This is a genomic window from Mycobacterium saskatchewanense (assembly GCF_010729105.1).
Classification (GTDB): domain Bacteria; phylum Actinomycetota; class Actinomycetes; order Mycobacteriales; family Mycobacteriaceae; genus Mycobacterium; species Mycobacterium saskatchewanense.
Genome location: NZ_AP022573.1, coordinates 1 through 54,923, shown reverse-complemented (window position 1 = coordinate 54,923; position 54,923 = coordinate 1). Strand labels below are relative to the sequence as shown.

Annotated in this window: 54 protein-coding genes and 13 pseudogenes (1 of these 67 running past the window's edge); 24 read left to right on the top strand and 43 right to left on the bottom strand. The window is 70.0% G+C overall.

Translation table 11 applies throughout. The annotated features are described in order from the left end of the window. The 3 genes in view from ruvB to ruvC are tightly spaced (each overlapping or abutting the next) and all read right to left on the bottom strand, a layout consistent with a single transcriptional unit that may run on beyond the window. Window positions 1–120: the beginning of a Holliday junction branch migration DNA helicase RuvB gene (ruvB, locus tag G6N56_RS00320; protein WP_085257510.1), read on the bottom strand. 930 nt of this gene lie to the left of the window's left edge; only the first 120 of its 1,050 coding nucleotides appear in the window; it begins with the start codon at window positions 118–120; its stop codon lies off the left edge, out of view. Beyond that, window positions 117–716, bottom strand: a complete 600-nt coding sequence (gene ruvA, locus G6N56_RS00315; protein WP_085257511.1) for a Holliday junction branch migration protein RuvA — start codon at window positions 714–716, stop codon at window positions 117–119. Before ruvA ends, ruvB begins: the two co-directional genes overlap by 4 nt. Continuing rightward, the gene (gene ruvC, locus G6N56_RS00310) at window positions 713–1,279 is read right to left on the bottom strand and encodes a crossover junction endodeoxyribonuclease RuvC (protein WP_085257512.1); all 567 of its coding nucleotides are present in this window, start codon (window positions 1,277–1,279) and stop codon (window positions 713–715) included. The genes ruvA and ruvC overlap by 4 nt, the downstream gene beginning before the upstream one ends. Before the next feature lie 140 nt (window positions 1,280–1,419). Here ruvC and G6N56_RS00305 point away from each other — a divergent pair, with 140 nt between their 5' ends. From G6N56_RS00305 to G6N56_RS00285, 5 genes are read left to right on the top strand one after another with little or no spacing between them, the layout of a single operon-like run. Beyond that, the gene (locus tag G6N56_RS00305; RefSeq protein ID WP_085257513.1) at window positions 1,420–2,028 is read left to right on the top strand and encodes a DUF4178 domain-containing protein; all 609 of its coding nucleotides are present in this window, start codon (window positions 1,420–1,422) and stop codon (window positions 2,026–2,028) included. A 10-nt stretch (window positions 2,029–2,038) separates the two neighbouring features. Beyond that, window positions 2,039–2,542: a DUF2617 family protein gene (locus G6N56_RS00300; RefSeq protein WP_085257514.1), complete on the top strand. Its 504-nt coding sequence runs from the start codon at window positions 2,039–2,041 to the stop codon at window positions 2,540–2,542. Continuing rightward, on the top strand, window positions 2,539–2,970 hold the full coding sequence (locus G6N56_RS00295) for a DUF4247 domain-containing protein (protein ID WP_085257696.1): 432 nt from the start codon (window positions 2,539–2,541) through the stop codon (window positions 2,968–2,970). Before G6N56_RS00300 ends, G6N56_RS00295 begins: the two co-directional genes overlap by 4 nt. A gap of 19 nt (window positions 2,971–2,989) precedes the next feature. Beyond that, complete coding sequence (locus G6N56_RS00290; protein ID WP_085257515.1) at window positions 2,990–3,457, top strand: DUF350 domain-containing protein; 468 nt, start codon at window positions 2,990–2,992, stop codon at window positions 3,455–3,457. Then, the gene (locus G6N56_RS00285) at window positions 3,454–4,986 is read left to right on the top strand and encodes a polyamine aminopropyltransferase (RefSeq protein ID WP_085257516.1); all 1,533 of its coding nucleotides are present in this window, start codon (window positions 3,454–3,456) and stop codon (window positions 4,984–4,986) included. Before G6N56_RS00290 ends, G6N56_RS00285 begins: the two co-directional genes overlap by 4 nt. Here G6N56_RS00285 and G6N56_RS00280 read toward each other — a convergent pair whose 3' ends face one another. The 12 genes from G6N56_RS00280 to G6N56_RS00225 all read right to left on the bottom strand — a co-directional run bounded on the left by G6N56_RS00280 (window position 4,987) and on the right by G6N56_RS00225 (window position 16,415). Beyond that, on the bottom strand, window positions 4,987–5,739 hold the full coding sequence (locus tag G6N56_RS00280) for a YebC/PmpR family DNA-binding transcriptional regulator (protein ID WP_085257517.1): 753 nt from the start codon (window positions 5,737–5,739) through the stop codon (window positions 4,987–4,989). Window positions 5,740–5,864: 125 nt separating this feature from the next. After that, a complete protein-coding gene (gene pdxT, locus G6N56_RS00275; protein WP_085257518.1) occupies window positions 5,865–6,461 on the bottom strand; it encodes a pyridoxal 5'-phosphate synthase glutaminase subunit PdxT in 597 nt (198 codons plus the stop codon). Next, window positions 6,458–7,303: an acyl-CoA thioesterase II gene (gene tesB, locus G6N56_RS00270; RefSeq protein ID WP_085257697.1), complete on the bottom strand. Its 846-nt coding sequence runs from the start codon at window positions 7,301–7,303 to the stop codon at window positions 6,458–6,460. Before tesB ends, pdxT begins: the two co-directional genes overlap by 4 nt. Before the next feature lie 14 nt (window positions 7,304–7,317). Continuing rightward, window positions 7,318–8,223 (bottom strand): pyridoxal 5'-phosphate synthase lyase subunit PdxS, encoded by a 906-nt coding sequence (pdxS, locus tag G6N56_RS00265; RefSeq protein WP_085257519.1) that lies wholly within the window; start codon window positions 8,221–8,223, stop codon window positions 7,318–7,320. 134 nt (window positions 8,224–8,357) lie between these two features. Then, on the bottom strand, window positions 8,358–9,383 hold the full coding sequence (locus G6N56_RS00260; RefSeq protein WP_085257520.1) for an NUDIX hydrolase: 1,026 nt from the start codon (window positions 9,381–9,383) through the stop codon (window positions 8,358–8,360). After that, complete coding sequence (locus tag G6N56_RS00255) at window positions 9,383–10,507, bottom strand: glycosyltransferase family 4 protein (protein ID WP_085257521.1); 1,125 nt, start codon at window positions 10,505–10,507, stop codon at window positions 9,383–9,385. The genes G6N56_RS00260 and G6N56_RS00255 overlap by 1 nt, the downstream gene beginning before the upstream one ends. Beyond that, complete coding sequence (locus G6N56_RS00250) at window positions 10,507–11,457, bottom strand: phosphatidylinositol mannoside acyltransferase (RefSeq protein ID WP_232069178.1); 951 nt, start codon at window positions 11,455–11,457, stop codon at window positions 10,507–10,509. The genes G6N56_RS00255 and G6N56_RS00250 overlap by 1 nt, the downstream gene beginning before the upstream one ends. Beyond that, on the bottom strand, window positions 11,454–12,086 hold the full coding sequence (gene pgsA / locus G6N56_RS00245) for a phosphatidylinositol phosphate synthase (protein ID WP_085257522.1): 633 nt from the start codon (window positions 12,084–12,086) through the stop codon (window positions 11,454–11,456). Before pgsA ends, G6N56_RS00250 begins: the two co-directional genes overlap by 4 nt. A gap of 58 nt (window positions 12,087–12,144) precedes the next feature. Further along, window positions 12,145–12,720 carry an ATP adenylyltransferase gene (locus G6N56_RS00240; RefSeq protein ID WP_085257523.1) on the bottom strand — a complete coding sequence of 192 codons (576 nt, stop codon included), beginning with the start codon at window positions 12,718–12,720 and terminating at the stop codon, window positions 12,145–12,147. Beyond that, window positions 12,713–14,821: a threonine--tRNA ligase gene (gene thrS, locus G6N56_RS00235; protein WP_085257524.1), complete on the bottom strand. Its 2,109-nt coding sequence runs from the start codon at window positions 14,819–14,821 to the stop codon at window positions 12,713–12,715. Before thrS ends, G6N56_RS00240 begins: the two co-directional genes overlap by 8 nt. A gap of 64 nt (window positions 14,822–14,885) precedes the next feature. Beyond that, entirely contained in the window at window positions 14,886–15,497 is a 612-nt protein-coding gene (locus G6N56_RS00230; protein WP_085257699.1) for a PaaI family thioesterase, read from the bottom strand. A gap of 42 nt (window positions 15,498–15,539) precedes the next feature. Continuing rightward, the gene (locus G6N56_RS00225; protein ID WP_085257525.1) at window positions 15,540–16,415 is read right to left on the bottom strand and encodes an aldo/keto reductase; all 876 of its coding nucleotides are present in this window, start codon (window positions 16,413–16,415) and stop codon (window positions 15,540–15,542) included. A gap of 23 nt (window positions 16,416–16,438) precedes the next feature. Between G6N56_RS00225 and G6N56_RS00220 the strand changes: the two genes are divergently transcribed. Continuing rightward, entirely contained in the window at window positions 16,439–16,939 is a 501-nt protein-coding gene (locus G6N56_RS00220) for a DUF1990 domain-containing protein (protein ID WP_085257526.1), read from the top strand. 330 nt (window positions 16,940–17,269) lie between these two features. On the opposite strand, the pseudogene G6N56_RS00215 reads toward G6N56_RS00220, so the two are convergent. From G6N56_RS00215 to G6N56_RS00200, 4 genes and pseudogenes are all read right to left on the bottom strand, one after another. Beyond that, a pseudogene (locus G6N56_RS00215) lies at window positions 17,270–17,470 on the bottom strand (nitronate monooxygenase); the annotation flags it as partial. A 45-nt stretch (window positions 17,471–17,515) separates the two neighbouring features. Further along, entirely contained in the window at window positions 17,516–17,863 is a 348-nt protein-coding gene (locus G6N56_RS00210) for a cupin domain-containing protein (RefSeq protein ID WP_085257528.1), read from the bottom strand. 16 nt (window positions 17,864–17,879) lie between these two features. Then, window positions 17,880–18,305, bottom strand: a complete 426-nt coding sequence (locus G6N56_RS00205; RefSeq protein WP_085257529.1) for a hypothetical protein — start codon at window positions 18,303–18,305, stop codon at window positions 17,880–17,882. Next, complete coding sequence (locus G6N56_RS00200; RefSeq protein ID WP_232069410.1) at window positions 18,302–18,976, bottom strand: helix-turn-helix transcriptional regulator; 675 nt, start codon at window positions 18,974–18,976, stop codon at window positions 18,302–18,304. Before G6N56_RS00200 ends, G6N56_RS00205 begins: the two co-directional genes overlap by 4 nt. Window positions 18,977–19,130: 154 nt before the next feature. Here G6N56_RS00200 and G6N56_RS00195 point away from each other — a divergent pair, with 154 nt between their 5' ends. Then, window positions 19,131–20,012: a universal stress protein gene (locus G6N56_RS00195; protein WP_085257531.1), complete on the top strand. Its 882-nt coding sequence runs from the start codon at window positions 19,131–19,133 to the stop codon at window positions 20,010–20,012. A 19-nt stretch (window positions 20,013–20,031) separates the two neighbouring features. On the opposite strand, the gene G6N56_RS00190 is transcribed toward G6N56_RS00195, so the two are convergent. From G6N56_RS00190 to G6N56_RS29685, 5 genes and pseudogenes are all read right to left on the bottom strand, one after another. Continuing rightward, window positions 20,032–20,757, bottom strand: coding sequence for a GAF and ANTAR domain-containing protein (locus G6N56_RS00190; RefSeq protein WP_142280766.1), 726 nt, complete (start codon window positions 20,755–20,757; stop codon window positions 20,032–20,034). Window positions 20,758–20,815: 58 nt separating this feature from the next. Next, window positions 20,816–21,607: a universal stress protein gene (locus G6N56_RS00185; RefSeq protein ID WP_085257533.1), complete on the bottom strand. Its 792-nt coding sequence runs from the start codon at window positions 21,605–21,607 to the stop codon at window positions 20,816–20,818. Continuing rightward, window positions 21,604–22,788: a site-2 protease family protein gene (locus tag G6N56_RS00180; protein WP_085257534.1), complete on the bottom strand. Its 1,185-nt coding sequence runs from the start codon at window positions 22,786–22,788 to the stop codon at window positions 21,604–21,606. Before G6N56_RS00180 ends, G6N56_RS00185 begins: the two co-directional genes overlap by 4 nt. A 169-nt stretch (window positions 22,789–22,957) precedes the next feature. Then, window positions 22,958–23,152, bottom strand: a pseudogene (locus G6N56_RS00175) (hypothetical protein); the annotation flags it as partial. Further along, window positions 23,094–23,270 (bottom strand): ATP cone domain-containing protein, encoded by a 177-nt coding sequence (locus G6N56_RS29685; RefSeq protein ID WP_085257700.1) that lies wholly within the window; start codon window positions 23,268–23,270, stop codon window positions 23,094–23,096. The pseudogene G6N56_RS00175 and the gene G6N56_RS29685, both read right to left, overlap by 59 nt. A 153-nt stretch (window positions 23,271–23,423) precedes the next feature. Here G6N56_RS29685 and G6N56_RS00165 point away from each other — a divergent pair, with 153 nt between their 5' ends. Then, entirely contained in the window at window positions 23,424–23,852 is a 429-nt protein-coding gene (locus tag G6N56_RS00165; RefSeq protein WP_085257535.1) for an Hsp20/alpha crystallin family protein, read from the top strand. A gap of 52 nt (window positions 23,853–23,904) precedes the next feature. On the opposite strand, the gene G6N56_RS00160 is transcribed toward G6N56_RS00165, so the two are convergent. After that, window positions 23,905–24,525, bottom strand: a complete 621-nt coding sequence (locus G6N56_RS00160) for an SRPBCC family protein (RefSeq protein WP_085257536.1) — start codon at window positions 24,523–24,525, stop codon at window positions 23,905–23,907. 209 nt (window positions 24,526–24,734) lie between these two features. On the opposite strand from G6N56_RS00160, the gene G6N56_RS00155 reads away from it, so the two are divergent. Together G6N56_RS00155 and G6N56_RS00150 are read left to right on the top strand one after the other, a co-directional pair. Then, a complete protein-coding gene (locus G6N56_RS00155; RefSeq protein ID WP_180150535.1) occupies window positions 24,735–24,950 on the top strand; it encodes a hypothetical protein in 216 nt (71 codons plus the stop codon). 107 nt (window positions 24,951–25,057) lie between these two features. Next, entirely contained in the window at window positions 25,058–26,473 is a 1,416-nt protein-coding gene (locus tag G6N56_RS00150; protein WP_085257538.1) for a WS/DGAT/MGAT family O-acyltransferase, read from the top strand. Window positions 26,474–26,479: 6 nt separating this feature from the next. Here the strand turns inward: G6N56_RS00150 and G6N56_RS00145 are convergent, their stop codons facing one another. Together G6N56_RS00145 and G6N56_RS00140 are read right to left on the bottom strand one after the other, a co-directional pair. Beyond that, window positions 26,480–27,856: a wax ester/triacylglycerol synthase family O-acyltransferase gene (locus tag G6N56_RS00145; protein ID WP_085257539.1), complete on the bottom strand. Its 1,377-nt coding sequence runs from the start codon at window positions 27,854–27,856 to the stop codon at window positions 26,480–26,482. A 14-nt stretch (window positions 27,857–27,870) separates the two neighbouring features. Continuing rightward, window positions 27,871–29,091: an alpha/beta hydrolase family protein gene (locus G6N56_RS00140; RefSeq protein WP_085257540.1), complete on the bottom strand. Its 1,221-nt coding sequence runs from the start codon at window positions 29,089–29,091 to the stop codon at window positions 27,871–27,873. Between the two features lie 184 nt (window positions 29,092–29,275). Between G6N56_RS00140 and G6N56_RS00135 the strand changes: the two genes are divergently transcribed. Then, a complete protein-coding gene (locus G6N56_RS00135; RefSeq protein ID WP_085257701.1) occupies window positions 29,276–29,545 on the top strand; it encodes a hypothetical protein in 270 nt (89 codons plus the stop codon). A gap of 301 nt (window positions 29,546–29,846) precedes the next feature. Here G6N56_RS00135 and G6N56_RS00130 read toward each other — a convergent pair whose 3' ends face one another. Beyond that, on the bottom strand, window positions 29,847–30,329 hold the full coding sequence (locus G6N56_RS00130; protein WP_085257541.1) for a flavodoxin family protein: 483 nt from the start codon (window positions 30,327–30,329) through the stop codon (window positions 29,847–29,849). Between the two features lie 89 nt (window positions 30,330–30,418). Then, entirely contained in the window at window positions 30,419–31,411 is a 993-nt protein-coding gene (locus G6N56_RS00125; protein WP_085257542.1) for an acetyltransferase Pat, read from the bottom strand. Between the two features lie 236 nt (window positions 31,412–31,647). On the opposite strand from G6N56_RS00125, the gene G6N56_RS00120 reads away from it, so the two are divergent. Both G6N56_RS00120 and G6N56_RS00115 read left to right on the top strand, forming a co-directional pair. Then, window positions 31,648–33,489: an AMP-dependent synthetase/ligase gene (locus G6N56_RS00120; RefSeq protein ID WP_085257543.1), complete on the top strand. Its 1,842-nt coding sequence runs from the start codon at window positions 31,648–31,650 to the stop codon at window positions 33,487–33,489. A 108-nt stretch (window positions 33,490–33,597) separates the two neighbouring features. Further along, window positions 33,598–34,719 carry an Rv2629 family ribosome hibernation factor gene (locus G6N56_RS00115; protein ID WP_085257544.1) on the top strand — a complete coding sequence of 374 codons (1,122 nt, stop codon included), beginning with the start codon at window positions 33,598–33,600 and terminating at the stop codon, window positions 34,717–34,719. Window positions 34,720–34,839: 120 nt separating this feature from the next. Here G6N56_RS00115 and G6N56_RS00110 read toward each other — a convergent pair whose 3' ends face one another. From G6N56_RS00110 to G6N56_RS00100, 3 genes are all read right to left on the bottom strand, one after another. After that, on the bottom strand, window positions 34,840–35,643 hold the full coding sequence (locus tag G6N56_RS00110) for an HPF/RaiA family ribosome-associated protein (RefSeq protein ID WP_085257545.1): 804 nt from the start codon (window positions 35,641–35,643) through the stop codon (window positions 34,840–34,842). A gap of 54 nt (window positions 35,644–35,697) precedes the next feature. Next, complete coding sequence (locus G6N56_RS00105) at window positions 35,698–35,973, bottom strand: DUF1876 domain-containing protein (RefSeq protein ID WP_085257546.1); 276 nt, start codon at window positions 35,971–35,973, stop codon at window positions 35,698–35,700. Window positions 35,974–36,104: 131 nt separating this feature from the next. Next, window positions 36,105–36,716: a TetR/AcrR family transcriptional regulator gene (locus G6N56_RS00100; RefSeq protein ID WP_085257702.1), complete on the bottom strand. Its 612-nt coding sequence runs from the start codon at window positions 36,714–36,716 to the stop codon at window positions 36,105–36,107. A gap of 232 nt (window positions 36,717–36,948) precedes the next feature. Here G6N56_RS00100 and G6N56_RS29680 point away from each other — a divergent pair. The 4 genes and pseudogenes from G6N56_RS29680 to G6N56_RS00085 all read left to right on the top strand — a co-directional run. Further along, window positions 36,949–37,458, top strand: a pseudogene (locus G6N56_RS29680) (FAD-binding oxidoreductase); the annotation flags it as partial. Window positions 37,459–37,507: 49 nt separating this feature from the next. After that, window positions 37,508–38,344: a BBE domain-containing protein gene (locus G6N56_RS28680; protein WP_232069177.1), complete on the top strand. Its 837-nt coding sequence runs from the start codon at window positions 37,508–37,510 to the stop codon at window positions 38,342–38,344. A 29-nt stretch (window positions 38,345–38,373) separates the two neighbouring features. Continuing rightward, complete coding sequence (locus G6N56_RS00090) at window positions 38,374–39,228, top strand: NmrA/HSCARG family protein (protein WP_085257548.1); 855 nt, start codon at window positions 38,374–38,376, stop codon at window positions 39,226–39,228. A 165-nt stretch (window positions 39,229–39,393) separates the two neighbouring features. Beyond that, complete coding sequence (locus G6N56_RS00085; RefSeq protein ID WP_408632721.1) at window positions 39,394–40,164, top strand: polysaccharide deacetylase family protein; 771 nt, start codon at window positions 39,394–39,396, stop codon at window positions 40,162–40,164. A gap of 9 nt (window positions 40,165–40,173) precedes the next feature. On the opposite strand, the pseudogene G6N56_RS00080 reads toward G6N56_RS00085, so the two are convergent. The 4 genes and pseudogenes from G6N56_RS00080 to G6N56_RS00070 form a co-directional block, all read right to left on the bottom strand. Further along, a pseudogene (locus tag G6N56_RS00080) lies at window positions 40,174–40,653 on the bottom strand (IclR family transcriptional regulator domain-containing protein); the annotation flags it as partial. Further along, complete coding sequence (locus G6N56_RS28675) at window positions 40,654–40,983, bottom strand: hypothetical protein (protein ID WP_232069176.1); 330 nt, start codon at window positions 40,981–40,983, stop codon at window positions 40,654–40,656. Between the two features lie 20 nt (window positions 40,984–41,003). Beyond that, complete coding sequence (locus G6N56_RS00075; RefSeq protein ID WP_232069175.1) at window positions 41,004–41,717, bottom strand: permease; 714 nt, start codon at window positions 41,715–41,717, stop codon at window positions 41,004–41,006. Window positions 41,718–41,823: 106 nt separating this feature from the next. Further along, window positions 41,824–43,495 (bottom strand): annotated as a pseudogene (locus tag G6N56_RS00070) (acyl-CoA synthetase). A 110-nt stretch (window positions 43,496–43,605) separates the two neighbouring features. Between G6N56_RS00070 and G6N56_RS00065 the strand changes: the two are divergent. Next, window positions 43,606–44,444, top strand: a pseudogene (locus G6N56_RS00065) (SGNH/GDSL hydrolase family protein). After that, window positions 44,441–45,097 (top strand): DedA family protein, encoded by a 657-nt coding sequence (locus G6N56_RS00060; protein ID WP_085257554.1) that lies wholly within the window; start codon window positions 44,441–44,443, stop codon window positions 45,095–45,097. The pseudogene G6N56_RS00065 and the gene G6N56_RS00060 overlap by 4 nt, the downstream one beginning before the upstream one ends. 7 nt (window positions 45,098–45,104) lie before the next feature. Here G6N56_RS00060 and G6N56_RS00055 read toward each other — a convergent pair. Then, window positions 45,105–45,719: pseudogene (locus G6N56_RS00055) on the bottom strand (TetR/AcrR family transcriptional regulator). A 152-nt stretch (window positions 45,720–45,871) separates the two neighbouring features. Here G6N56_RS00055 and G6N56_RS00050 point away from each other — a divergent pair. Together G6N56_RS00050 and G6N56_RS00045 are read left to right on the top strand one after the other, a co-directional pair. Beyond that, window positions 45,872–46,309: an anti-sigma factor antagonist gene (locus G6N56_RS00050; RefSeq protein ID WP_085257556.1), complete on the top strand. Its 438-nt coding sequence runs from the start codon at window positions 45,872–45,874 to the stop codon at window positions 46,307–46,309. A gap of 38 nt (window positions 46,310–46,347) precedes the next feature. Further along, a pseudogene (locus G6N56_RS00045) lies at window positions 46,348–47,439 on the top strand (glutamate--cysteine ligase 2). Window positions 47,440–47,442: 3 nt separating this feature from the next. On the opposite strand, the pseudogene G6N56_RS00040 reads toward G6N56_RS00045, so the two are convergent. From G6N56_RS00040 to G6N56_RS00030, 3 pseudogenes are all read right to left on the bottom strand, one after another. Beyond that, window positions 47,443–48,211, bottom strand: a pseudogene (locus G6N56_RS00040) (sulfite exporter TauE/SafE family protein). 76 nt (window positions 48,212–48,287) lie between these two features. Beyond that, window positions 48,288–49,216: pseudogene (locus G6N56_RS00035) on the bottom strand (catalase family peroxidase). Between the two features lie 17 nt (window positions 49,217–49,233). Then, a pseudogene (locus G6N56_RS00030) lies at window positions 49,234–50,028 on the bottom strand (SDR family NAD(P)-dependent oxidoreductase). A gap of 183 nt (window positions 50,029–50,211) precedes the next feature. Here G6N56_RS00030 and G6N56_RS28670 point away from each other — a divergent pair. The 3 genes from G6N56_RS28670 to G6N56_RS28665 all read left to right on the top strand — a co-directional run bounded on the left by G6N56_RS28670 (window position 50,212) and on the right by G6N56_RS28665 (window position 52,642). Continuing rightward, window positions 50,212–50,514, top strand: coding sequence for a hypothetical protein (locus G6N56_RS28670; protein WP_232069174.1), 303 nt, complete (start codon window positions 50,212–50,214; stop codon window positions 50,512–50,514). Between the two features lie 336 nt (window positions 50,515–50,850). Continuing rightward, entirely contained in the window at window positions 50,851–52,044 is a 1,194-nt protein-coding gene (locus G6N56_RS00020; RefSeq protein ID WP_269473807.1) for an AMP-binding protein, read from the top strand. Then, window positions 51,971–52,642: an AMP-binding enzyme gene (locus G6N56_RS28665; protein ID WP_269473806.1), complete on the top strand. Its 672-nt coding sequence runs from the start codon at window positions 51,971–51,973 to the stop codon at window positions 52,640–52,642. Before G6N56_RS00020 ends, G6N56_RS28665 begins: the two co-directional genes overlap by 74 nt. A gap of 237 nt (window positions 52,643–52,879) precedes the next feature. Here G6N56_RS28665 and G6N56_RS29675 read toward each other — a convergent pair. The 3 genes and pseudogenes from G6N56_RS29675 to G6N56_RS00005 all read right to left on the bottom strand — a co-directional run. Continuing rightward, window positions 52,880–52,939: pseudogene (locus G6N56_RS29675) on the bottom strand (hypothetical protein); the annotation flags it as partial. Window positions 52,940–53,053: 114 nt separating this feature from the next. Further along, a complete protein-coding gene (locus G6N56_RS00010) occupies window positions 53,054–53,608 on the bottom strand; it encodes a TetR/AcrR family transcriptional regulator (RefSeq protein WP_163645071.1) in 555 nt (184 codons plus the stop codon). Then, window positions 53,601–54,909, bottom strand: a pseudogene (locus G6N56_RS00005) (AMP-binding protein); the annotation flags it as partial. The gene G6N56_RS00010 and the pseudogene G6N56_RS00005, both read right to left, overlap by 8 nt. Window positions 54,910–54,923 lie beyond the last annotated feature (14 nt).

The following is a 54,923-nucleotide window of genomic DNA, read 5'->3' as shown; positions in this document are numbered from 1 at the left end:
CTGGCCGATGAACTCGCGCAACGACCGCGGCCGCAGGCTGACGTCGATGTCACCCTCGCCGACGGTCAATGCGGGCGAGACCTCCCGGTCCGGCGGCTCGTCCGCGAAATCGCGGTTCATCGGGACTTACCCAGCACCGACAGGGCGGCCCGCAGCGTGCCCGACGTCGTCGCGTCCTGCGCGTCGGCCAGCACCTTGTCGGTGGCCTCCTCGGCCTGCTTGGCCGGAAACCCGAGTCCGATCAGCGCCTCGACCACGGGACCGCGCACCGCGTGGCCGTTGGACGCGGCGCTCGCCGGCACTCCCCCAGCACTCGGCGCGCCGATCTTGTCGCGCAACTCCAGCACCATCCGCTCGGCGCCGCGCTTGCCGATGCCCGGGACCCGGGTCAGCGCGGCGACGTCGCCGTCGTGCAGCGCCTGGCGCAGCGCCGCGGCGTCGTGCACGGCCAGCGTCGCCATAGCCAGCCGCGGCCCCACCCCCGACACCGACATCAGCGTCAGGAACAGGTCGCGGGTCTCGGCGTCGGCGAACCCGTACAGCGTCATGGAGTCCTCGCGGACGATCATCGCGGTGATCAGCCCGGCCTCGCTGCCCTGGCGCAGCGTCGCCAGGGTCGACGGGGTGGCGTTCACGCGGTAACCCACGCCGGCGGCCTCGATCACCGCGTGGTCGAGCGCCACCGCGAGCACCTCACCGCGCACCGAGGCGATCATCGCGCCGCCTTCAGCTGCGCCTTGAGCTTCGCGTTGTAGGCCTGCCGCTGGCGCGCGGCCAGCGCCTCGGCCTGGGCCAGCCGCGCGAGCATCGGCGCCCGCCAGCAGTGGCAGATCGCCAGCGCGAGCGCGTCGGCGGCGTCGGCAGGTGTCGGCTTGGCTTGCAGCGCAAGGATTTTGGTGACCATGGCGGTGACCTGCGCCTTGTCGGCGGTGCCGTTGCCGGTGACCGCCGCCTTAACCTCGGTCGGGGTGTGAAAGTAGACGTCCAGCCCGCGCCTGGCCGCGGCCAGCGCGATCACCCCGCCGGCCTGCGCGGTGCCCATCACCGTCGTCACGTTCAGCTGGGAGAACACCCGCTCGATCGCGATCACGTCCGGCCGATGGGTGTCCAGCCAGTGCTCGACAGCGTCGCTGATGGCCAGCAGCCGCATCGGCAGCGCCGCGTCCGACGGCGTGCGCACCACGTCGACGTCCAGCGCGACCACGCTGCGCCCCCGCCCGCTCTCGACCACGGACAGGCCGCACCGGGTCAGCCCCGGGTCGACACCCATCACCCGCATTACCGCTCCCGCCTGTAGAACAGCTGTTCGATAGGCTAGCCGCTGGGTCCGACCATTCTTCGTCAGTCGACCGGTGTGTCGGCGTAAAGCTGTTAACTTATAGCCCACGTTGCTCAAGCCGGGGGGCGGAAGGCTGGTCCGTGGGAACAGTGCTGGTCGTCATCGCCGCGGCGTTGTTCATCGCGTCGGTCGTCGTTCTCGTGGTGGCGCTGCGCCGGCCCCGAGCATCCGGGCCGGCGGGCGCGCGACGGGACCCGCTGTCGTTCGATGCCTCGCCACCCCAATTCGGTCCGCGGCAGCTCGGCCCGGGCGCCATCGTCAGCTATGGCGGCGTCGACTATGTGGTGCGGGGCTCCGTGACGTTCCGCGAGGGACCGTTCGTGTGGTGGGAGCATCTGCTGGAGGGCGGCGATGACCCGGTCTGGTTCAGCGTGGAGGAGGACGACGGGCGCCTCGAGCTCGTGATGTGGGTGACCCGCAAGGACCTGACGCTGCAGCCCGGCGACCGCTACGTCGTCGACGGCGTGACGTTCCACGAGTCCGAACGTGGCCGCGCCTCGTACACGACCGAAGGCACGACGGGCCTGCCGGCGGGCGGGGAGATGGAGTTTCTCGACTGCGCCAACGCCGACCAGAGCGCGCTGCTCTCCTTCGAGCGCTGGGCCCCGGACACCCCGTGGGAGATATCGACGGGCAAGCCGGTACGGACCGGCGAGCTCACCGTGTATCCCGCACCCGCCTCCCCCTAGGACCCCGACGGTGCCACTTCATCAGCTCGCCGTGACCCCGGCGGACGTGTCCGGCCGGGCGCTGAGGCTGGCGCTGAACGCCCCGTCGCCGCCGCCGCTCGCGACATGCCGGCTCGCCCATCCGGGCGGCGGGGCGCTGGTGCTCGGGGTCCTCGGCGCATCGCACGTCGTCGCGGTCGAGCACGGCGGCGGCCGCTTCACCGAGCAGGTCACCTGCACCGCGCCCACCGCGGCCGACGGCCTGCCGGCGCGCACCGACGCCCCCGGCTACCACCTCGAATCGCGCACCGACACGCACGACGAGGACTCCTTCCGGCGCATCGCGCGCGAACTGCGGACCCGGTGCGCCCGCGAGCCGACCTGGCTGGGCGGCACCTTCCCCGGCGACGACGCCGCCCTCACCGCGCTGGCCGCCGAGCCCGACGGCACCGGCTGGCGGTGGCAGACCTGGCACCTCTACCCCGCGCCGTCCGGAGGCATGGTGGTCCACACCGCGAGCCGGTGGCGCCCGTGACGCGCAACCGCCTCTTCCTGATCGCCGGCGGCCTGGCCGCCACCGCCGTCGCGTTCCTGATACCCGGAATCCTGTTGCTGCACAAAGACATCGGCTCATACATCGCCTCGCACTATCGCGAGTACTCCCGCGACGCCGACGGCACCCGCTACGAATGCGCCGGGACCCCGGCGCAAGTAGCCGACGCGCTCGCCCGCTACCAGGCCCCCGCGGCGCGCGCCACCAACGGCGACGGGCAGTACCTGCGCTACAGCGGCGACATCGTCATCGTCGAACCCGACGGCACGCGTCCGTGCAGCATCCGCGTCGAAGACCTCGGCGCCCGCTACAGCCACGGCGGATTCGTCTTCCTCGGTCCGGGTTTCACCCCCGGATCCCCGGCCGGCGGCGGCGGGGGAAGCCCAGGCGGTCCAGGGGGGATCAAGTAACCCTCGAAAGGAAAACTCCATGTTGGCGCTCAACCTCGCAGCCCTGGATTTCGGAGCCTTCAACTTCGGCACCATCGCCCAGGGCGTGCTCGCCGTCGTCCTCTATTTCCTGGTGGGCGTCGGCGTCCTGATCGCCGGCTTCCTGATGGTCGACCTGCTGACCCCCGGCAACCTGCGCCGGCTGGTCTTCATCGACCGCCGGCCCAACGCGGTCGTCCTGGCCTCGGCGATGTATGTGGCGCTCGCCATCGTCATCATCAGCGCGATCGCCAGCAGCTACAGCCAGCTGGGCCAGGGGCTCGTCGGCGTGGCGGTGTACGGGCTGGTCGGAGTGCTGCCGCAGGGCGGGGCGCTGCTCATCGTGCAGATCGCCGTGCCGGGTCACTTCCGCGAGCACGTCGACGAGCCACAGCTCCACCCGGCGGCGTTCGCCACGGCCACGATGCTCGTGGCCGTCGGAGGGGTCATCGCCGCCGCCATCTCATGACCGAGCCGTCCGGGCGCTGGCGCGCCGTGCTGCTGGCCGCCGTCGCCGCGTGCGCGGCCTGCGGCATCGTCTACGAGCTCGCGCTGCTCACCCTCACGGCCAGCCTCAACGGCGGTGGGATCGTCGCCACCTCGCTGATCGTCGCCGGTTACATCGCCGCGCTGGGAGCGGGAGCGTTGCTGGCCAAGCCGCTGCTGGCCCACGCGGCGATCGCGTTCATCGCCGTCGAGGCGCTGCTGGGCGTCGTCGGCGGCCTGTCGGCCGCGGCGCTCTACGCCGTCTTCGCGTTCATCGACGACGAGTCGACGTGGGTGCTGGCCGTCAGCACCGCCCTGATCGGCGGCCTGGTGGGCGCCGAGGTGCCGCTGCTGATGACGCTGCTGCAGCGCGGGCGCACCGCCGGGGCCGCCGACACCGGCCGCACGCTGGCCAACCTCAACGCCGCCGACTACCTCGGGGCGCTACTGGGCGGGCTGGTCTGGCCGTTCCTGCTGCTGCCGCACCTGGGCATGATCCGCGGCGCCGCGGCAACCGGCATCATCAACCTGGCGGCCGCGGCCGTGGTGGCGGTGTTCCTGCTGCGGCGGGTGGTGTCCGTTCGCCAGCTGGCGACGGCGCTGTGCGCGCTCGCCGCGGCGCTCGCGGTCCTCGCGACGCTGCTGGTGCGGTCGGCCGACGTGGAGACGACGAGCAGGCAGCGGCTCTACGCCGACCCGATCATCGCTTACCGCCACACGCCCTACCAGGAGATCGTGGTGACCCGCCGCGGCGCCGACATGCGGCTCTACCTCGACGGGGGCCTGCAGTTCTCCACCCGCGACGAATACCGGTACACCGAAAGCCTCGTCTACCCCGCGCTCGGCGCGGGCGCACGCTCGGTGCTGGTGCTCGGCGGCGGCGACGGGCTGGCCGCCCGCGAGCTGCTGCGGCAGCCGAGTGTGCAGAAGATCGTGCAGGTGGAACTCGACCCCGAGGTCATCGCGCTGGCGCGCACCACCATGCGCGAGGCCAACGGCGGCGCGCTCGACAACCCGCGCGTGGCCGTCGTCATCGACGACGCGATGACCTGGCTGCGCCGGAGCGCCGTCGACCGGTTCGACGCGGTCCTCGTCGACCTGCCCGACCCGGACACCCCCGTGCTGGGCCGGCTGTACTCAACGGAGTTCTACGCCCTCGTCGCGCGCGCGCTCGCCCCCGGCGGGCTGATGGTCGTCCAGGCAGGCAGCCCGTTCTCGACGCCCGCCGCGTTCTGGCGCACGGTGTCGACGGTCCGGGCCGCCGGGTACGCCGTCACCCCGTACCACGTGCACGTGCCGACCTTCGGTGACTGGGGCTTCGCGCTGGCGTCGCGGGGGGCCGCCGCGCCCGTCCCGACGATGCCGCCCGACGCGCCGCCGCTGCGCTTCCTCAACCAGGTCGTGCTCGACGCCGCCACGGTGTTCTCGTCGGATACCGGGCCGCGCGCGCTGGACCCGTCGACGCTGGAGAATCCCCGCATCGTCGAGGACATGCGGCACGGGTACGAGTAGCTAGCCGTCGATCTGCGCCAAGACCTCGTCGGGGATGTCGGCGTTGGTGTAGACGTCCTGGACGTCGTCGCTGTCTTCGAGCGCGTCGACCAGTTTGATCACCTTCTGCGCGCCCTCGACGTCGAGCGGCACGGTCACCGACGGCTGGAAGCCCGCCTCCGCCGAGTCGTAGTCGATGCCGGCCTCCTGCAGGGCGGTGCGCACGGCGACCAGGTCGGTCGGCTCGGAGATGATCTCGAAGCTGTCGCCCAGGTCGCTGACGTCCTCGGCGCCGGCGTCCAGCACCGCGGCCAGCACGTCGTCCTCGGTGAGGCCGTTCTTTTCGAGGGTCACCACGCCCTTGCGGGAGAACAGGTAGGCCACCGACCCGGGATCGGCCATGGTGCCGCCGTTGCGCGTCATCGCCACCCGCACCTCGCTGGCGGCGCGGTTGCGGTTGTCGGTCAGGCACTCGACCAGCACCGCCACGCCGTTGGGCCCGTAGCCCTCGTACATGATGGTCTGGTAGTCGGCGCCGCCGGCTTCCTCGCCGGCCCCCCGCTTGCGGGCGCGCTCGATATTGTCGTTGGGCACCGAGCTCTTCTTCGCCTTCTGGATGGCGTCGTAGAGGGTGGGGTTGCCCGCCGGGTCACCACCGCCGGTGCGGGCCGCGACCTCGATGTTCTTGATCAGCCGGGCGAACTCCTTGCCCCGGCGCGCGTCCTTGACGGCCTTCTGGTGCTTGGTGGTGGCCCACTTGGAATGGCCGCTCATCGCTGTGTCTACCTCTTCTGTCTTCGAAAGTTCGCCAGACGAGTCTACGTGGGCGCCGAGCCTGTGCCCTAAGTACGTGATCCGCGTGGAATTCCGCCACAGGCCACACGTTCGACGCCCGGGGCTCAGGCCTCGCCCGTGACGATGTCGACGAACAGCTGGTGGACGCGCCGGTCGCCGGTCACCTCCGGGTGGAACGCCGTCGCCAGCACCGGGCCCTGCCGGACGGCGACGGCGTGGCCCGCGGCTCTCGCGAGCACCCGAACAGCGTCGCCGGCCCGCTCGACCCACGGCGCGCGGATGAACACCGCACGCACCGGGTCGTCGAAACCCGCGAACTCGACATCGCCCTCGAACGAATCGACTTGGCGTCCGAAAGCGTTGCGCCGCACGGTCATATCGATCCCCCGCAGGGGCAGCGCCTGCCTGCCCCGCGCGCCGGAGTCCAGGATCTCGCTGGCCAGCAGGATCATCCCCGCGCACGCGCCGTAGGCGGGCATCCCCTCGGCCAGCCGTCCGCGCAGCGGCTCGAGCAGATCGAGGTCGAGCAGCAGGTGGCTGATGGTGGTCGACTCCCCGCCGGGAAGGACGAGCCCGTCCACCGCCTCGAGTTCGCCGCGGCGGCGCACGGGAATCGCCTCGGCGCCGGCCTCCCGCAGCGCCGCGAGGTGTTCGCGGGTGTCGCCCTGCAGCGCCAGCACGCCGATGCGCGGCGCGCTCACTGCCCGGTCGGCTGGAACCCGCGCGGGAAGCGGGTCAGCCCCTCCTGCATGACGGCCGCCACCATCTCGCCGGACTGGGTGAAGATCTTGCCCTGGCACAGCGAGCGACCGCCGCTGGCCGACGGCGACGACTGGTCGTAGAGCAGCCACTCGTCGGCCCGGAAGGCCCGCATGAACCACATCGCATGGTCCAGCGACGCCACCTGCAGGTGCTCGCGCACGTCGAGGTGGTTCACCTGCGCCGATCCCAGCAGCGTGAGGTCGCTCATGTAGGCCAGCGCGCAGATGTGCAGCACCGGGTCGTCGGGCAGCGGATCGCGGTGACGGAACCACACCTGCTGCTGAGAGGCCTTGCCGGGCCGCCGCTGCAGGCGCTCCTGCGGCACGATGCGGACGTCCCACTCCTCGAACTGCTTGAAGCCGGCGTCGTCGAAAACCCTCATCGAGTTCATTCCCGGCAGGCCGTCCGGCGGCGGCGCGGACGGCATGGCGTCCTGGTGGTTGATGCCCTCCTGGTCGGCCTGGAAAGACGCCGACATCGAGAAGATGGTCTCCCCGTGCTGGATGGCGTTGACGCGGCGGGTGCAGAAGGATCCGCCGTCGCGGATGCGCTCGACGATGAAGATGGTGGGCGCCTTCGCGTCGCCGGGCCGGATGAAGTAGCCGTGCAGCGAGTGCACCAGGTGACCCGCCTCGACGGTGCGCACCGCCGACACGAGCGACTGGCCGGCCACGTGGCCACCGAACGTGCGCTGGAAGTAGCCGGAGTCGGGGCTGAACACGCCGCCGCGATAGATGTTGACCTCGAGTTGCTCGAGATCGAGGATCTGCTCGATCGCCACCAATCGCCCTAGGCTTACCAGCCGCGCTCGGCCAGGCGATGCGGCTGCGCGATCTCCTCGACGTTGATGCCCACCATCGGCTCGCCCAGCCCACGCGAAACCTTGGCCAGCACGTCGGGGTCGTCGTAGAAGGTGGTCGCCTTGACGATGGCGGCGGCGCGGTGCTCGGGGGCGCCGGACTTGAAGATGCCGGAGCCGACGAAGACGCCCTCGGCGCCGAGCTGCATCATCATCGCCGCGTCAGCCGGCGTGGCGATGCCGCCCGCGGTGAACAGCGTGACCGGCAGCTTGCCCGCCCGGGCCACCTCGACGACGAGGTCATAGGGGGCCTGCAATTCCTTTGCCGCCACGAACAACTCGTCCTCGGACAGCGACGTCAGGCGCCGGATCTCGCCGCTGATCGCCCGCATGTGGGTGGTCGCGTTCGACACGTCACCGGTGCCGGCCTCCCCCTTGGACCGGATCATGGCCGCGCCCTCGTTGATGCGCCGCAGCGCCTCACCGAGGTTGGTCGCACCGCACACGAACGGCACCGTGAACTTCCACTTGTCGATGTGGTGGGTGTAGTCCGCGGGGGTCAGGACCTCGGATTCGTCGATGTAATCAACGCCGAGGCTCTGCAGGATCTGCGCCTCCACGAAGTGACCGATGCGGGCCTTGGCCATGACCGGGATGGTGACCGCGGAGATGATGCCCTCGATCATGTCGGGATCACTCATCCGCGACACGCCACCCTGCGCGCGGATGTCGGCGGGCACCCGTTCCAGGGCCATCACCGCGACGGCGCCGGCGCCCTCAGCGATCCGCGCCTGCTCCGGTGTGACGACGTCCATGATGACGCCGCCCTTGAGCATTTCGGCCATGCCACGTTTGACGCGCGCCGTTCCCCGGCCGCTGCCATTTGATGCGGCGGTATCCACTGCCACCTCTTCTGTGATGTCTCGTCGCTCCCCCTGGTGCCAGTCCAGTGTAGTGGTCGGCAACCAGCCGATTTTCCACCGACGACCGCGCGGGGCTCAGCGTATGGCGCCGCGGCGGCGAAGCGGTTCGGCCCTCATCGGATGGATTGCAGCGGGCCCGGCGCACGGCCGACGGCCATCGCGGCCGCCTCGGTGAGCAGCTCGGACAGCTGCACCGGGTACACCGTCTCACCGGCCGCGGCCAGCCGGGCGATGTCGGCGGCATCACACCAGCGATGGCCGTGGATGTAGCGGCTTTCGAGCTCGGTGCGGTCCAGGCAGGATGGCTCGAACCGGCGGGTGCGGTGGACGAAGTAGAACTCCTCGCTGTCGATGAGCGTGCCGTTGAACTCGAAGACCTCGTCGCGCCGCCACACCGGGCCGACCATGTCGGCCGCCGAGACCTGCAGGCCGGTCTCCTCGGCCAGCTCGCGCGCGGCGGCCTCGGCCAACCGCTCGCCGTGGCGCACCTCGCCCCCGACCGTGAACCACCACCGCGGCGCGTCGTGATGGTCGATCGCCGGGTCCGAACCGCGCAGCAGCAGCACGGCACCCGTCTCGTCGAGCAGCACCACCCGAGCCGACGTGCGGTGGCTCGGCACGCCGTGATCGCCGTGCAACAGCGCCTGGGACCGCTCCGCGATCTCGAAATAGCTTGGCAGCGCGGCGGTTCCACCCAGGCGGAGGGTTCGCACCAGGAATCGCTCGCGCAGCGCGAGGGTGTCGCGGACGGCGTCGTTGTGGAATCGGCGGGCCAGCACCACCCGGGCCTCCGCGTCGGCGAGCTCGGCGATCAGCCCCGCCGGCAGCGACGCCGGGTCGACCAGCGCCAGGCCCGCCGCGAGCTCGTTCTCGCACGACTCCCGCGCCTGCCGGGGCGCGTTCTCCGCCGCGTCGGCCAGGGCCGCCAGCCGACTGCCCGCCGGGGCGCCGCCGTAGGCGTCGATCGCGACGGCGCGCGCCACCACCGCGCGCCGGGCCAGCGCGCCGTCCAGCGCCTGCCACGACAGGTCGTAGCGGACGTGCAGCCGGTCCAGCCGGTTCGCGGTGCGGTACGCCCACCCGCCCAGCACCAGCCCGGCCGCGACCAGCAGCGCGATCGCGACGACCAGCCACGTCATCAGCTGGCGACCTGGACCTTGGTGCCCGACCCCGCGACCGTCTCGTAGACCCGCGTGATCTGGCTTGCCACCACCGACCAGTCGTAGCGCTGGACGGCCTGCGCGCCGGCCGCGACGTAGCGCTGCCGCAGCGCGTCGTTCTCGAGGACGGCGATCAGCGCCTCGGCCAGCGCGGCGCCATCCCCGACGGGCACGAGGCGCCCGACCGCGCCGTCGTCCAGCACCCGCCGGAACGCGTCCAGATCGCTCGCCACCACGGCGGTGCCGGCGGCCATCGCCTCGACCAGGACGATGCCGAAGCTCTCACCCCCGGTGTTGGGCGCGCAGTAGACGTCGGCGCTGCGCATCGCCGACGCCTTGCCGGCGTCGTCGATCTGCCCGAGGAAACGCAGGTGGTCCACCGACGCGCCCGCGCGCTCGCGCAATTCGTCCTCGTCGCCGCGGCCGACGATGAGCAGCTCGACGTCGCCGAACCGTTCGACGACACCCGGCAGCGCGTCGAGCAGCACCGACATCCCCTTGCGGGGCTCGTCGAAGCGCCCGAGGAACAGGACCGTCTTGCCCGGCCGCGGGTAGCCGTCCAGCCGCGGTGCCGACTGGAACGCGTCGACGTCCACGCCGTTGGGGATCTCGACGGCGTCGGTCCCCAGCGCCTCCATCTGCCAGCGCCGGGCCAGGTCCGACACCGCGATCCGGCCGACGATCTTCTCGTGCATCGGGCGCAGGATGCCCTGGAACACCGTCAGCGTCAGCGACTTGGTGGTCGACGTGTGAAACGTCGCCACGATCGGCCCCTCGGCGATGTTCAGCGCGAGCATCGACAGGCTCGGGGCGTTGGGCTCGTGCAGGTGCAGCACGTCGAATTGGCCTTCGGCGAGCCACTTCTTGACCTTGCGATGGGTGGCCGGACCGAACCGCAGCCGCGCGACCGACCCGTTGTAGGGGATCGGGACCGCCCGGCCAGCGGATACGACATAGTCCGGCAGCCGGGCGTGCGGCGACGACGGCGCCAGCACGCTGACCTCGTGGCCCCGCCGGCGCATCACTTCAGCCAGTTGCAGGACATGGGATTGCACCCCGCCCGGCACGTCGAACGAGTACGGACAGACCATCCCGATCCGCATCAGGGCTCCGTCTGCCGGGCCAACTTTGCCCGCCTTTCGGCGGAGAGGTCGGCCAGCCACTGCGGCTGGAGCATGTGCCAGTCCTCGGGGCGGGCGGCGATGTTGGTGGCGAACTTGTCGGCCAGCGCCTGCGTGACGGCGCGGACGTCGCCACTGCCGCAGTCCAGCTCGGGATAGATGTGAACGCCCCAGCCCCCGTCTTCGAACCAGCAGTGCGACGGGAGCAGCGCCGCCCCGGTCTCGATCGCGAGCTTCGCCGGCCCGGCCGGCATCCGGGTGGGCTCGCCGAAGAAGTCCACCTGGACCCCGGTGCGGGTGAGGTCGCGCTCGGCCATCAGGCAGACCACCCGATTGTCCCGCAGCCGCTCGCACAGCACCTCGAACGGCGGTCGTTCGCCGCCGGACAGCGGCAGCACCTCGAAGCCCAGACTTTCGCGGTAGGAGATGAAGCGCCGGTACAGCGACTCGGGCCGGAGGCGTTCGGCGACGGTGGTGAAGGTGCCGCGCGTGTGCGCCAGCCACACCCCGGCCATGTCCCAGTTGCCGCTGTGCGGGAGCGCGCAAACGGCCCCGCGGCCCTGCGCCAGCGCCCGGTCGATGTTTTCGCTGCCCCGGATCGACGCGTCGAGTTCGCGGGCCAGCTCGCGAAGGTTCATCGTGGGCAGGCGGAACGCCTCGCGCCAGTAGCGGCCGTAGGAGGCCAGCGAGGCGCGCATCAGCGCGTCGGGAACCTCGGCGGGCGGCACGCCGATCACGCGGGCCAGGTTTTTGCGCAGCTGCTCGGGGCCGCCGCGGCGCGCCGCGTAGCGCGCCCCGGCGTCGAACGCGGTGCGCGCGGCGAACTCCGGCATCGCCCGCACGGCCATCCAGCCGGCCGCGTACGCCCAGTCGCTCGCGGTCTGGGACACCAGGCGCCGCGGGGCGGTGACCGCGCTCAGTCCGGGGATCACGGCATGCGCTCCGTCGCGCTGGGGGAAGCCCACACCGTGCGCACCCGCTGCACACAGGTGACCACGCTGGCCATGGCCAGCAGCCACATCGCGACGGGCAGCGCCGGCTGCCAGGCAACGAACGGAAAGTCCGACACCCCTGCGCCGACCAGCACGACGATCAGCCGCTCCGGCCGTTCGATGATGCCGCCGTCACCGCGCAGGCCGCTGGCTTCGGCCCGGGCCTTGATGTAGGAGATCACCTGGGAGGTGACCAGGCAGATCAGGGTCGCCACCGCCAGGAGTTTGTCGTGCAGCCCGAACGCGACCCACCACAGCAGCCCGGAGAACACCGCCCCATCGCTGACGCGGTCGCAGGTCGCGTCCAGGACCGCGCCGAAGCGGGTGCCGCCGCCGCGCTCGCGGGCCATCGCCCCGTCGAGCATGTCGAAGAGCACGAAGAACGAGACGACGCAGCCGCCCGCGAAGAGTTTGCCCAGCGGAAACAGGGTGATGGCGCCCGCCACGGAACCGGTGGTGCCGAGGATGGTCACCAGGTCCGGAGTCAGGCCCAGGCGCAGGCAGGCCCTGGCGGTGGGGGTGGTGACCCGCGCGAATGCCGCCCGCGACAGGAACGGCACCTTACTCATGAGCGCCGCTCTCCCCCGCAAGCGGGTGATACCCCCGCTGCTTCGTCACGGATGCGGCTCATGACTGGTTCGCCCACTCGGTGGCCAGCAGCCGGCGCGTCTCACGCAGCAGCTGCGGGATCACCTTGGACCCGCCGATGATGGTGATGAAGTTCGCGTCGCCGCCCCAGCGCGGCACCACGTGCACGTGCAGGTGCTCGGCCAGCGAGCCCCCCGCCGAGTGGCCCAGGTTCAGGCCGACGTTGAAGCCGTGCGGCGACGATACGGCCTTGATGACGCGAATCGCCTTCTGGGTGAACGCCATCAGCTCGGCGCTCTCGTCCGTACTGAGGTCCTCGAGCTCCGATACCCGCCGATAGGGCACCACCATCAGGTGCCCGGGGTTGTAGGGGTAGAGGTTGAGCACCGCGTAGACGAGGTCGCCGCGGGCCACCACCAGGCCTTCCTCGTCGGGCAGTTGCGGGATGTCGGTGAACGGCTGCTCGGTTTTGCCGTTGTCGCGCTTCATCGGCGCTTCCGCCAGGTAGGTCATCCGGTACGGCGTCCACAACCGCTGCAGGTGGTCGCGGTCGCCGACGCCCGTGTCGAGGATGGTGTCGTCAGCGCCCGGCTGGGCGCGTTCTTGATCACTCACCGCCGACCACTTTCAGCAAATCGGCCGTCGGAGCGGCGTTTTCGCGGTCGGCGATCCAGGCCAGGATGGCATCGACCGCGCCGCCGCGGGGCACGCCATTGATCTGGGTGCGGTCGCCGAAACGGAAGCTGACCGCCCCGGCCTGCACATCGCGGTCACCCGCGAGCAGCATGAACGGCACCCGCTGGTTGGTGTGGTGGACGATCTTCTTGGCCATCCGGTCGTCGCTAGCGTCCACCTCGACCCGCACACCGTGCGACTTAAGCTGCGCGGCGACACTTTCCAGGTAGGGCACGTGCTCGTCGGCGACCGGGATGCCGACCACCTGGACCGGCGCCAGCCACGCCGGGAACGCCCCCGCGTAGTGCTCGGTGAGGATGCCGAAGAACCGTTCGATGGACCCGAACAGCGCGCGGTGGATCATCACCGGCCGTTGCCGGGTGCCGTCGGCGGCGGTGTATTCCAGTCCAAAGCGCTCGGGAAAGTTGAAGTCCACCTGGATGGTCGACATCTGCCAGCTGCGGCCCAGCGCGTCGCGGGCCTGCACCGAGATCTTCGGGCCGTAGAACGCGGCGCCCCCCGGGTCCGGAACCAGCTCGAGACCCGATTCCGCCGCCACCTCGGCCAAGGAGTTGGTGGCCTGCTCCCACATCTCGTCGGTGCCAACGAACTTCTCCGGGTCCTTGGTGGACAGCTCCAGGTAGAAGTCCTCCAGACCGTAGTCGCCGAGCAGCTCGAGCACGAACCGCAGCAGCGACGCAAGCTCACCGTGCAGCTGCTCGCGGGTGCAGAAGATGTGGGAGTCGTCCATGGTGAACCCGCGCGCCCGGGTCAGGCCGTGCACCACGCCGGACTTCTCGTAGCGGTACACGGTGCCGAACTCGAAGAGCCGCAACGGGAGTTCGCGATACGACCGCCCACGCGAGCCGAAGATCAGCGTGTGCATCGGGCAGTTCATCGGCTTGAGGTAATAGTCCTGGCCGGGCTTGCGCACGGTTCCGTCGTCGTTGTACTCGGCGTCGAGGTGCATCGGGGGGAACATGCCGTCGGCGTACCAGTCCAGGTGGCCCGACGTGTGGAACAGCTGCGCCTTGGTGATGTGCGGGGTGTTGACGAACTCGTAGCCCGCCTCGATGTGCTTGCGCCGCGAGTACTCCTCCAGCTCCCGGCGCACGATGCCGCCCTTGGGGTGGAAAACGGCCAGGCCGGAACCGATTTCGTCGGGAAAGCTGAACAGGTCGAGCTCGGCACCCAGCTTGCGGTGGTCGCGGCGCTGCGCCTCCTCGAGCAGCTCGAGGTGGCGGTCGAGCGCCTCCTGCGATTCCCACGCGGTGCCGTAGATGCGTTGCAGGCTGGCGTTCTTCTGATCGCCGCGCCAGTAGGCGGCCGAACTCCTGGTCAGCTTGAACGCCGGGATGTGCTTGGTGGTCGGGAGGTGCGGGCCGCGGCACAGGTCGCCCCAAACCCGTTCGCGGGTGCGGGGATCGAGGTTGTCGTAGGCGGTGAGCTCGTCGCCGCCCACCTCCATTATTTCGGGGTCACCGGACTTGTCGTCGACGAGTTCGAGCTTGTAGGGCTCGCCGGCCAGCTCGGCTCGCGCCTGGTCTTTCGACTCGTAGACGCGCCGGGAGAACAGCTGGCCGTCCTTGACGATCTGGCGCATCCGCTTTTCCAGGGCAGCCAGATCCTCCGGCGTGAACGGCTCGGGCACGTCGAAGTCGTAGTAGAAGCCGTCGGTGATCGGCGGCCCGATCCCCAGCTTCGCCGCCGGGAACAGGTCCTGCACCGCCTGGGCCAGCACGTGCGCGGCCGAGTGCCGGAGCACGCTGCGGCCCTCGTCGGTGTTGGCCGCCACCGGGACGACGTCCGCGTCGGCGTCGGGCACCCAGCTCAGGTCGCGCAATCTCCCCTCGGCGTCGCGCACCACCACGATGGCGTCCGGCGCGCCCCGCCGCGGCAGGCCCGCCTCACCGACCGCGGCGGCCGCGGTGGTCCCGGCGGGGACCCGGATCGGGGCGTGCGGCGATCGCGAGCCCGGCTGAGCCGGGCGCTGCGGGTCGCCGCCATCGGCTCCTGCGGCGGACGGTGCGGGCGCGCTCATCGGGAGGTCTCCAACGGTTGGGTGAGGTGATCGAACGTTGCCATGCTATCGGGGTGGGCCCGCCTCAGGGCTGGCCAGGCTTGAGGCGCACGAACAGCGCCTCGGCCTCGGTCAGCAGGGTGTCGCCGTCGCTCAGCCGGCCCGAGACGAAGATCTTGCGCCCATCCACCCGGTCGACGCCCGCGTCGAACTGCAGTTCCTTTTCGATCGGCACGATGTGGCGGTAGTCGATCTTGAGGTAGGCGGTGCGCTGGTAGGGGCCGCCGGTGAGCACCGAGGACGTCAGCCCCAGCACGGTGTCGAACAGCATGCCCAGGCACCCGCCGTGCACGGCGCCGTTGCGGCCCAGGTGAAACCGGGCGAAGCGCGCCCAGCCTTTGATCCGGCCGTCATCGGTCTTGCGGGCGGACATCGGGACGGTCAGGATGTTGCCCCGCATCGGCAGGTCCATCCGGCGGCCCGACGGCGACGCCCATTCGTCGGCGTCGTACGGGCTCAGCAGCGTCGACACCTTCTCCAGCAGGTCGGCCGCCTCGGTGATGACCGCGTCGGGGGCGTCGGCAGCGCGGGCGTGATCCTGCAGCCTGCGCACCGCGTCGATGAATCGGCCGTAGTCGGGGCCGCCGCCGGTCGTCGGTTCGGGCGGATTGAATCCCCCGCCGGGATGTTGCTGCACCACGACACCCTATTGCGCCGCGGGCGCGCTTCCGCGCGGTGGCTACACGGTGCGCTGCGCCCCGGCGGCCGACAAGGCCTCGAACTCCTCGTCGCTCAGGGTGATCTGCGCGGCCGCGACGTTCTCCTCCAGGTGCGCGACGCTGGACGTGCCCGGGATCGGAAGCATCACCGGTGACCGCTTCAGCAGCCACGCCAGGGCCAGCTGCGACGGCGTGGCGTCGTGTTCGGCGGCCATGAGCTGCAGCGGGCCGTCCGTCGCGGCCAGCGGCCCGGCGGCCAGCGGGAACCACGGGATGAAACCGATCCCCTGCCGCGTCGCGGCGTCCAGCAAGTCCTCGGCGCCGCGGGCGGCCAGGTTGTACATGTTCTGCACCGACACGATCTCGGTGACCCGCTGCGCCTCGGTGAGCTGGTCGACGCCGATCTCGGACAGGCCGATGTGGCGGATCTTGCCCTCGTTCTTCAGCGCGAGCAGTTCGCCCACCTGGTCGGCCAGCGGGAAGTTCGGGTCGATGCGGTGCAGCTGGAACAGGTCGACGGTGTCCACCCCCAGGCGGCGCAGGCTCATCTCGCATTCCTGGCGCAGGTAGCTCGGGTTGCCCAGCGGCACCCAGACGTCCGGGCCGGTGCGCAGAAAGCCCGCCTTCGTCGCGATCACCAGCCCGTCGTACGGGTGCAGGGCCTCGTGGATGATCTCCTCGGAGACGTACGGGCCGTAGGAGTCCGCGGTGTCGATGAAGTTGACCCCGAGTTCGACGGCGCGGCGCAGCACCCGGACGCATTCGTCGCGGTCGGCGGGCGGGCCCCACACGCCCTTCCCCGTGATGCGCATGGCGCCGAAGCCGAGGCGGTTGACGGTCAGGTCGCCGCCGATGGTGAACGTTCCGGATGCTTGGGCAACAGTCTGTGTGGTCACCTCTACGACCGTACGCTGAACGCGTGGACCTACAAACACTCGAGGAGCTTCCGCTGACGTACTCGGAGGTCGGCGCGACGGCGGCCGGCCGGCTGCCCGCGGGATACGGTCACCAGCGCGTGGAGAAGCAGATCGGCACGGGCAGAGAGCGTTTCGAGCGGGCCGGCGACGCTGTCATGCGGTGGGGCATGCAGCGGGGGGCGGGCCTTCGGGTGCAGGCCAGCTCCGAGGTCGCCGACGTCGACACGGTGGTGGTGGTGCGGATGGGCTTCCTGCCCGCGCCCTGTCGGGTGGTGTACGTCATCAACGAGCCCGACATCCGCGGATTCGCCTACGGGACGCTGCCTGGGCATCCGGAGTCCGGTGAAGAGCGCTTCGTGGTGCGCCGCAACCCCGACACCGACGCGGTGTTCGCCGAGGTGTCGGCGTTCTCCCGGCCGGCCACCTGGTGGAGCAAGGCCGCGAGGCCGGTGGTGGCGGTGGCTCAGCGGGTCATCGCCCGGCGCTACCTGCGCGGGGTGTGACCGCGGGCGGGCTGGATCGCGCCGGGCCTGGCCGGGCTTTGGGCTTCGGGCTTTGGGCTTCGGGCTTTGGCCCCGTCCGGCGTCGCGACACATAAACCACTGCGAAGACACGCCGCAGACAATCGCAAGGGATTATGTCTCGCGAACCGGGCGCCCGGCGGCGACGCCGGACGGCCGCGACGCCGGACGGCCGGGCGCCGCGACGCCGGACGGCCGCGACGCCGGACGAGCGCGACGCCGGACGAGCGCCAGACCGCGAACCGGGCGCCAGACCGCGAACCGGGCGCGAGACCAAGGCCGAAAGCCCGGCCGGCGGCTGAGCCGGCGGCGCTATCGCCCCCACCGCGCGAGCAATTCCTCAGCGCCCGTACATATCTGGGCGATTACCGCGGCCACCGGGGATCCGTCTGCAACCACGCCGACGCCCTGGCCGGCGTCGACGGGGGCGATGCGCGGGTCGTCGGCGGCGATCGCCGCGGCCAGCCCGTCGCATGCCGGCGGATCGAGGCCATCCTCGTTGCCCATCCACCGCGCGCAGACCGAACCCCGCCGACCAGGGCGTCGACAACATCGCGGCTAGTGGGCCGCCGAGGGAATGCTCTTCAGCACGGTCAGCATGACCACCGAGTCCTCGATCGCATGCAGGGCGTGCCGCTGCGCCGGGATCACCACGTAGTCGCCGGTCTCGCCGTCCCAGGCGTCCTCACCGGCCGTCAGGCGCACGTGGCCCTGCAAAACCTGCAGCGTCGCCTCCCCCGGGCTGTCGTGCTCGGCGAGGTCGTGGCCGGCGAGTAGGGCCAGCACGGTTTGCCGCAGCTCGTGCGCGTGACCGCCGTGGATGGTGTGCGCGGCGCGCCCGCTGTGCGATTGCCTGGCCTCGGCCAGTTTTTCGGAGGCCAAGCCGGTCAACGAGATGGATTCCATCGCCTCACTCCTTCGATCAGCCGGTCAACAGCAGTATTCCCGCCACCAGCAACGCCACCACCTTGACCAGCTCCAGGGCGATGTAGGCGTAGTGGGCCCGCGAGCGGGGTCCCTCCGACCCGGCGAGCACCTCGTCGGAGCGCCGCGTCAGGCGGGGCCGCACGGCGATCAGTTGAATGCCCAGGGCCGCAACGGCAATGGCGAACGCGATGTCCACGCGCACCGGCTCATGAGCGGTGAGGGCAACCACCACGACGAGGACGGCGAAGCAGGCCTCCACCGTGTTGAGCGCGCCGAAGACCAGGCGCCCGATGCCGAGCCCGATCTGCAACGTCACATTGGGCGCGCGGAACTTCAGCGGGGCCTCGAGGAAGGAAATGGCAAGGACCATCCCGAGCCACACGAACGCGACGGCGACCGCGATCGCCGGTCCAGTGCTCACCTGGCCGCTCGGAGAGTCAAGTGCGCCAGGCACAGGTCCGGCTCGGCGAACGGTTCCAGTCGGTCGACGGTGACGGGCGCTTCCCAGCTCTCCATGGCGCCCTGCATGAGTCCCAGGTGCACCGGGCACACCACGCTGGCGCGATTCTCGGCCAGCTCCAGAAAAGGGCAGTGCCGCAGCCCGATTTGGTGTTCCCCGTTGGTCTCCCGGCGCTCGGGGGCGAAGCCGAGATCGTCGAGCTCGGCGACCAGGTGATCGATGGTTTCGTCGACGCCCGCGGCACCCCCGGGCGGGGGCTCCAATCCGGCATCCGGCCTGCGGCCCCAGGCCCGCCCCGCGGCCAGCGCCTTGGCGCGGGGGTTGCGTTCGGCGGCGAAGGCGGCCGTGAGGATCTCGGCCAGCAGCCGGTAGTGCCGCATCCCGCCGCGGTCCATCTGCCGAACCGCGCGGAACATCAGCGGCGGACGGCCCGGCCCCTTCCGGACGAGCTCCACCCGCTCCACCTGGCCATCGGCCAACAAGTTCTCGAGGTGGAAGCGGACGGTATTGGGATGCACGTCCAGCATCTCGGCGATCGCGATGATGCTCAGCGGGTGGGTCGACGCGCGCACTACCCGCAGCACCTCCCGGCGGCGGCTCGCAGGTTCCCCCGTCGACGCGGATTTCAACAGGACCTCACGCTCCTTCAGCCTGGCCGGAAAGCTGGACCTCCGACTTTACACAGGGAAAGTTGGAGAAAGGCGGCCAGCGTTGGGGACTCCTGCCCGTCCTGCCGATGACAAATGGCTCTGACGGGACGTTCGCCCGCGCCGATACGGTCGTGCCATGTCAAACGCAACTCTCGGAATCGTCGTCGGCATCGACGACTCCCCAGCCGCCCGAGTAGCGGTGCAGTGGGCGGCGCTCGAAGCCGAAATGCGCAAAACCCCTTTGACTCTCGTACATGCGGTATCGCCCGAGGTCTTGACGTGGCTGAAGACGCCGGTGCCCGCCGGCGTGCTGCGCTGGCAGCAGGATCACGGGCGCCGACTGGTCGACGCCGCGCTGCGGCTGGTCGACGAGGCGTCGCAGCACGGCGGCCCGGCCGCCGTGCACACCGAAATCCTTGCGGCTTCGGCAGTGTCGACGTTGATCGACTTGTCCAAAGACGCGGAACTGGTGGTCACCGGCGCCCTGGGCAGCGGGCGCTGGCCGGGCCGGCTGCTCGGCTCGGTGAGCTCGGGGCTGCTGCGGCACGCGCACTGCCCGGTCGCAATCATCCACGATCAGGACGCGACGCCGGGGATCAGCCATGCGCCGGTCCTGGTGGGTGTTGACGGGTCGCCGGCCTCGGAGTCGGCGACGGCCATCGCCTTCGACGAGGCCTCGCGCCGCCGGGTCGGCCTCATCGCCGTGCACGCCTGGAGCGATCTCGAGTCGGAGTGCCCCGACATCGACTGGCCCGCAACGCAATCGATGGCCGAAGAGGTGCTGGCCGAGCGGCTGGCCGGGTGGCAGGAACAGTACCCCGACGTGCAAGTGCGCCGCACCGTGGTTCAGGCCCAGCCCGCGCGGCGGATCGTCGAGCAGTCCCGGGAGGCCCAGCTCGTGGTGGTCGGCAGCCGCGGCCGCGGCGGATTCGCGGGAATGCTGGTGGGCTCCGTCGGCGAGACGGTGGCGCAGATGGCTACGGTGCCGGTGATCGTGGCACGTCAGTCGCCTGCCTGACGTCGGGGACGGGCCACCCCTAGGCGGTGCAGTCCGGTGCGAATCGCAGCCGTCCCTCGATGACCGCACGGGCGACGTCGGTCAGCCGGTTGCCATGGTCTAACGCGTGCGCACGCAGCCGCACCAACGCGTCGAAAGCCGAAGTGTCCAGGTCCGACGCGATCATTCCCGCCGCCTGGTGTACCTGGGCGTGCCACAGCACCGGTCCGAACTCATTGGCGTGCTCGGCGTCCAGCGAAGAGGCGACGCCGCTGCGGGCGTCGAGCAGGAGCAGCAACGCCGTGTCGGCGTAGATCAACGCGTCCCGCAGCTCGGTTTGGCCCAGATGCCCGGGGATGTCGTTGAAGAGGTCGAGCACGCCCACCTGGAGGGCGCCGAGCGCCAGCGGAAGGCTGTACATGCCACACACCCCGAGCCGGGCCGCTTCGGCGGCGAACTCCGGCCAGCGCTGAAGGCTCATCGGGGCCGCGAGGTCCCCGACGAGCATCGGCCGGCCCGACCCGAGCGCGTCGCTTCCGGGTCCCTCACCCAACGTCGCTTGCAGCCGCTCCACCTCGCTGACGCGCGCGTCGCTCACGTACGCCGGCTCCAGGGAAGCGCTGTCCCGGGTCACCATCAGGGCAGCGCCGCTGACGCCGAGCGCCTCGACGCAGGCCAGACATGCGTGACGCGGCGACAGGAAGGATTTGTCACGCTCGGCGAGCAACCCGAGCGAAGCCCATATCCGCGACGTACGATTTTGCACCCGACGATCATTGCCGGGCCGCGACGAGCCCATAAAGTGCCAAACGTCACCTGTTGGACTAGCGGACGACGAGCACCGAGCACTCGGAATGATGGAACAGCGGATGCCCGGTGGGCCCGACGAGCCGGATGAGATCACCGGCCTCGGCGGCGCCGATAACCGCGAGCTGCACTCGCTCCTCGTTGGCGCTCAGGAAGTCGACGATCGCGGCTTTGGTGGTGATCGGGTAGACGCGCACCTCGGGGTGGCGCTGCCGCCACTCCGCGACCCGGCGCTCGAACCGGCCGTCGGCGTGCGCGCCGAGCTCCTCCGGCCGGCCGCCGAGAACCAGCATGGGCGCACGGCGCAGCTTCGCCTCCCACGCGGCGCACTTGACGACGGTGTCGTTGCCGGGCTCGTCGGTCATCCGGACCACGATCCAGTTGACGTCGGGCGCCGGCTGGTCCTGCTCGGTGCGCAGAACCGCGACCGGGCAATGCGCCCGCTCCGCCAGTTCGGTTGCCGTGGACCCCAAGATCGACCGGGCGTAGCGCTCGATCCCGACGGATCCGACGCAGACCATCTCGGCGTCGCGGGACGCCTCGACCAGCACCGGGGCGGCGGGGCCCCGCGGGATGTCGGTTTCGATGGTGACCGGTTTGCGGCGTGCCTCGACCGCGAATCGCGCTCCGCGCAGCCACATCTCGGCGTGCTCGAGGTCGCGCGCGTAGTCCTCACTGGACGGATGGGTCGGCTTGATCACCGAGACCAGCCGCAGCGGCACCCCCCGGCTGATGGCCTCGTCGACGGCCCAGAGGGCGGCCGAGACGGCCGCCTGCGATCCGTCGATGCCGACGATGACGGGTTTCATCGTCGGGCCTCGAACGTGCCGGCGTGCGCGGTCTCGCCCACCGGATGGCCCGGCCGGGGGCGGGCGAGCCGGTAGACGTCGATCAGCCGGGCGAGGTCCGTGGGCGTGACGATGCCCGCCAGCTGCCCGTCCTCGAAGACCAGGGCGCGGCTGTGCGGACCGGCCGGCGACATCCGGCCGAGCAGTGCGGTCAGGGGCTCGTGCGGCGCCGAGGTGGGCACGGCGTCGAGGGGCAGGGCGATGTCGACCACCTGCGTGGTGGCCCGGTGGGCCGGCGCGACGCCGCGCAGCTGAGTCAGCGTGACCAGCCCGACGACCGACCCGTCCGGCCCGGTGACCGGGTAGGCCGAGTGCCGGTCACCGAGCACGTAACGGTGGATGAAGTCCTCGACGGTGATCCACGCGGGCGCGGTGTGCGGGCGGGCGGTCATCGCGTCGGCGACGCGAACCCCGCTGAAGAGCTGCTGCGTGGTGACCCGGGTCTCTTCATCGCGGCTGGCGGCGAAGATGAACCAGCCGATGAACGCCAGCCAGACCCCGCCGACGAGCCCGCCGGCCACGAATTCGGCCAATCCCAGCGCGATCAGGATGAACGCGAGCACCCGGCCGGCGTGCGCGGCGCCGATGCTGGCGCGAACGGGGTCGCCGTGGCGGCGCCACAGGTAGGCCCGCAGCACCCTTCCGCCGTCCAGCGGGGCGCCGGGCAACAGGTTGAACAGGCCCAGCAGCAGGTTGATCGCCCCCAGCCACGAGGCGACGCCGACGACTATCGGGGCGGCACCCACGGCGTGCAGCGCCGCGACCAGCCCGCCGAACGTCGCGGCGAGGATGAGGCTGGTGGCCGGGCCGGCGATCGCGATCCGGAAGGCCGCCCGCGGCGTCTTCGCCTCGCCGCCGAGGGTGGTCACACCGCCGAACAGCCACAGCGTCACGTCCCCGACGGCCACACCCGAGCGCCGGGCGACGACGGCGTGGGCCAACTCGTGGGCGAGCAGGGACGCCAGCAGGACCAGCGCGCCGCACACCCCGGCCAGCCAGTACGCCCCGGCCGAATACCCCTTGACCACGCCGGGCAACGTGCTCGCCAGGCTCCACGTGAACAACCACAGGATGACCAGGACGCTCCAGTGGACGCTCACCGGGAATCCGGCGATCCGCCCCAGCGGGATCGTATCGCGCACCTCATACCTCCAACGTTCAAGGCGGACACGGGCTTTGGAAGGTGAATCAGCCAGCCCACCATTCTCGAAAGTAGGGCGGCGACGCGGTGGAAACTAGGGCCGTTGGACCTTGCGCCGGTGGCCAATCGGCCCGCATCGCCAATACTGGCGGCGGGTCGCCGGCGGCCCCTCAGAACCCGCAGTCACGGCCGATGCAACCACCGCTGAACGCGACGTCAGCCGCGGGCAGCGGTTGCTCGGCGCCGAGGTAGCTGAAGACCTGACCGTGCCGGCTGCCGTAGCGATATACCGTGATGCCCTTGACTTTAGCCTTCCACGCGGCCAGGTAGATGGCGCGGACGTCGTCGACGGTCGCCTCGGCTGGCCTCCCGGGCGGCCCGCGCGATCGCAGCCTCGATACGCGCCGCGTCAAACGGTACGACGCGGCCGTCACGGCGCCGGACGCTTGCCGGCCACCGGGAAGCGTGTGCGGATCCGACCATGGTCACGAGTATGCCCGCCGTTGGCCAGAGTTCAGCAGATCGAAACCCACATGAGGACTTCGGTCCCTACCGCGGCCGCCCGCCCGGTGGTCGGATGAATAGCGTGACCGTGGGACATACACATGAGGAGAAATCGCACATGAGGAGAAATCGATGACAACCCTTCCCGCAACACCGAAGTCGCACGCGCTGCTGCCCGAGTTCTCGGAGTTCTTCGCCGGATTCCCGTCGTTCGCCGGGCTGCGCCCGTTGTTCGACACCCGCCTCATGCGGTTGGAGGACGAGGTGGTGGACGGGCACTACGAGGTGCGCGCCGAGATTCCGGGTATCGATCCGGCAAAGGACGTCGACATCACCGTCCGCAACAACCAGCTGACCATCAAGGCCGAGCGCAGCGAGAAGAAGGAATTCGACGGCCGCTCGGAGTTCTCGTACGGCTCGTTCGTGCGCACGCTGACCCTGCCGCCCGGGTCCGACGAGGACGACATCAAGGCGACCTATGACAAGGGGATCTTGACTGTCTCCGTGGGTGTTTCGGGGCCGTCGGCGCCGGAGAAGCACGTCGAGGTGGCCTCCAAGTAGCCAGACCTTCAAGGGCCCGGGCGACTAATCGCCCGGGCCCTTGATCGTCTGCTCAGCCGGTCTCGGCGACCGGCTGAGGCCGATCGGGAGGCTGAGCGAGCCACCGCTCCGCCCGGTGCTTGACATCGAGCAGCAACCACCGCGTGCCCAGCGCGATGCCGGGCCTGACGAGTTCCATGGCGAACACTTCCCCCGGGTGACGCAGGGCGATTCTCGCGCGGGTGAGCAGCCGAACCCGGTCCTCCCAGTGTGGCTGAATATGGAAGGACCACACAGCATTCCACCGCTGTCCCGGCCGGCCGGCCGTGAGTACCAGGGACTTCTCGGGCACGATCTCGGCGACCCGCAGCCTGACCCCTTCCGGGAGGCCCGGCAGCCCCCCGAGCGCCAGGCACACCTCGTCGCCGACTGCGAGGCGCTGCCATTCAGGGTGGATCCGATCGGCGTCGCCATGACCGAGCTGCACAAGCCAGGGCCAGACTGCGGATACCGGTGCGTCGACGTACACCGCCTCGGTCGTCTGGATCGCCGGGTCGGCCACCAAGGCATCACCGGGCAGCGCCATCGTGCTCTCCGCCTTGGTGGTGCCCCAGTTGCGGTAATACCGTCGGGCGCCGTAGAGAACCGCGAGCAGCGCGGCGGTTTCGGCGACCCGTCTCGTCGTGTTGGCCATGGCGCCAGTCTCGGCCGGGCAACGCCCATGCGCCAGGGTCGATGGTCGTCGATGATCCTGGTATCGGCTCTTCCGCCTTGATGACTTTGGGCCCTATCCGCAATCCGCACGTGACGGAATTATGGCCTCGTCTGACGTACTTTGGCTGAGGCGATTGCGGCTGAACTCAAGGAGTATGACGGCTGATGGGTGCTAACCCACCGTTGTTGTTGACCGACTCTGACGTAGATTCTCTGGCTTCGGATTTTCTGCGGTCACGGTACGTCGACTCCAGCTATGCCGACTGGTCGCCGGATCGGCGCCTCGACACGTTCCTGCGGCGCAGCGGCCTGGCCCGTGTCGCCGACGACGGCGACCTGTCCGAGGTCGTGCTCGATCGCATCATGGTCCACGTCGGCCGCGCATCGCAGCCGGCGCGGCGCTGAGCTCAGCGCTCTGAGTAACCCGGCCCCACCGCTTCGGGACTAACGGCACTACCGACTGCCGCGCCGCGCGGCGGATAGTGATGCCGATCGATGATCGGAGAGCGGCGATGGAACAGCTAACCACCCTCGAGGCCAGCTTCCTGGAGGCCGAGGACGCCGACCGCCACGTGAGCCTGGCGATCGGTACCCTGGCCGTCGTCGACGGGCCGATGCCCGAACGGGTGCGGTTGTTGGCGACCTTGTCCGAGCGGATCCGCGGCGAGCGCCGATTCACCCAGCGAGTGCACAAGCACACCCTGGAACTGGCGGCGCCGCAATGGGTTGACGACGGCAATTTCGATATCGCCCATCACGTGCGCTGGGCCGCCGTGCCCCCGCCCGGCGACGACGCGGGACTGTTCCGGATCGTCGCGGATCTGATGGAACGCCGGCTCGACCGCGACCACCCGTTGTGGGAATGCTGGGTCGTCGAGGGCCTGCCCGAGGGGCGCTGGGCGGTGCTGATCAAGATCCATCACTGCATCGCCGACGGCATCGCCGCCGTGCGGATACTGGCGAGTCTCACGGACGCCGGCCCGGGTGACTCCTTCGTCGGCGACATCCGAGCCGCCCAGGAGCCGCCATCGTCGATCGTCTTGCAGGCGGGCCTCAGCCGTAACCCGCTGACCTGGGCCGGCGGACTGTGGCGCGCGTCGGTGTACACCACCGCAACGGCGGTGTACACCGCAAGGGGCGCAGTGCAATTCGCTACCGGCTTGCTGACCCCGGCCACGGGGACCTCGCTGCGCGGCCCGGTGACGAACATGCGCCGCTACAGCGCGGCGCGGGTGTCCATGAAGGAGGTGGAATCGATCTGCCGGGCGTTCGACGTGACCCTCAACGACGTGGCGCTTGCCGCGATCACCGACAGCTACCGCACCATGCTGCTGCGCCGCGGGGAGAAGCCGCGACGCAGCTCGCTGCGGACCATGATTCCCGTGTCGGTGCGCGCGCCGAACGCCATGGACCGCACCGACAATCGCGTCTCGGCCATGCTGTCGTCGTTGCCGGTCGCCGAGCACGACCCGGTCAGGCGGCTCAGGCTCGTCCACACGCGGCTGGACAAGGTGAAGAACAGCGGGGAGCGGCAGGCCGCAAACGCGTTCGTCGCCGCGACGAACTATCTGCCATTCCCCTTCAGCGCGTGGACGGTCCGGCTGTTGACCCGGCTGCCGCAACGCAGCGTGGTCACCCTCGCGACGAACGTCCCCGGCCCCCGTCAGCGGCTGCAGGTGCTGGGCCGCCCGGTCGAGGAGCTGCTGCCGGTGCCGCCGATCGCTATGCAGATGCGCACCGTCATCAGCATGCTGAGTTACGTCGACGACCTGGTCTTCGGCATCACCGCCGACTACGACTCCACGCCCGACGTCGACGAGTTCGCGAGCGGCATCGAACTCGGGGTGGCCCGTCTGCTCAGCCGCGCGCTGGCCCGCAAGCCGTCCGCCGCCAAGCCGACCCGCCGACCCGCCCGCGTGGCGAACTGACCGGGATCACACGCCGACGGCGCACTCGAGTTCGGTGAGGCACTCCTCGGTCAGCCGTATCAGGCCGTCGATGTCGGGCACCGCGTCGGCTCCGGCCGCGTACCCGAACCCGACCCGGTCGGCGTAGGAGCACGTCGTCACGTTGAGCGCCAGGCCGTCGAAGACGGTCGACACCGGATACATCTCCTCGACATGCGAGCCGTTCCAATATCTTTCGGTCGAGGGGCCGGCTACGTGGGAGATCGGCAGGTTGAATCCGGTGCGGATCTGCTGCGAGAACGGCAGCAGTGGCAGGACCACCGTGGCGGCGATGCTTCCGGCGGCGGTCAGCAGCGAAGCCGACGATCCGCGCTTGCCCAGCCAGTGTTTACCCTCCGACATCGACCGGTGTATCAGGTCCAATCGCGCGGCGGGGTCGTCGAGGTCGGTGCCTAGCGGGCACAGCCACAGGCCGAACTTGTTGCCGGGCTGGTGATCCGGGTGGTCGCGATCACGCACGGTGATCGGGCAGGCGGCGACCAGGGAACGGTTGGGCAGTTCCCCGCGGTCGCGCAGCCAGCGGCGCAGCACACCGCCCACGGTCGCGGTCACCACGTCGTTAGCGGTCACGTCGGCGGCCTCCTGCACAGCGTGGAAGCGCTTCTTCGCCCAGCTGCCCGCGGCCACCACCCGCTCGGGTCCGAGCCGACCGTTCAACCGCGTGTAGGGCGCGCCGAACGGCAGCACGGTGGTGTGTCCGACCAGCGAGTCGAGCACGGTCGAGATCTCGCCGGTGACCAACCGCCCGACCAGCCCCACGCTCGACGTGGCGGCTCCGATCAGCGACCGCAGTGGCGCGAGCCGGGACGGGGGGGCGACGGATGCCGCGGGTTCCCCGCGGCACTCGGCGTAGAACGGCGGCATGGAGCGGCGTTTCGGGTCGACGCTCAACGCGTCGGTGATCATCTGGAAACCGGCCACGCCGTCGACGACCGTATGGTGCACCTTGATGTAGAAAGCGAACCGCCCGCCGTCGAGGCCGTCGATCAGATACGACATCCACATCGGACGCGACCGATCCAGGGGCTGGGCGTCCAGTTCGCCGATCAACCGCCAGAAGCCGCCCGGGGAAACGGTGCGGCGCTGACAATGTCGGCTCATGTCCAGGCTGTCCAACTCCCGCCAGACCCAGAGGCCGCCGGTATCCACCCCGCGGTGTGGGTACCGGCGCAGCCGGGCATCGATCGCGTCGTCGCCGGCGAGCGCCTCGCGATAGAGCTTGTCGGCGTAGCGCTTACCCGCTCCGCGCGGCGGTGCCAAGATCAGGACGGCCCCGACATGCATCGGGTTTGAGACGAGCTCCGCCGTCATCATCGCGACGTCCAGCGGATCCAGGGGCTTCATGTCGTTTTCGCCGACTAGGCGGGACGTTCGCGCCGCGCCGACGCCCCCTCCCCCTCGAGGAGGCCCGACTGCGCCAGCGCGGCCTCGACGAACCGCTGCACCGGCCGGGCCCGGAAAAACCCGGTGTGACCGCCCGGGTACCAGACGATTTCGGGCTTGCCCCAGTGCTCCCACAGCCGGACCACCTGCTCGCGGGGATGCACCACCTGGTCGGCGACGCCGGCGTAGATGAACCGGCCCCGCATCGGCACGAGCGGGGGAAGCGACAACGGCGACGTCATCCGACCGATCGGTTCGGCCAATTCCATGGTGCGGCGGCGGGGATCGTCGGGGCGCAGCCCGGAATGCCGGCCGAGCAGCGCGACCAGGTCGGCGACCGGGACGCCGAGAATCGCGCAGGTGAGCCCGGTTTCGAGGCTGGCCACCAACGCGGCGATATAGCCGCCCAGCGACAGACCGTTCAACCCTATCTGCGACTCCGGTTCCTGTCGCCGTATCCAGGACAACAGCCGCCGGATGTCCCAGACCGCCTGAGCGGTGGCGTGCACGTCGTCGAGGATGTCCTCGCCCGGAAAGATGGCGCTCTTGGGCAGGCCGCGGCTGCGGGGCCCGTGCATCGGGAGGACCGGCATGACGACGTTCAGCCCCAGATCTTCGTGCAGCCGCCGCGCCCGGAACAGGGCCAGGTCCAATGCCGCACGGCCCATTTCGGTCCCGTGTATGCACACCAGCCAGGGCCGCGGCTCCGGGTGGCGCAAGAGCAGGGCATACTCGCGGTTGTTGGCGGTGTACCCCATCCACCGGTCGGCGCCCGGCTCCCCCGGGCGGGGCAGGTATTCGCTGGCGAAGAACAGTCGATGATGGGAGTTTCTTCCGCCCTTGACCTTTCGCACGGTGACGTCCGTGAGGGGTGGTGGTGCGCCGAAGAATCGCTTGGGGTTGTCCAGCCAACCGCGCTCGCCGTAGAACTGGAGCCCGGCCGTCACCTCGCGGGTGATGCGCTCGAACTTGGCGGGCCGGCTGACCGGCCGGCGCGCCTTCAGCCCCATCAGGACGATCTCGTCGCGGAAAGCCTGCGCCGCCAGGGCGAGGGTGGGCCGGGCGATCGGCAGGCTGCCCGGCTCCTGGTGGTCGAGGTAGTCCCGCCACGACTGGGCCACGTACTGCCCGGTGTGCGTGAAGGGTTTGACGACATCGCCCAGGCCGACGGGGCCCGGACCGCTGGGTACTGCCATCGTTGCAAACTAGCAGCCCCCAAACTCGGGCTGTTAGGGACTTACGTCCCGGTGCGCACCGCGAAAGTCCTTGACCAGCAGACCAAGGACTTTAGCCACTCGTGCGGGCGCCGCCGCCGGTCGTAACGTCGGGGCGTCGGTGTTCGCCGGCACGCAATAGCCAACTCGCATGAGGAGTATCACCATGACTGCAACACCGGAGAAATCCGAGCCGCGCTGGGCCGAATTGACCGACGATGTGCTCGAATCGGTTGAGGGCGGCCGCAAGCAGGCCATCGAGGCGGTCCGCAAGTTCGTCGACCAGATCAGCCCCGTGCTGCCCGAGCAGTCGCGGCGCAAGACCGTCGTGGACGCCGCCCTGGACCTGGCCGACGAGTTGGTCGCCGCGCGGATCGAGTTCTTCCGCGGCGTCGTGCGCAGCGCCGCGCACGCGACGAGCAAGCACGGCGAGTAACAGGCCGGGTCGGCGCCGTTGTAGGCGAGGCGCGAAGAACTGAGGTCGAGCCCCTCGATCTCGTCGTCGCGGATCTTCGACAGGCACAGCTCGTAGGCCAAGTTCGGGCCGGCCGACATGGTCGCCCGGTGGGCGTGAATTTCCCACAGCCATCGCGACGGGTCGTCAAACGTGCTGTCCAGCGTCACCGCGGGCGACGTGCCGTGCGGGTGCACTTCGGCGACGAGGCCACGCGCCAGCGCCCAGCGCCAAAAGCGTGGGCGTGCACCCCTGGCTGGGCATCGGTGCTGAAGTCGGGACGTCAGGAAGCGGTCGCCGGGGGCGCCACCCGGTTGCGCAGGCGCTCCGCGAACGCCGCGGCCCGGTCCAGGTCGTGGTCTCCGGGCCGTCCGCGGTTGATCCCGCCGATGAAGCCGAACAGCCCCACCGTGTCGAATCCACGGCAGGAGAACGAATCGAGAACCTCGAAACCCTTGGCGGCGAGCGGGACTCGTATCGGCTTGGTGTAGTCCATCAGCGGCATCTGGCGGGCGCCGCTGGTGAAGAACGTGAACGCGCGCACGCCGTCCACGTCGGGCAGGCGGCCGATCAGCTTCCGAATCCGCGCGTCGAATGCCATGTAGTAGATGCCGGAGCCGAAGCCGACGAGGTCGTACTCGCGCAGCTGCGCGGGATCGACGGACTCGGGTTCGACGACCTCGGCGCCCAGCACCTCGGCCATCCGATCGGCCACGCGGCGCGTGTTGCCGTGTGACTTGGAAACGCAGACGATGAGCGACTTCATGGGTTCGATACTCCGTGCCGGACCGCGGCCGGGTAAGGGCGCAAAGCCACCGGCGTCCGGGGCATTGGTCCCTACCGGATTCCCAAGTCTCAGTCGAACGCGTGGATCACCTGGTGGGCCACCTGCTCGATCCGGCGGCGCAGCCCCGGGCCGAGCTGAAGCTCGTCGAACTCCGGGATCTCTCCGATGGTGGTGACCACGCCGGGTTCCTCGTGTTCCCAACGGGCTTTCACCTTGTCACCCAGCGCACGGGCGGGCGGATTGTCGGCGAGCACCCGGGCGTGGAACCGCTTGACGCCGTCCACTCGCGCCGCGATCGCCAGCGCCCCGAGCAGCAGCGTCCCGATTCCCCGGCCCTGATAGGCGTCGGCCACCGTGAGCGCCACCTCCGCCGAGGCCGGGTCGTCCTGGTCCCGGATGAAGCGCGCGTCGGCGACCACCGGCCCGTCGGCGCCGTGCGAGCCGTCGACCACCACCCACACGAAGTGGTCGACGTAGTCGACCTCGAACAGGTAGATCAGCCGCGCCTCGGATGGGGCGCCTCCCTGGTAGCGCCGGTACAGCGTCTCGCGCGAAAACGACCCCGCGTCGGTGAATCGCTCGGCGTCACCGGGCAGGACCGGACGCAGCAGGAGCTCGGCACCGTCCTTCGTCGCGACCGGGATCGGGATGACGTACGCGGCCATCCGTTGTCGCGCCGTGCGGACCAGCCGTTCGGCGACGGCCGGCATGGCCAGCATGCACTCGAAGGCGGCGTTGTCGCCGAGGTAGCCGTGGATGTCGTCCTTGGCGACCACCGTGGCCGTCCTCGGCGCGCGTCGCAGCAGGGCAATCTCGCCGATGACCGTCCCGGGCGACAGCTCGATCACCACCACATTGCCGTCCGAGCCGGTATGCGTGACCTCGACCCGGCCCGACGCGATGATCGCGAACGATTCGGCGTCTTCACCCTGTCGCATCAGCACGTCACCGGCGACCGCATGCAGCGGCTGAAGGCCGGCCGCCAGTGCGATGAGGTCCGGCCCGGCGATGCCGGCGAACACCGACAGTGCCGCCAGGTCCTCGACGCTGGCGGGACTCACGTCGCGGCATCCCCGTGATCCGACCTCACCGGCTGTACGGTACGCGACCCGCGTCGCCCGACGCCCGGGAAGTTGGTGGTCAGGTGTGGTGACAAAGGACCCTGAATGCGGGCACCGGTGACGTTTGCCGGTCGCCGCGTGACTTTCGTCTCTTTTGTCGGCCCGCCGGACCGCGCCAGCATCGAAGGGATACCGGCGGCCGCCGGTATCCGATTCGGCACCAACGGATTACCACCATGAATGCAGCACTGACCGCAACGGAGCGACCCGACCTCAGCAAGATCGACAACCGCGCACCGTCGGTCGCCCGCCTGTTCCTCGACCGGGTGGCCGCCACCCCGCACGCCGAAGCCTTCCGCTACCCGCAGGACCACACCTGGGAGAGCGTGACCTGGCAGCAGGTCGGCGAGCGCGTCCGCAACCTCGCCGCAGGGCTGATCGCGCTGGGCATCGCCCCGGAGGACCGGGTCGCGCTCGCGTCCGCGACGCGCTACGAATGGGTGCTGGTCGACTTCGCCATCATGTGCGCGGGCGCAGCCACCACCACCGTGTACCCGACGACCCACGCCACCGACGTCGCCTACATCGTCGCCAATTCGGGCAGCCGGGTGGTGGTCGCCGAGAATCAGGCGCAGCTCGACAAGCTGCTCGAGCACCGCGGCGAGCTGCCCGAGGTGCGCAAGGTCGTGCTGATCGACGGCAACGGGGACGGCGAGTGGACGATCACCCTGGCTGACCTCGAGCAGATGGGCAAGCAACTGCTCGCCGACTCCCCCGGCGCCGTCGACGAGCGGGTCGCCGCCATCGGACCCGACCAGCTCGCCAGCCTCATCTACACGTCCGGCACCACCGGGCGACCCAAGGGGGTCCGGCTGAGCCACCGCTCGTGGACGTATACCGCAGCGGCCATCGACTCGCTGGGCATCCTCGGCCCCGACGACCTGAACTTCCTGTGGCTGCCCCTGGCACACGCGTTCGGCAAGGTGATGCTGGCGCTGCCGCTGCAGATCGGCTTTCCCACGGCCATCGACGGTCGCGTCGAGCGGATCATCGACAACCTCGCGACCCTGCACCCCACGATCATGGGGGCCGCGCCGCGCATCTTCGAGAAGGCGCATGCCCGGGTCCAGGAGATGGCCGCCGAACAGGGCCGGCTCACCAAGATGATGCTCGATTGGGCGGTCGGCGTCGGCCGGAAGGTGTCGGACGCGCGCCAAGCCGGCCGGAAGCCGTCGCTGGCCTCGATGGTGGCCTACAAGGTGGCCGACCGGCTGGTGTTGTCGACCATCCGGGAACGGTTCGGCGGCCGGCTGCGGTTCTTCGTCTCCGCGGCCGCCGCGCTCGACCGCGACGTGGCGCAGTGGTTCGACGCGGTGGGCATTGCGGTGCTCGAGGGTTACGGGCTGACCGAGACCGCCGCCGCGTCGTTCATCAACCGCCCCAACGCCTATCGATTCGGGACGGTCGGCCACCCCTTCCCGGCCACCGAGGCCAGAATCGCCGACGACGGCGAAATCCTGCTCAGGGGACCGGGTGTGATGAGCGCGTACCACGACCTGCCCGACGCCACCGCCGAGGCGCTCGACGAACAGGGGTGGTTCCACACCGGCGACATCGGAGAGATCGATGACGACGGGTACCTGCGGATCACCGACCGCAAGAAGGACATGTTCAAGACCTCGCAGGGCAAGTACGTGGCACCGTCGGCGATCGACGCAAAGTTCAAGGGCTTGTGCCCGTACGTCAGCGAGGTGGTGGTCTACGGCGAGGGCAAGCCGTACTGCGTGGCGCTGATCAGCCTCGACACCGAGGCGATCACCGACTGGGCCGGCAAGTCCGGCCTGGCGGGCAAGTCCTTCGCGGAGATCGCCGCCGATGAGAGAACCGAGGAGCTGATCGCCGGCTACGTCGACGCGTTGAACCTCGAGCTCAATCGCTGGGAGCAGATCAAAAAGTTCGTCATCGCCGACCGCGAGTTCACCATCGAGTCTGGCGATCTAACCCCGAGCATGAAGCTTCGGCGCAAGGTCGTCATCGAGAAGTTCGCCGATCGCCTGTCGGCCCTCTACGCGCAGTGACGACCATTGGGACCTAAGGCCCCCGGCCGGTGGCTAACGACTCTCGTGCCGTCCCGGCCGTCCTTTTACGGTTGGCGCACAGCACGTACATAGCGAAAGAGGGATGGCATGCAATCACAACGCCTCAGGTGGCTGGTCAACGCGCAAGGCCCGTTCGTCTCGGTGTTTTTCGACGACTCGCGCGACACCGCGGAAGCCGTCGAGCACCTCGAAACGACGTGGGAGGACATCCGCAAGGCGCTCGAGGCCCAGGACGCGGGCGACGGCGTCATCGCCAAGCTCGAGGAGGCCGTGTTGCACTTTCGGCCGGCAGTCGGCCGGCGCGGCCGTGCCGTGATCGCCACCACCAACCAGGTGCTGGTCAACGAGCACCTGACCACACCGCCACCGGCCACGGAGGTTCGCGTGTCGGAGTACCCCTATGTGGTGCCGCTGGTCGAACTCGAGATGCAACGACCGACATACGTGTTCGCCGCGGTCGACCACACCGGCGCGGACATCACCCTTTACCAGGGGGGCAGCGTCAGCGCCACCAACATCGAGGGCGGCGGATTCCCTGTGCACAAGCCGGTGAGCGCGGGCTGGAACGGCTACGGCGACCTCCAGCACAGCACCGAGGAGGCGATCCGGATGAACTGCCGCGAGATCGCGGACGCGCTGACGCGGCTGGTGGACGAGGCCGACCCGGAGGTGGTGTTCCTGTGCGGCGAGGTGAGTTCGCTCGCCGATCTCGACGCCCAGCTGCCGAGGCGGGTTGCCAAACGGGTGTCCAAGCTCCATGCCGGGGCCCGCAAGAGCGGGATCGACGAGGAAAAGGTTCGCGAGCTGACCTCCGCGGAGTTCGCCCGGCGGCGCAGTATCGAAATGGCCGGCGTCGCCGAACGATTCGAGGCTGAGACGGGACGCGGGTCGGGGCTCGCCGCCGAGGGGCTCACTGCGGTGTGCGCGGCGTTGCGCGACGGCGACGTCGACACCTTGATCGTCGGCGAGGTGGGCGAGGCCACCGTCGTCACCGGCGAGGCGCTCACCACCGTCGCTCCCGACGCCGACACGCTGTCCGATCTGGGCGAGGCGGTGCGGCGGGTGGCACGGGCCGACGAGGCGTTGCCGTTCGCCGCGATCGCCGTCGGCGCGGCGCTGGTCCGAGCCGAAGGCCGGATCACGCCCAAGGACGGGGTGGGGGCGCTGCTGCGCTACGCCGCCACCGACAGGCTCGCCGGTCAGCAGTAGGACCGGCAAAGGTTGAGTGTGGGCGGCGGTCCCGGACGGGGGGAGTTCCGGGACCGCCGCGGCATTTAGGTGGCCTTGGGGCGGGCTCAGCCCGCCGGCGTGATCAGCCCGCCGGCGTGATCAGCCCGCCGGCGTGATCAGCCCGTAGTGGCCGTCGTAGCGGTGATACAACACCCTCCCCCGCTCCCGGGCCGTGTCGACGAAGAACAGGAACGGCAGGCCGAGCAGGCCGATCCGCTCGACCGCCTGCTCGACCGTGAGTCGCGGGGCCGGCTGCGAACTGATCGTCAGTGGCGTCTCGAAGGGTGCCAGCTTGCCGGAGGACTCCGGATCCACCAGTGCCAGGCGGTATTCCGTCGGTCCGTTGTGATAGAGCACGCTGTCCTGTCGCGTGCCCTCCTCGGTGAAGAGATGGAAGTCGTAGTCGAGCAGTTCCATCTCGGACGCGGCATCGTCGACCGAGCAGATCGGCACGCCGTACGACTTGTGCCGCACGATCCGGCGTTCGCTTTCCGGCCGGGGAAAGTAGCTCGGCCGGTGGTCGGGCTCGGACTGGTGGCGCCATTCGTGCGCACCGGCCTTGGGCATGCCGCCCCGTTTGGCTTCCCAGTTTTCCGCGCTGCGCTCCAGTCGGCGGCGGAGCCGCGCCTCCAGCCTGTCAATCGCCTCTTGCGCGGTGACGCCCTCCACCTGGGCGCGCACCAGCCGGCCGTTGACGTCGAGGTTCGCCTGGGCGATCACCCGCCGGGCCACCGCCGGGTCGCCGTGCTCGCTCAGTCGCACATGGGCGTCGAGGACGGGTTCATGCACCAGGTGACCGAGTTCGCCGATCTTGGTCCGGGCGTATTCTTCGGCGCCGGGCAGCTCCCCGTGCGTCGTCACCCGGACGTCGATGACGGCCGGTAAATCAGGTCGATGCCTCATGGTTCGTTGCTACGCCCTTCCCGAATGGTGGTTCTAGAGCCGAAAGTCACCCGGTCAGCGGTGTAGGCCGGTGACGGGTTCGTGGGTGCTGGCCGCAATGTCGGCCGAGGTCAGGGCGAGCAGTTGATTCGCCAGATCGGACAGGGCGCGGGCGACCGCGAGCTCGTCACCGATGCGGTCCACCGGCTCGTCGGCGGGGTCCAGGCGTGCCAAGCCGACGCCCACCAGGTGACGGCCGGCCCAGGACAGCCGGGCCTTCGCGCGCGTGCGCTCGTCGCGCTCCTCGATCAGAACCTCGACCAGGCAAGTCTTGCCATCGTTGTCGCCCATCTCGAGTCTCCTTGTCGCGCTGACCGTTCGCACTCAGATCCGACCATTCCCGGTCGGCCGGGCAGTAGGGGAAGAAGTCCCGAGTCGGCGAGTCGTTCGTCGTTACGACAAAACCGGAGGGCCGTTACGCGTCAGCGGCGCCTGACTCGCGGCGGCGCCGGATGGGTGGTCCGTATTCCCCGGACGAACATCTTGATGTGCCGACGCGCGGTTACCGCCCAGTCGGGTCCGTGGGGCAGTGGAATCGCAACGAGGGTCGCGCACACGATTACGTCGATGGCTTGGACGTCAGCGTGAATCGATCCGTCGGCTCGACCTTCCGCGAGGAAGTTCTCGATCGCGATCCCAATGTCCTCTCGGGCTTTCAGCGCGGCGTCATCGACCAACGGCTTCCCGCCGCGCAGGGGCATTGCAACCAATTGGTTTGCGAGATTGAGGCACTCATTGAGGTAGGCCTCGATCGCGTCAGCGCCGCCGAGGCCGTCCTCCTTGATTCGCGCCAGTGTCCGCAGCAACAGGCCACTGCCCCGCCGTTGCATTTCGTCGAGCAGTGCCGCGCGGTCGGGAAAACGGCGGTAGAAGGTGCCGACTCCCACCCCGGCGGCCTCGGCGATGTCGGTGAGCGGCACGTTTTGACCCCGCGCCGCCATGAGGTCGGCGGCGGTGCGCAGGATCTTCTCCCGGTTCTCGGTTGCGTCGCGACGCTCTGCGCGGGATCGCTTCTCGGGCGCACCGGCGGGCATGGTCGAGTGTCACACATCCTTTTCGCGGCTCGGTTTGACGCGCTTCCCGAAGAGGGGAATGCTGGACATAACCGGAGGAAATCTTCCTCTAAACCGTACTCCGCGTCGACCCCGATCGAGGAAGCAGCGTGACAGACAACGACGACGCCAACCGCCGCAGCATCGCGGGCGACGAACGGAAAACGGCCCGCACGGTACCGGTCGTCGCCTTGATTCGGCGCGAGCACGCCTCATGACGCGCCCTCGCCTCGTCGAGGCGCTGCATTCCGAACTTCCCGGCGCCGTTTACGCGCCCGGCGATGATGAGTACGCGGACGCCACCAGTCCGGACAACTCCAGCCACGAACAAGCGCCCAGCGCGGTGGTGCGGCCGCGATCGGCAAACCAGCTGGCCTCCGCTGTGGCTGTGGTTTCGCGCCTCGGCGGTCGTGTCGTGGTTCAAGCCACGGGCCACGGAGCGGGTGAGCCGGTCCTCGGAGACGACGTCTTGCTCGACACGTCGGCGTTGACCGACGTCACCGTTGACCCGACGCGACGTCTTGCATACGTGGGCGCGGGCGCGATGTGGCCGGCCGTCCAGAAAGCCGCTGCCCCGCATGGAATTCTCGGGCTCAGCGGGACGTCGCCGACGGTTGGGGTGGCCGGCTACATCTTCGGTGGCGGGGTCGGCTGGTTTGTGCGCAAGCACGGCCTCGCGGCGGCCACGCTGCGCTCGGTCGATTACGTCGACGCCGAAGGCCGAATTCGCCGGGCCGCCCCGACGCGTCCGATCCGATCGACCGCGAAGCGCTATGGGCGTTTCGCGGCGGGGCACCGTCGGCATCGCCACCGCGGTCGAGATCGACCTCGTCCCGGTGACCGACCTGTGGACCGGCTACCTGCTGTGGCGTGCCGACGACCTGCCGGCGGTAATCGCCGCGTGGGCGAACGCTACCGCTCGCGTGAGCGCTTCGGTCACCAGTGCGCTATCGGTGTTGAAACTCCCACCCGAGGGCCCTTTTCCCGACGAACTGCTGGGCACGCCGGTTGTCCACCTCTCCTATGCATCACCAGACGGCGGAGCCGTTCTGGACGGCATGCGCGACCCTGTTACGAGCGCCGCGCAGCCCGTTGTGGACACCACCGGTCCCGGCGACGTGGCTTCCCTGTCCGCGATCCATCTCGACCCGCCCGCGGCTGTGCCGGCCAGGGGCATCGGAATATGGCTGGGCGACAACGCGACAGACGCCATCGCCGCGACGTTCGACGCTGCCCGCGTGGGCCGGCGCGGCGGTTTGAACATGATCGAATTGCGTCACACCGACTGCGGACCCACCGACGTCGACGGTGCCCTGACAAGCGTCCCCGCACCGTTCCTGCTCCACGCCGTGGGCGCAGCGGCCGACGGGGATACGCGCGACTTGGTGGACGAGTCGCTTCGCGCCGTAGGCGTCGCGAGTCGGGCCGCAAACACCAGCCGGACCGCTCCGTCCTTTCGGGATGGTCAGCTCGATGCGGGCGAGTCGATGTCAACGTCCGACTTCAATCGGTTGCGGGCCGTCAAGATCGCACTTGATCCCCGCCGCGTCTTCCGGTTCCATCGGGACCCGTCTCGCCGAACGATGGAAGAGCACGGCTTGCTGCAATAGCAGCAACTACACCTCAAGGGGAGGCATCGATGACCATCACCGTGATCGGCGCAACCGGACAGCAGGGATCGGCGGTCGTGCTGGGGTTACTCGAGCGCGGCGCCGCGGTGCGCGCGGTGACGCGCGATCCGCAAAGCGACGCCGGTGTCGAACTGGCCGGCCGCGGCGCCGAAGTCGTGGCGGCCGACCTCAACGACCGCGACTCGGTGCGCCGCGCCTTCGATGGAGCCAAGGCCGCCTTCGCCATGACCACCTTTGCCGGACCGGACGGCACCGACGGCGAAGTCGAACGCGGCCGCGTCATCGCAGAAGCCGCCGCCGCTGCGGCGCTGCCGTTCCTGGTGTATAGCTCGGTGGGCGGCGCGGAGCGCCACACCGGGATCCCGCACTTCGAGAGCAAGCGCCGGATCGAAGAGTTCCTGGAAGACGGCGAAGTCCCGGTCGCGTTCGTCCGGCCGACATTTTTCATGGAGAATCTCAGCCAGATGATACGCACCGATGAGCGGCCCGTCGCCGTGTCGGCGCCACTTCCCGACGGCATACCGCTACAGATGGTTTCGGTGCGAGATATCGGAAAGGTCGCTGCGGCAATGTTGTTGCGGCCCCATTCGGCCCCACAGGCGATCGAGATCGCCGGCGACGAACTGACCGGCTCGCAGATCGCCGAACGCGTGGGCGCCCAGGTCGGCACGAGGGCGACCTACACCGAGGCCCCGCTGGATGTGCTCGGCGATGACGACGATCAGAAGACGATGTTTCGGTGGTTCACCCAATCACCTTCCTATCGAGCGGACTTCGACGCCACCCGGCGCCTGGTGCCCGACGTCGAAAACCTGGCGACCTGGCTGCACCGCAACCTTCACGGCCGGCACGGTGACGCATGAGTTGTCGCGGACACCTTGCGAATCAACAGCTTCCGACGCATCTCGTGGACGTCACAGGCTCGTATCGAGCGCGCGCCACCCGGCGGATGTGCCCGGCGCGCGTCGGCCGGGGACGTAACCTTCTCAGGTCCGACCCGCAAACCCAGGAGCAAAGACGTGAGCGAACTGGCCCGGCGGCGGTTCCTCGTCGCGCTGGCCGCGGGGTTCGCGGGCGCCTCGTGGTGCGCGGGCGAAACCGTGACGCCGGTAGCGCGCGGTGACGTGCACGGGACCGCACCCGGGCCGGTCACCCCGGCCCCGGGATCGCGGGTGGCGCTGCCGGGCGGTGCCGTACTGAAGAGGCTGCCCGGCAACGGCGATCTGCTGGCCTGGACGGTCGACGACGGTGCCAACTCCGACGTGGTGCGCCTCTACACGCAGTTCGCCAAGGACACCGGCGTGCGGCTCACGTATTTCGTCACCGGCGCCTACCGCTCCTGGACCGAGAACGCCCCCCTGCTGCGGCCACTCGTCGATGCGGGGCAGATTCAGCTGGCGAACCACACCTGGACGCACCCGGACTTGACGAGGCTGGCGCCGGGCCAGGTCGCCGACGAGCTCCGCCGCACCGACGCGTTTCTGCGCAACACGTACGGGGTGGACGCCACCCCCTATTTCCGGCCACCCTATGGTCACCACAACGCCGCGGTGGACGCGGTGGCCGCCGGCCTCGGCTATCAGAATCCCACGTTGTGGTCGGGCGACCTGCACGATTCCGCGCTGCTGCCCGAGGACCGGATCGTCGCGCTCGCGTACCAGTCGTTCGTCGCGCAGAACATCGTGATCGGCCACCTCAACCACCCGCCGGTCACCCATGTCTACGGGCAGCTGCGGGAGATCATCCGCGCCCGCGGGCTGCGCACCGTGACCCTCGACGACGTTTTCGCGCGCCGGTGAGGCGACACCTCAACCCAGTTGGTCCCCAATGGCTTTGGCGGCCGTGGTGAGCGCGGCGGCCACCGCGGGAAAGCGCCACACATCGAGCCGGTTCAGCGGCGCGGCGGCGTTGAGCGCGAGCCGCAGGCCGGGCCCGCCGGTCGGGATCGCAACCGCAACCGAGGCGACCCCGTCCTCGCCCTCCTCGCGATTGACGGCGCAGCCGCGCTCGCGGATCTGCGACAGCTCGCGCCCGAGCCGGGAGGCGACCCGCACCGCGGCCGGGCCCTCGACCGCGGCGACGAACCGGACGTTGGCGCCGTCGAGCATTCCGACGCGGACCATTTCACGCGGTTCCTCGCTGAGGCCGCGCACGACCGCCGCGGCGGACCGCTGAATGTCGATGCGGCCGAAGATCGCGAACGCCACGCCCGTCAACGCCGGCCCGGGCTGCTCAGCCTTCTTCGGCATGACAGCGACGGCGCCGACCCGATGCGCCGGCTGCGCCGCTCACACCAGGCTCAGCACCGCCGCCCCGAGCAACCCGGCCGCGACGACGGCGGCCGCGGCGGTCGTCGTCGCCTTCCACCCCAGACCGCGCGCCACCATCACGGCGCCCGGGACGCTGACCGCGGGAAGCGTGACGAGCAGAGCGCCGATCGTCCCCGACGAGACCCCCAGCAGCGCAAGGCTTTGCAGGATCGGGATCTCCCCCGCCGTGGGGATGACGATGAGCGTGCCGACGATCGCCGCCAGCACGACGATCAGCAGACCGTGGTGCGGGAGCCGGGTACCCGCGAGCAGCCAGCCCCGTAGCGCGCCGAGGGCGAGCACGATCACCGCGTATTCCGGTAACAGGATCAGACACAGCCGCAGCAGTGCCCCACAAACCTGCGTGCGGGCGCCTCCGAGTCACGCGCCGGCGCGGTGTCGGACGCCGACGGCCCGGTTCCGTGTGGGCGCGTCAGCAGTCCCACCGCCACGGCGGCGCCGACCACCGCCGCGGTGCCGACCAGGAGCCTGGTCAGCGTCCACTGCCAGGGAGCAACGAAGAGCAAGAAGACCAGCACCGCTGGGTTGAGCAGCGGGTTGCCGAGCCAGTAGGCAACGCTGGCGGCGCGGTCGACGCCGTTGCGCCGCAGCGTGATCGCGACCGGGGCGGTGCAACACGTGCACATCATCGACGGCGTGCTGGCTACCGCGCCGGCGAGCGCGCTAGACAGCACGCGCCGCCGATTCAACAAGCGCGGCAACCACGTTCGCGGCACCAGCGCCTGCACCGACGCGCTCATCAACAACGCGACGACGAGGGCCGGCCAGATCGAGGCCAGGTACGCGTGGAAGAACGTCGTCGCGGCGTGCCAGCTCGGACCGTCCCCCGGGCGGACTCCGCCCGCGATGAGGATGTTGGACCCCGGCCAGTGATGGGTTTGCCGGGCCTCCAGGGCTTTGGCGGCGTACGGCGTCCACTTCGCCCACGCCAGCCCAACCACGAACACCGCCAGGGTGACCACGACACCGATCGCGAGCGCCGCACGGGCCCGCACGTCTCGCGCGCTCGCCAGTTCCGTCACGGCCGCGCCCTCCGGGTAGCGCCAGGTAAATCACCGAAGCGATAGCGCACCCGATATCGCTTCGTGAGGTCGCCTATATCCCTGCCGGGGCACGTCGAGCGCGCCATCACTGATCAGCCTGCGCTGCAACTGCTTTCGCCCACCGGTAGTCGGCCTTTCCGGACGGCGACCGCTGCAACCGGTCACGGAAGACGATCGCCTTGGGCAGCTTGTAGCGGGCGATGTGGCGGGCTGCCTCGGCGATGATGGCGTCGGCCAGGCCGTCACCGTCGGCCTGCTCACCATTGGCCAGCTGGACGACGGCGACCACCTCGTTGCCCCACCGCACGCTGGGCCGGCTGGTCACCACCACGTCGTAGACGGCGGGGTGCCGCCCGACCGCGGCCTCCACCTCCTCGGCGAAGATCTTCTCCCCACCGGAATTGATCGTCACCGAGTCACGGCCCAGCAGCTCGATCCCGCCGTCCGCGTGCCAGCGGGCCCGGTCGCCGGGCACCGAGTGCCGGATCCCCTCGATCACCGGGAACGTGCGAGCGGTCTTCCGGATCCCCGAGGTAGCCGAGCGGTATCCGGCCCTGCTGGGCCAGCCAGCCGATCTCGTCGTCGCCGGGCGACAGGATCCGCGTCATGTCCGAACTGACCACCACGGCACCCGGATTGGGGGCGAACCGGCCCGAGGCGGCCTGTGCGCGACTGGACACCTGACCCATCTGGGAGCCGGACTCCGACGAACCGCCCGCGTCGAGGATCGTCAGCTGCGGCAGCAATTCGACGAATCGCCGCTTGAGCGGGGCGCTGAGCGCCGCCCCGCCCGTGATCAGGATCAGCAACCCGGACAGGTCGTAATCGCCGGCCTCGAGCTCGTCGAGCAGCGGCCGCCCGAAGGCGTCGCCGACCATCGACAGCGAGACCACCCGCTCGCGGCTGGCCAGCGCCCACGCCTCGGCCGGATCGAAGTGGGTGGTGGTCGGCGCCATCACGAACGGTCGCCCGCCGCACAGGTTGACGAAGGCCGCCCACTGCGCGGCCCCGTGCATCAGCGGCGCCACCGTCATCGAGCCCGGCCCCTCGGGCCTCGACCGCTCGACGATCTCCGCCAGGCTCGTCACCACTTCGCCGGTGCCGAAGTTGCGGCCGCCCATGGCGCCCAGATAGATGTCGTGCTGGCGCCACAGCACCGCCTTGGGCATCCCGGTGGTGCCGCCGGTGTAGAGCATGTAGAGGTCGTCGGGCGAGGGCGTGAGGTCGAGCGGTTCGTCGGACACCCCCCCGGTCTCGAAGGCCAGCAGATCCTCGTAGCGCACCGCGCCGGGCAGCGGATCGTGGCCGGACCCGTCGTCGACGTGGATGAGGCGTATGTCGGCTCCCATGGTGCGCAGCGCCTCGCCCAGCGTCGGGGCAAAACGCGCGTGGTACATCACCGCGTCCGCGCGGGCATTGCCGAGCAGGTACACCAGTTCGTCGGCGACGTACCGATAGTTGACGTTGAACGGCGCGACCCGCGCCTTGTACGCCCCGAGCATGGCCTCGAGGTACTCGTTGCCATTGGCCATGTACAGCCCCAGGTGACTCTGGCCGGACTCGTGGGGCGCCAGCTCGGAGCGCTCCCGGTGCGCGCCGAGGCCCCACTGGTTCAGCGCGCGGGCGAAGCGGCGGGCACGCGCGTCGGTCTGCGCGAACGTGAACCGGCGGTCGCCGAACACGATGCAGTCCCGGTCCGGGTTGGCCGCCGCCACCGCCGCGAACACCTCAGCGAGGTTGAACTCGACGTCCTGCATGGACACTCCTCACCACGGTCGACGGCGCGCCACGTTGCCGCTCGCGATGATCGCGAGGCGCGGCGAAGCCGGGCGACGCGAGTCGCCGCCACCAAACTAGTCTCGGCATCGTGCGCGGGCTTGGTCACGCCGGATATCGCCGATACGTCGCCCTGGGAGATAGCCAGACCGAGGGGTTGTGGGACGGCGACGATGTCGTCGGCCTGCTGGGGTTCGCGGACCGGCTCGCCGCCATGATCGATGCGCTGCACCGGGCCTGCACTACGCCAACCTCGCGATTCGCGGCAAGCGGATCGGCGACGTGCTGCGCGAGCAGGTCCCCCCGGCACTGGCGATGCGACCGGACCTGGTCACGGTGTGCGTCGGAATGAACGACGTCATCCAGCCCGGCCGGTCGTTCGGTCCCGCCCTGCGCGACCTGGAACAGCTCTACGCCGCCCTCGCCGAATCGGGGGCGACGGTCGCGACGACCACGTTCCCCAACGTCGCGCAGTTTTTGCCGCTCGGCCGGCTGGTGTCGGGGCGGCTGTCCCGCATCAACGCCGCGATCCGCGGGGCCACCGAGCGCTACGGCTTCCGGCTCGTCGACCTGTACGGCGCCGCGTCGATGCGCGACCTCGACACCTGGGCCATCGACCGGGTGCACGCGTCCACCAAGGGACACATCCTGTTCGCCGCCGCGGCCGCCGAGGCACTGAGTCTGCCTGGCAGCAACCACGATTGGGCCGAACCGAGTGTCAACCCGGCGCGATTGTCGCTGCCCGCCACCGCCTACGGGCAGCTGCGCTGGACGCAGGACGCCTTCTTTCCCTGGATCTGGCGCAGGATGCGCGGCCTCTCGTCGGCGGACGGGCGCGAGCCCAAGCGCCCGCGATTGGAGCCGTTCCGCACCGCGGACGAAGAGAATACGACGCGGGATGCCCGACGGTCGGGCATCCTTGACCCATGAACGTGGAGGCCTTGCTGCAGTCGGTCCCGCCGCTCGCGGTCTACCTGGTGGTGTGCGGGGTCGTCGGGGTCGAGAGCCTGGGCATCCCGCTCCCGGGCGAGATCGTGCTCGTGACGGCGGCGCTCATGTCGTCGCAGCACGACCTGGCCGTCAACCCGGTCGGCGTGGGCCTCGCCGCGGTGATCGGCGCCGTCGTCGGCGACTCGATCGGGTACGCCATCGGGCGTCGGTTCGGCATGCCGCTGTTCGATCGGTTGGGCCAGCGGTTCCCCAAGCACTTCGGGCCCGGACACGTCGCGCTCGCCGAGCGGTTGTTCAACCGCTGGGGGGTGCGAGCGGTCTTCTTCGGCCGCTTCATCGCGCTACTGCGGATCTTCGCCGGGCCGCTCGCGGGGGCGCTGAACATGCACTACCCGCGGTTCCTGGCGGCGAACGTCTCGGGGGCCATCTGCTGGGCGGGCGGCACGACGGCCCTGGTGTATTTCGCGGGGATGGCCGCCGAACGGTGGATGGAGCGGTTCTCCTGGGTCGCGCTGGTGGTCGCGATCGTCTTCGGCCTGATCGCCGCCTTCGCGCTGCGCGAACGCACCGCGCGCGCGATCACCGAGCTGGAGGCCGAGCACGATCGCAAGACCGACAGTTCCACTGTTTAGGCCCGGTCTAGCTCACCGCCTCGCCGGGATCCGCCGCCGAGATTGGCCGATGCTCGCCGATGAGGGCGCTACCCATCTTGCGGGCCCGCAACGCCGCGTCCGCGTCACCCACCGCCGCCAGGACGATGGCACCCTTCATCAGGATGTGCCACGACGAGGCGAACTCCTCCACGTCGGTCAGCCCCGCCGCGGCGGCGCGCCGGCGCACGATGTCGCGCACGTGGTCGATGTGGGCGATGCACGCCTGCCCGACCGGGTGATCCGCCCCCAGCTCGAGCAGCACGTTGATGAACGAGCACCCTCGAAGCCGTCGCGCAGTTGAAACCAGTCGTGCATGACGTCGAAGATCGCCAACAGCTGCTCTTCCGTGTGGTGCCCGCTGCCGCGACTGCTCCTCGATGAGGCCGTGCGTCCAGACCTGTTCGCGCCGCTGCAGCACGGCCAGCACGAGGTCGTTCTTGGTGGCGAAGTGCCGGTACAGCGTTGCCCTGGCCACCCCGGCGCGCTCGATCACCTCGTCGGTGCCGACAGCGCGAATCCCACGCCGGCTGAACAGCTCATACGCCGCGGCCAAAATGCGTTCCCGCGCCGACGCGGCGGGAGCGACATTGTGGGTCGTCATAGCCAGCCTCACCGTACTCTTAGCCGGGCTGTATAGACAGACCGCCCTGTCTCGTTATACAACAGAGATTCGCACTATGCGAAGTCGGTCTTCAAACAGCAGGACGGACAACCGTTTCGGCGTACCCACGCCGGGCAATGAGGGAGTCCACCATGAGCCCGGTCATAGCAGAACCGATACCCAGCACGCCCCTGAAGCTCAGCACGCGGCTGGTGTACGAACTGGGCGACCCCGGCAGCACATTGCGGGCCACGACCGATCGCTTCGGCCCGGCGGTGTTGATCAACGCCGGCGGGGAGGTCGACGCGTGCAACGAGCGCACCTGGCGCCAGCTGGTCAGCGAGGCCGCCACCGTGGTCATCGCGCCCGGGCCGTTCATCGTGGACGTCACGGGACTCGATTTCATGGGCTGCTGCGCCTTCGCCGCCCTGGCCGACGAGGCCCGGCGCTGCCGGGAGCGCGGCGTCGAGCTGCGCCTGGTGAGCCACGAGCCGATCGTCACCCGGATCGTCGACGCGTGCGGGCTCAACCGCGCGCTGCCGATCTACCCGACCGTCGACTCGGCGCTCGGTGCGGCCGCTCGCTGGTGACGTACCGGCCGGGCCACTGATCCGGTGCATTCGGCCTGATGAGCGACCTTCCCACCTTCGGTGCGGAGGAGGAATTCCTCCTCGTCCACCCGCGCACCGGTGAACCCGCCCCGCGCAACGCCGCGGTGGCCGCCGAGGGCGAGCGCCTGGGCATCGAGCTGCAGGTGGAACTGAGCAGTTGCCAGGTGGAGACCACGTCCAGCGTGATGTCGACCAGCGCGGAACTGCAAGAGGAGCTCGCCCGGCTGCGCCGCGTCTCCGCGCAGGCCGCCGAGGCCGCAGGCGTCACGCTGCTGGCCTCCGGGCTTCCCCCCGCCACGCCGCACGAGTTCCCGGTGACGGACACTCCGCGCTACCGGCGGATCGGGGAACAGTACGGGATGGTCGCCCATGAGCAGGGCATCTGTGGATGCCACGTTCACGTCCAGGTCCCCGACCGGCCGCCGCCGTCCACGTCAGCAACTGGCTGCGGCCGTGGCTGCCGTCGCTGCTCGCGTTGTCGGCCAATTCGCCGCTGTATCGCAACGCCGAGAGCGGCTACGCGAGCTGGCGCAGCGTGCTGTGGCGGCGCTGGCCTGCCGCCGGGCGCCGCCGTTCTTCCCTCGCCGGACGACTACGACCGAGCGGTGCGGATGCTCGTCGACACCGGGGTGATCCTGGACCCCAAGATGATCTATTGGGACGTGCGGCCCTCGGCGAACTTCCCGACGGTCGAAGTGCGGGTCGCCGACGTGCCGGCCACCGTCGCCGAGACGGTGCTCATCGCCACGCTGATCCGGGCGGCGGTGATGACGGCGCTGGACGCTCCCGACGAGGGCGACCAGCTGGGTCGGCTGCCCCCCGGCGCCCTGCGGGCGGCGTACTGGAAGGCGGCCCACGACGGGCTCTCCGGCGACGCGCTCGACCTGATCCGCGGCCGCGGGGCGGTGCCGGCGCGGGAACAGCTGGGGGCGCTGGTGTCAAGGGTGCGGCCGGCGCTGGAGGTGCTGGGCGAATACGACCGCGTCACCGGCGAACTCGACCGGATTGCCGCTGACGGCAACGGGGCGATACGCCAGCTGCGGGCGTGGCGGAAGCGCGGGAAGGTGATGGACGTCGTCGAGCAGCTCAGGGTCGCGACGCTGGGGTGAGGTTCAGGCCACCGCGAGCAGCCGGTACAGCCCGATCAGGCCCACCACCACGATGGTGCCGCGCAACGCCTTCGGCGACAGCCGGCGCCCGTATCGCGCCCCGATGATTCCCCCGACGAGCGAGCTGGCCCCGATCAGCGCGGCAACCAGCCAGCTGATCCGGCCTTCGGCCACAATCGAATAGGCCAGCGCGGCAACGAAATTGACAACAAGCGTCAACAGGTTCTTGGCCGCGTTCATGCGCTGCACCGATTCGGGCAACAACACACCCATCACGCCGACCAACAAGATGCCTTGCGCCGCGGTGAAATAGCCGCCGTAGACACCGACGGCGAACGTGCCGAGCACCAGCACCGCCATCCGCGCGGCCGTGGTGTGCTCAGCCGAGCGCCCCTGCGCCTCGGCCCGCTTGGCCGTCCAGGTCTGGATCCGCGGGCCCACCACCACGAGCACCAGGGCGAGAATGAGCAGCACCGGCACGATGTCGGCGAACACCTCTCGGGCAGGTGCAGCAAAGGAACGCGCCCACCACCGCGCCCGCCAGCGACGCCGGGATCTGCCAGCGCAGCCGGTCCCACTGACCACTCAGTTCGGCCCGATAGCCCCAGGTGCCGGACACGCTGCCGGCCACCAGGCCGACCGCGTTGGACATCGTGGCCGTCACGGGTGGGTAGCCCAACGCGACGAGCGTCGGGAACGTCACCAGGGTTCCCGAGCCGACGAGGGCGTTGATGGCGCCGGCCGCGAAGCCGGCGAGCGCGATCAAAATCATGTGGGAGAGCAGCACTTCCGACCACATTAGTCGGCGCGGGTGGTGCGTCACCAACCCCGCGGGCGGGCGACTTTTCTCACACCGGGGGGGCTTCGGCCCCCCGGTCGACCCCGGTGCGCAGCTTCACCGACGCCGAGTACGCGAGGGTCCGGAACCGCAGGACCGGGTCGTCGGAGGCCTCGATGCCGTCGGTGACCCGCATGGGATCGAAGACGACGATGTCGTTGCCGTGCTCGCGCTCGGTGTCGAGCCCGGTGATCTCGAAGTTGCCGACGACGACCTTCTCGGAGCCGCGCCACGCCGCCGACGGGTCGATCGTCGAGTCGTTCGGTCCGGCGATCTCGACGACGAAGTCGAACCGCACCGGCGCGCCGGCGAGGCGGTGGTTGAGCTCGTGATGCAGGAAGTCGGGGTCGCGGCGCCGCGCGGCCGATCCGTCGAGGAAGTGCTCGCCCGCGTCGGGCGCAGGTGGTAGCGGACGAATCGGGAGCTGCCGTCGGCGGCGACCCAGCGGAAGGCGTGCAGCCCGTGGTAGGAGACCGTGGCGTAACTCTCCGGAACCCTGTTGGCGTCGCGCAGCACGGGCAGCGCCCCCAGCAGGCGCGGATGGGTGAGGAAGTACTTGCCCAGGCGCAGCGGCTGCGTGAGGCCGGGGCGCATCGCCTTGAGCAGATCGACGAATCCTCCGGCGTGCTCGACACGAACAACCGGGCGGTCTGCGTCGAGACGTCGGTGGTCGACCCGTCGGGCAGGGTGAGCTTCACCGCCAACCCGCGCACGCCGGGCAGCGCGTCACGCTGTGGGGTTGCCCGACCCGTTGGAGAACCGGAACAGCGCCGGGACCGCCGAGCCGTCCAGGTGCTTCGCGCGGGACAGTTTCGCCGCCTCGGGGCCGGCGGTGAACCGGCCGCGGTAGAGCGTGCCTTTCGCGTGCAGGGCGCGGGAGCCGGGCTGCGCTCCCCCGGTGCCGCGGATCGCCTCGATCGCCTCGTCCGGAGTAACCATGCGGGAATCGTAAGGCGCTAGTCGGGAAAGCCGAAGAGTTTGACGACACCGTGATCGCGACCCGCGGTGTACCCGCCGTCGACGGCGATGGCCTGCCCGCTGACGAAGGAGGCGTCCGGCGAGAGCAGGAACGCCGCCATGGCCGCGACCTCGTCGGGCCGGCCGAGCCGTCGCAGGGCGTGCTCGGCGGTGATGGAGGCGAGTGGCCCTCCATCCCCGGCAACCGAAAGACACTCTGCGCCATGGGTGTATCGATGAAACCCGGGCAGACGACGTTCGCCCGGATGCCACTGGGACCGTAGTCGAGCGCGATGTTCTTGGTGAGCAGGACGACGCCGCCCTTGGCCGCGTTGTAGGAGCTGCCGCCGGCCGTCCCCTCCAGGCCTTCGATGCTGGCGACGGTGACGAGCGAGCCGCGCTCGCCGTCGACGCGGGGTTGCTCGATCATCCGCGCGAGCGCCGCCTTGGCCACCAGGAAGGTGCCGGTGAGGTTGATGCCGATGACCCGGTTCCACTCGTCCCGATCGAGCAGGTGGACCGGCCCACCGCCCGCGACGCCGGCCGCGTGGAAGACGCCGTCGAGGCGGTCGGGCACGGCGGCGAACACGGCGGCGACCGCGGCCTCGTCGGTGACGTCGGCGGTGACGAGGTGGAAGTCGGCCCCGAGATCGGGCGGGGACGCCACGTCGGCCCCGATGACCGTGCCGCCGGCGGCCAGCAACCGCCGCGCCGTGGCCAGCCCGATCCCGGACGCCACGCCGGTCACGACGAACGTGGGAGTGGGCGCGGTCGGCGTTCACCATGGCAGTCATGCTGACATACCGGCGTGCGGCCGCCTAGCGCACAACGGATTTCTCGGACCACCTGTCCCGCCGAATCGCCGATAAACCCCGTGAATCAGGTGATTTCGACACTGTCTTGGACTCCGATCCGCGGCGATGCGAGAGTGAAACGGGTGGCGGATCAGCAACCGCCGAGTTGACAGGAGTCGAACCATGACCACATCGCCGATATCGCCCGGACTGGGCCACTTGGCCCGCACGCTGGCAATTTCCGCCGCCGCCACGGGCCTTGCCCTCGCCGCCTCCGCGACGATCCCCATCGGCGTGGCGCTGGCCTCCGACGGACCGGTCGACATCGCCGATGGGGTGTCGATCAGCCCGGCGCCGGGCTGGGCAGTCGGCCATCGAGGCCCGAACTGGGTGGCGATCAGCAAGACCGACGGCAGCGCCCAGCTGCGGGTCGCGGTCAAACCGGCCGACGGGCGGATATCGCGGCCATCCTGCAGAACGACATAGACCACTACGCGGCGTCGACCGGCCTGACCAATCTGCACAATGTGGACGCTCCCACGCCGGGACCGGCGCAGAGCGCCGACTTCCAGCAGCAAATCTCCGTCGACTACACCGCCGACGTCTCGGCGCCACAGGGTCCACCTCGGCGCCTTCACCGAGCTCCTGAACCCTCCAACCACCTGTCGGCCTTCATCGACTTCCGGCAGAACAACAACGCGACCCCCAGGTCGTCGAGGACGGCGGCATGATGATCCGCCTCTGACTGACGGCGGGCGAAGACTGGCTCTCCGCCGGGGTGCACAGGGTCGCTAGCCTTGATCAAGGCCGTTGACCACGGGCTTGACGATCGGAGAACCATGCAAGACACCCGCACAACGGAAACGCTCGCCGGGTTCGTCGAACGGCACGCGCAGCGGGCCCGGCGATGTAGCGATCCGCTACGGGGACCAGCAGTGGACCTGGGGCGACTGGGCGTCGCGGATCCGTCGGGCGGCCGGAGCGCTGCGGTTGGCCGGTGTGGAGCGCGGCCAGTCCGTGGCGTTCCTGGACAAGAACCACCCCGCCTGCCTTGAAATTCTCTTCGCCGCAGCCTCGATCGGCGCGGTGACGACGGTCGTCAATTGGCGGGTGGTGGGCGACGAGATCGTCCACGTCCTGCAGGACAGCGGCGCGCGGGTGCTGTTCGTCGGCGCCGAGTTGCATCCCGCCGCCGAGCAGGCGGCGGCTCGGGTCCCGGGCCTGGAACGCGTCGTCGTGGTGGGCGGGGACGACGATCAGTACGAGGCGTTGCTCGCCGCGGCGCCGCCCGCGGCGACCGACGCCGAGGTCGACGAGACCCAGACTGCGCTGGTGATCTACAGCTCCGGCACCACCGGGCGGCCGAAAGGCGTGCTGCTGAGTCAACGCGCTGGTCAATCACGCCGCCAACCTGGCGCCGGCATTTCCTTCGCCGAGGGCGACGCGAACCTGGTGGCCATGCCGCTCTTCCATGTCGGCGGGATCGGTTACGCGCTGTTCGGCATCCGGGCGGGTGTTCCGACGATCATGACCCGCGAGCCGGACGCCGCGGCACTGCTCGGGGCGGTGCGAGCGGGCGCGACGCACGCGTTCTTCGTGCCGCCGGTGATCGCGCGATTCCTGGACGCCGGCGAGGCGGCGACCGCCGCGATGAGGGGCCTGCGCTACATCGTCTACGGCGCCGCGCCGATGCCCTCACCCCTACTGCAGCAAGCCCTCGCGACGTGGCCCGACATGAACTTCGTCCAGGTGTACGGGCAGACCGAACTGTGCGGCGCGGTGACGGCGCTGTCCAACGACGACCACCGCGACCCGCGCGGCCCGGCTTGCAGCTGTCCGCCGGAAAGGCCGTGCTGGGCACCGAGATTCGGGTCGTCGACCCCGAGACGGGCGGCGAGGTGCCCGTCGGGCAACCTGGCGAGATCTGCGCAGCAACCAGAACATGAGCGGCTACCTGAACCGGGCCGAGGCGACCGCCGAGACGATCACCGAGGACGACTGGGTGCGCACCGGTGACGTCGGGCGCCTCGACGCGGACGGTTACGTCTACATCGAGGACCGGCTCAAGGACATGATCATCACCGGCGGCGAGAACGTGTACGGGCCCGAAGTGGAAAGCGTGCTCATCGAGCACCCGGCCGTCGCCGACGCGGCGGTCATCGGTGTGCCGGACGACTTCTGGGGCGAATCGGTCAAGGCGATCGTGGTGGCGACCGCCGAGGTCGAGGCGAAAGACGTCATCGAGTTCTGCCGCCGGCACCTGGCGGCCTACAAATGCCCGCGGACCGTCGACTTCGTGGCGTCGCTGCCCGCAACGCGAGTGGCAAGATCCTCAAAACCGCACTGCGGGAACCGTATTGGCGAGAACGCGGGCGGGCGGTGTAGGCGCGACTCAGGTCCCGGCCGCACCCGCGCCCAGCAGTGCGACCGCGATGCCGGCCAGCACGGCCTCGACTCCTCCCGCGCGCGCAGCCGCGGCATCACCACGATGTCGTTGATCATGATCTGGGCCGCCTGCACCCGGATGCGGGCCTCGGTGACTGTCCAGCCCGGGTGCGGTTGTCGCGCCAGGTGCACCCATTCGTCGATGCGCTGCGCGGCCCTGGCGCTGTGACTGTCGGACGCCGGCAGATGCGCGGCCTCGGTGATCAGGATCTCGACGAGGTCGGGGTTGGCGAACGCGAAGGTTCTGGTAGCTGAGCACAACCCGGCGCAGGGTCTCCGACGCGTCCCGCGCGTCGGCGACGGCGCGGTTGAAGTCCATCCAGAGGCGCTCGTTGCCGCGGAACATGGCCGCCACCAGGATGTCGGTCTTGGATGCGAAGTGGTTGTACACGCTGGGTCCGGCGATCCCGACGGCGGCGCCGATGTCGTCGACACTGACGCCCGAGAAGCCCTTCTCGGCGAACAGCGCGGCGCCCGCCGACAGGATCGCCTCCTGCGCGAGCGGGCGCCCAGCGCGCCGCGGGCTCTGCGCCGGCCGCCCGGCCCGGCGAGTCGGCGTCTGCGCGCATCGGCACCGAGATCAACTCGGCCAGCAGCGCCGTGAACCCCGGTTCGGGCATCGAAAGACGATGGAAGGAAACGCTGTTCGCGACGCCGAGGGCACACCATGCCAGCAGGTCGGCCTGCGGGCCGTCACTTCGGGTCGCCGGGTTCGAATATGTTGGGCGAGTCGATCGCCGATCCGCCGGGCGACCCGGTTCAGTCGTTTGCGGTCCTGCTCGGTCAGGTGGCGGCCTTCTCGCCGCCAGAGCACGCCGACGGTGCGATGATCCAGCACCAGGCGCGCCAGGACTCGGGCCAGGTCCGCCGACGCGTCAGCCCCCTGCAGGGCCTCATCCAGGGTGCCCAGCGCGTCCTCGATCACCGTGACCAGCAGCGCCTGTTTGCTCCGGAAGTGCCGGTAGAGCGCCGACGGGCCGACGGCGACGGCGTCGGCGACGTCGCCCATCGAAACGTTGCCGTATCCCTTGTCGCAGAACAGCGTTGCCGCCGCTTCGATGATCAGCTGGCGCCGGTTTGGGGGCCGCGTTCCCCGGGCTGGTGGACTGGGCGGGGACGGCCGACCGCTACCCATCAGCGGTCGCCGGCGGGCCCCGATAGCGTTCCCGCAGCTCACGCTTGAGAACTTTACCCGCACCTGAAATGGGCAACTCGGTGACGAATTCCATGCTGCGCGGGACCTTGTACCCGGCGATGAGGGCCCGGCAGTGCTCCTGGATCGACGCCTCGGTGGTCTCACCGCCGGGGTGCAACACGATGACCGCGTGGACGCGTTCCCCCCACCTCTCGTCGGGCACGCCGATGACCGCCGAGGCGGCGACGGCGGATGGCCGGCAAGGCGTTCTCCACCTCCGCCGAGAAGACGTTCTCGCCGCCGGTGATGATCATGTCCTTGAGGCGGTCGATGATGAACAGGTAGCCCCGCTCGTCCATGCGCGCCATGTCGCCGGTGTGCATCCAGCCGTCGCGGACGGTCGCCGCGGTCTCGGTGGGCCGGTTCCAGTAGCCGAGCATGACGTTGGCGCCGCGCACGACCACCCCCGATCTCCGGCGGGCAGCTCGTTGTCGTTGGCGTCGACGACTCGCACTTCGACGTGCGGGAGCGCCCGGCCGGCCGATCGCTGCAGCGCCGGGTCGTCGTGGTCGGAGGGCGCCAGGAAGGTGGCCGCCGGGGCCAGCTCGGTCATTCCATAGGCCTGAGCCAACCCCTGTGGGGAAGGCCTTTTGGCCCGCTCGACGAGCGCTCGGAGATCGGCGAGGCGCCGTAGATGAGGTGCCGCAGCGAGGTCAGATCGAAGCCGGCGGCGTCCGGGTGATCGATCAGCATCTGGACCATCGTCGGCACCAGCAGGGTGTCGGTGACCCGGTGGTCGCTGATCGCCTTCGCGACACCGGCGGGCGTGAACGACGGCACCATGACGTGGGTCGACCCGGCGACGCTGCCGGCGATCCACATGCCGATCGCCGCCAGATGAAACAGGGCGCGGCGTGGATTCGGCCCCGGTCGGTCAGGAACCGACCGGTCGCCAGGCTGCCCAACGCCGAGGTCAGCACGTTGGCGTGGCTCAGCATCACCCCCTTGGGGTGCCCGGTCGTGCCGCCGGTGTAGAAGATGCCGAGCAGCTCGTCACCGCCACGCCGGGCGTCCGGCACCGGTTCCGAGCCGGCGATGAGCGACTCGTAGTCGAGCATCCCCGGGGGGCACGTCCCCTCCCCGCAGTACACGAGCGTGGACAGCTCGGCGCCCGCCGCGAGCACCTGCGGGACGGCCGCCGCGAACGCGTCGTCGACCAGCAGCACCGTGGTTTGCGAATCCACCAGCGAGTAGGCGATTTCGACCGGGCTCCACCGGATGTTGACCGGGTTGAGCGCGGCGTCGGCCAGGGCAC

What these genes read in the sequence shown, in the direction of transcription:
- ruvA (WP_085257511.1), bottom strand. Translation starts at nt 716, where the DNA reads ATGATCGCCTCGGTGCGCGGTGAGGTGCTCGCGGTGGCGCTCGACCAC.
- ruvC (WP_085257512.1), bottom strand. Translation starts at nt 1,279, where the DNA reads ATGCGGGTGATGGGTGTCGACCCGGGGCTGACCCGGTGCGGCCTGTCC.
- G6N56_RS00290 (WP_085257515.1), top strand. Translation starts at nt 2,990, where the DNA reads ATGTTGGCGCTCAACCTCGCAGCCCTGGATTTCGGAGCCTTCAACTTC.
- G6N56_RS00285 (WP_085257516.1), top strand. Translation starts at nt 3,454, where the DNA reads ATGACCGAGCCGTCCGGGCGCTGGCGCGCCGTGCTGCTGGCCGCCGTC.
- G6N56_RS00280 (WP_085257517.1), bottom strand. Translation starts at nt 5,739, where the DNA reads ATGAGCGGCCATTCCAAGTGGGCCACCACCAAGCACCAGAAGGCCGTC.
- G6N56_RS00260 (WP_085257520.1), bottom strand. Translation starts at nt 9,383, where the DNA reads ATGACGTGGCTGGTCGTCGCGATCGCGCTGCTGGTCGCGGCCGGGCTG.
- G6N56_RS00255 (WP_085257521.1), bottom strand. Translation starts at nt 10,507, where the DNA reads ATGCGGATCGGGATGGTCTGTCCGTACTCGTTCGACGTGCCGGGCGGG.
- pgsA (WP_085257522.1), bottom strand. Translation starts at nt 12,086, where the DNA reads ATGAGTAAGGTGCCGTTCCTGTCGCGGGCGGCATTCGCGCGGGTCACC.
- thrS (WP_085257524.1), bottom strand. Translation starts at nt 14,821, where the DNA reads ATGAGCGCGCCCGCACCGTCCGCCGCAGGAGCCGATGGCGGCGACCCG.
- G6N56_RS00210 (WP_085257528.1), bottom strand. Translation starts at nt 17,863, where the DNA reads ATGGAATCCATCTCGTTGACCGGCTTGGCCTCCGAAAAACTGGCCGAG.
- G6N56_RS00195 (WP_085257531.1), top strand. Translation starts at nt 19,131, where the DNA reads ATGTCAAACGCAACTCTCGGAATCGTCGTCGGCATCGACGACTCCCCA.
- G6N56_RS00185 (WP_085257533.1), bottom strand. Translation starts at nt 21,607, where the DNA reads ATGAAACCCGTCATCGTCGGCATCGACGGATCGCAGGCGGCCGTCTCG.
- G6N56_RS29685 (WP_085257700.1), bottom strand. Translation starts at nt 23,270, where the DNA reads ATGGTCGGATCCGCACACGCTTCCCGGTGGCCGGCAAGCGTCCGGCGC.
- G6N56_RS00165 (WP_085257535.1), top strand. Translation starts at nt 23,424, where the DNA reads ATGACAACCCTTCCCGCAACACCGAAGTCGCACGCGCTGCTGCCCGAG.
- G6N56_RS00160 (WP_085257536.1), bottom strand. Translation starts at nt 24,525, where the DNA reads ATGGCCAACACGACGAGACGGGTCGCCGAAACCGCCGCGCTGCTCGCG.
- G6N56_RS00150 (WP_085257538.1), top strand. Translation starts at nt 25,058, where the DNA reads ATGGAACAGCTAACCACCCTCGAGGCCAGCTTCCTGGAGGCCGAGGAC.
- G6N56_RS00145 (WP_085257539.1), bottom strand. Translation starts at nt 27,856, where the DNA reads ATGAAGCCCCTGGATCCGCTGGACGTCGCGATGATGACGGCGGAGCTC.
- G6N56_RS00140 (WP_085257540.1), bottom strand. Translation starts at nt 29,091, where the DNA reads ATGGCAGTACCCAGCGGTCCGGGCCCCGTCGGCCTGGGCGATGTCGTC.
- G6N56_RS00135 (WP_085257701.1), top strand. Translation starts at nt 29,276, where the DNA reads ATGACTGCAACACCGGAGAAATCCGAGCCGCGCTGGGCCGAATTGACC.
- G6N56_RS00130 (WP_085257541.1), bottom strand. Translation starts at nt 30,329, where the DNA reads ATGAAGTCGCTCATCGTCTGCGTTTCCAAGTCACACGGCAACACGCGC.
- G6N56_RS00120 (WP_085257543.1), top strand. Translation starts at nt 31,648, where the DNA reads ATGAATGCAGCACTGACCGCAACGGAGCGACCCGACCTCAGCAAGATC.
- G6N56_RS00115 (WP_085257544.1), top strand. Translation starts at nt 33,598, where the DNA reads ATGCAATCACAACGCCTCAGGTGGCTGGTCAACGCGCAAGGCCCGTTC.
- G6N56_RS00110 (WP_085257545.1), bottom strand. Translation starts at nt 35,643, where the DNA reads ATGAGGCATCGACCTGATTTACCGGCCGTCATCGACGTCCGGGTGACG.
- G6N56_RS00105 (WP_085257546.1), bottom strand. Translation starts at nt 35,973, where the DNA reads ATGGGCGACAACGATGGCAAGACTTGCCTGGTCGAGGTTCTGATCGAG.
- G6N56_RS00100 (WP_085257702.1), bottom strand. Translation starts at nt 36,716, where the DNA reads ATGCCCGCCGGTGCGCCCGAGAAGCGATCCCGCGCAGAGCGTCGCGAC.
- G6N56_RS28680 (WP_232069177.1), top strand. Translation starts at nt 37,508, where the DNA reads ATGGGCGTTTCGCGGCGGGGCACCGTCGGCATCGCCACCGCGGTCGAG.
- G6N56_RS00090 (WP_085257548.1), top strand. Translation starts at nt 38,374, where the DNA reads ATGACCATCACCGTGATCGGCGCAACCGGACAGCAGGGATCGGCGGTC.
- G6N56_RS00060 (WP_085257554.1), top strand. Translation starts at nt 44,441, where the DNA reads ATGAACGTGGAGGCCTTGCTGCAGTCGGTCCCGCCGCTCGCGGTCTAC.
- G6N56_RS00050 (WP_085257556.1), top strand. Translation starts at nt 45,872, where the DNA reads ATGAGCCCGGTCATAGCAGAACCGATACCCAGCACGCCCCTGAAGCTC.
- G6N56_RS28670 (WP_232069174.1), top strand. Translation starts at nt 50,212, where the DNA reads ATGACCACATCGCCGATATCGCCCGGACTGGGCCACTTGGCCCGCACG.
- G6N56_RS28665 (WP_269473806.1), top strand. Translation starts at nt 51,971, where the DNA reads ATGAGCGGCTACCTGAACCGGGCCGAGGCGACCGCCGAGACGATCACC.
- G6N56_RS00010 (WP_163645071.1), bottom strand. Translation starts at nt 53,608, where the DNA reads ATGGGTAGCGGTCGGCCGTCCCCGCCCAGTCCACCAGCCCGGGGAACG.